At 37.9% G+C, this 57,671-nt stretch carries 43 protein-coding genes (2 of these 43 cut by a window edge); 19 read left to right on the top strand and 24 right to left on the bottom strand.

The annotated features are described in order from the left end of the window. A protein-coding gene (locus EXE09_RS10190; protein ID WP_087552583.1) for a lipase family protein crosses the window boundary here: on the top strand, positions 1-78 show its 3' portion. The gene continues 1,167 nt to the left of window position 1, outside the view; the window shows 78 of its 1,245 coding nt (coding positions 1,168-1,245); the start codon falls outside the window, past its left edge; its stop codon occupies positions 76-78. Positions 79-218: 140 nt separating this feature from the next. On the opposite strand, the gene EXE09_RS10185 is transcribed toward EXE09_RS10190, so the two are convergent. Beyond that, positions 219-1,406: a YbfB/YjiJ family MFS transporter gene (locus EXE09_RS10185; protein WP_165382054.1), complete on the bottom strand. Its 1,188-nt coding sequence runs from the start codon at positions 1,404-1,406 to the stop codon at positions 219-221. Positions 1,407-1,530: 124 nt separating this feature from the next. Continuing rightward, positions 1,531-2,112, bottom strand: a complete 582-nt coding sequence (locus EXE09_RS10180) for a flavin reductase family protein (RefSeq protein WP_130117194.1) — start codon at positions 2,110-2,112, stop codon at positions 1,531-1,533. 200 nt (positions 2,113-2,312) lie between these two features. On the opposite strand from EXE09_RS10180, the gene EXE09_RS10175 reads away from it, so the two are divergent. Then, positions 2,313-3,704 (top strand): L-cystine transporter, encoded by a 1,392-nt coding sequence (locus EXE09_RS10175; RefSeq protein WP_130117193.1) that lies wholly within the window; start codon positions 2,313-2,315, stop codon positions 3,702-3,704. A 348-nt stretch (positions 3,705-4,052) separates the two neighbouring features. Here the strand turns inward: EXE09_RS10175 and EXE09_RS10170 are convergent, their stop codons facing one another. Then, on the bottom strand, positions 4,053-4,373 hold the full coding sequence (locus EXE09_RS10170; RefSeq protein ID WP_228257197.1) for a hypothetical protein: 321 nt from the start codon (positions 4,371-4,373) through the stop codon (positions 4,053-4,055). 498 nt (positions 4,374-4,871) lie between these two features. Between EXE09_RS10170 and EXE09_RS10165 the strand changes: the two genes are divergently transcribed. After that, the gene (locus EXE09_RS10165; protein WP_130117192.1) at positions 4,872-5,714 is read left to right on the top strand and encodes a PhzF family phenazine biosynthesis protein; all 843 of its coding nucleotides are present in this window, start codon (positions 4,872-4,874) and stop codon (positions 5,712-5,714) included. A gap of 140 nt (positions 5,715-5,854) precedes the next feature. Continuing rightward, the gene (locus EXE09_RS10160; RefSeq protein ID WP_130117191.1) at positions 5,855-8,617 is read left to right on the top strand and encodes a M16 family metallopeptidase; all 2,763 of its coding nucleotides are present in this window, start codon (positions 5,855-5,857) and stop codon (positions 8,615-8,617) included. Positions 8,618-8,786: 169 nt separating this feature from the next. Here the strand turns inward: EXE09_RS10160 and EXE09_RS10155 are convergent, their stop codons facing one another. Continuing rightward, positions 8,787-9,194, bottom strand: a complete 408-nt coding sequence (locus EXE09_RS10155; RefSeq protein WP_130117190.1) for a Cd(II)/Pb(II)-responsive transcriptional regulator — start codon at positions 9,192-9,194, stop codon at positions 8,787-8,789. Between the two features lie 103 nt (positions 9,195-9,297). Here EXE09_RS10155 and EXE09_RS10150 point away from each other — a divergent pair, with 103 nt between their 5' ends. Together EXE09_RS10150 and EXE09_RS10145 are read left to right on the top strand one after the other, a co-directional pair. After that, positions 9,298-9,927 (top strand): cation transporter, encoded by a 630-nt coding sequence (locus tag EXE09_RS10150; RefSeq protein ID WP_130117189.1) that lies wholly within the window; start codon positions 9,298-9,300, stop codon positions 9,925-9,927. 60 nt (positions 9,928-9,987) lie between these two features. Continuing rightward, the gene (locus EXE09_RS10145) at positions 9,988-11,154 is read left to right on the top strand and encodes a hypothetical protein (RefSeq protein ID WP_130117188.1); all 1,167 of its coding nucleotides are present in this window, start codon (positions 9,988-9,990) and stop codon (positions 11,152-11,154) included. 125 nt (positions 11,155-11,279) lie between these two features. Here EXE09_RS10145 and EXE09_RS10140 read toward each other — a convergent pair whose 3' ends face one another. The 3 genes from EXE09_RS10140 to EXE09_RS10130 form a co-directional block, all read right to left on the bottom strand. Continuing rightward, the gene (locus EXE09_RS10140; RefSeq protein WP_130117187.1) at positions 11,280-12,206 is read right to left on the bottom strand and encodes a phosphatidylinositol-specific phospholipase C domain-containing protein; all 927 of its coding nucleotides are present in this window, start codon (positions 12,204-12,206) and stop codon (positions 11,280-11,282) included. 476 nt (positions 12,207-12,682) lie between these two features. After that, complete coding sequence (locus tag EXE09_RS10135) at positions 12,683-15,100, bottom strand: membrane-bound PQQ-dependent dehydrogenase, glucose/quinate/shikimate family (RefSeq protein WP_130117186.1); 2,418 nt, start codon at positions 15,098-15,100, stop codon at positions 12,683-12,685. A 530-nt stretch (positions 15,101-15,630) separates the two neighbouring features. Beyond that, complete coding sequence (locus tag EXE09_RS10130; RefSeq protein WP_087552579.1) at positions 15,631-16,332, bottom strand: hypothetical protein; 702 nt, start codon at positions 16,330-16,332, stop codon at positions 15,631-15,633. Positions 16,333-16,765: 433 nt separating this feature from the next. On the opposite strand from EXE09_RS10130, the gene EXE09_RS10125 reads away from it, so the two are divergent. From EXE09_RS10125 to EXE09_RS10110, 4 genes are all read left to right on the top strand, one after another. After that, positions 16,766-17,410, top strand: coding sequence for an RluA family pseudouridine synthase (locus tag EXE09_RS10125; RefSeq protein ID WP_162994941.1), 645 nt, complete (start codon positions 16,766-16,768; stop codon positions 17,408-17,410). Between the two features lie 143 nt (positions 17,411-17,553). Beyond that, positions 17,554-20,391 carry an RNA polymerase-associated protein RapA gene (gene rapA / locus EXE09_RS10120; RefSeq protein ID WP_130117185.1) on the top strand — a complete coding sequence of 946 codons (2,838 nt, stop codon included), beginning with the start codon at positions 17,554-17,556 and terminating at the stop codon, positions 20,389-20,391. A 372-nt stretch (positions 20,392-20,763) separates the two neighbouring features. After that, a complete protein-coding gene (locus EXE09_RS10115) occupies positions 20,764-21,450 on the top strand; it encodes a LuxR C-terminal-related transcriptional regulator (protein WP_130117184.1) in 687 nt (228 codons plus the stop codon). A 423-nt stretch (positions 21,451-21,873) separates the two neighbouring features. Then, complete coding sequence (locus EXE09_RS10110) at positions 21,874-23,568, top strand: AMP-binding protein (protein ID WP_130117183.1); 1,695 nt, start codon at positions 21,874-21,876, stop codon at positions 23,566-23,568. A 70-nt stretch (positions 23,569-23,638) separates the two neighbouring features. Here the strand turns inward: EXE09_RS10110 and EXE09_RS10105 are convergent, their stop codons facing one another. From EXE09_RS10105 to fabR, 3 genes are all read right to left on the bottom strand, one after another. Continuing rightward, on the bottom strand, positions 23,639-24,655 hold the full coding sequence (locus EXE09_RS10105; protein WP_130113502.1) for an AI-2E family transporter: 1,017 nt from the start codon (positions 24,653-24,655) through the stop codon (positions 23,639-23,641). 139 nt (positions 24,656-24,794) lie between these two features. Continuing rightward, a complete protein-coding gene (gene dapB / locus EXE09_RS10100) occupies positions 24,795-25,640 on the bottom strand; it encodes a 4-hydroxy-tetrahydrodipicolinate reductase (RefSeq protein ID WP_130117182.1) in 846 nt (281 codons plus the stop codon). Between the two features lie 61 nt (positions 25,641-25,701). Beyond that, positions 25,702-26,397 (bottom strand): HTH-type transcriptional repressor FabR, encoded by a 696-nt coding sequence (fabR, locus tag EXE09_RS10095; protein WP_068975346.1) that lies wholly within the window; start codon positions 26,395-26,397, stop codon positions 25,702-25,704. Positions 26,398-26,538: 141 nt separating this feature from the next. On the opposite strand from fabR, the gene EXE09_RS10090 reads away from it, so the two are divergent. The 4 genes from EXE09_RS10090 to EXE09_RS10075 all read left to right on the top strand — a co-directional run bounded on the left by EXE09_RS10090 (position 26,539) and on the right by EXE09_RS10075 (position 29,927). Further along, positions 26,539-27,606: a ferredoxin reductase gene (locus EXE09_RS10090; RefSeq protein WP_130117181.1), complete on the top strand. Its 1,068-nt coding sequence runs from the start codon at positions 26,539-26,541 to the stop codon at positions 27,604-27,606. 12 nt (positions 27,607-27,618) lie between these two features. After that, the gene (locus EXE09_RS10085; protein ID WP_068975344.1) at positions 27,619-28,713 is read left to right on the top strand and encodes a fatty acid desaturase family protein; all 1,095 of its coding nucleotides are present in this window, start codon (positions 27,619-27,621) and stop codon (positions 28,711-28,713) included. 110 nt (positions 28,714-28,823) lie between these two features. Continuing rightward, on the top strand, positions 28,824-29,459 hold the full coding sequence (locus EXE09_RS10080; RefSeq protein WP_130117180.1) for an SMI1/KNR4 family protein: 636 nt from the start codon (positions 28,824-28,826) through the stop codon (positions 29,457-29,459). A gap of 42 nt (positions 29,460-29,501) precedes the next feature. Further along, positions 29,502-29,927 carry a hypothetical protein gene (locus tag EXE09_RS10075; protein WP_130117179.1) on the top strand — a complete coding sequence of 142 codons (426 nt, stop codon included), beginning with the start codon at positions 29,502-29,504 and terminating at the stop codon, positions 29,925-29,927. A 29-nt stretch (positions 29,928-29,956) separates the two neighbouring features. Here the strand turns inward: EXE09_RS10075 and EXE09_RS10070 are convergent, their stop codons facing one another. The 4 genes from EXE09_RS10070 to EXE09_RS10055 form a co-directional block, all read right to left on the bottom strand. Next, entirely contained in the window at positions 29,957-30,724 is a 768-nt protein-coding gene (locus EXE09_RS10070) for a sulfite exporter TauE/SafE family protein (RefSeq protein ID WP_130117178.1), read from the bottom strand. Between the two features lie 158 nt (positions 30,725-30,882). Further along, the gene (locus tag EXE09_RS10065; RefSeq protein WP_130117177.1) at positions 30,883-33,123 is read right to left on the bottom strand and encodes a TonB-dependent receptor family protein; all 2,241 of its coding nucleotides are present in this window, start codon (positions 33,121-33,123) and stop codon (positions 30,883-30,885) included. An 80-nt stretch (positions 33,124-33,203) separates the two neighbouring features. Further along, entirely contained in the window at positions 33,204-33,800 is a 597-nt protein-coding gene (locus EXE09_RS10060; protein ID WP_068975340.1) for a phosphatase PAP2 family protein, read from the bottom strand. Positions 33,801-33,928: 128 nt separating this feature from the next. Further along, positions 33,929-34,633, bottom strand: coding sequence for an SIMPL domain-containing protein (locus tag EXE09_RS10055; RefSeq protein ID WP_087553795.1), 705 nt, complete (start codon positions 34,631-34,633; stop codon positions 33,929-33,931). Between the two features lie 509 nt (positions 34,634-35,142). Here EXE09_RS10055 and EXE09_RS10050 point away from each other — a divergent pair. Continuing rightward, positions 35,143-36,519 (top strand): diaminobutyrate--2-oxoglutarate transaminase, encoded by a 1,377-nt coding sequence (locus EXE09_RS10050; protein WP_130117176.1) that lies wholly within the window; start codon positions 35,143-35,145, stop codon positions 36,517-36,519. A 3-nt stretch (positions 36,520-36,522) separates the two neighbouring features. After that, the gene (locus tag EXE09_RS10045) at positions 36,523-38,055 is read left to right on the top strand and encodes a pyridoxal phosphate-dependent decarboxylase family protein (protein ID WP_130117175.1); all 1,533 of its coding nucleotides are present in this window, start codon (positions 36,523-36,525) and stop codon (positions 38,053-38,055) included. A gap of 147 nt (positions 38,056-38,202) precedes the next feature. On the opposite strand, the gene EXE09_RS10040 is transcribed toward EXE09_RS10045, so the two are convergent. From EXE09_RS10040 to EXE09_RS09995, 10 genes are all read right to left on the bottom strand, one after another. After that, positions 38,203-38,922 (bottom strand): D-Ala-D-Ala carboxypeptidase family metallohydrolase, encoded by a 720-nt coding sequence (locus EXE09_RS10040; protein ID WP_087553793.1) that lies wholly within the window; start codon positions 38,920-38,922, stop codon positions 38,203-38,205. Positions 38,923-39,063: 141 nt separating this feature from the next. Then, positions 39,064-39,387 carry a ferredoxin FdxA gene (fdxA, locus tag EXE09_RS10035; RefSeq protein WP_130117174.1) on the bottom strand — a complete coding sequence of 108 codons (324 nt, stop codon included), beginning with the start codon at positions 39,385-39,387 and terminating at the stop codon, positions 39,064-39,066. 218 nt (positions 39,388-39,605) lie between these two features. Further along, on the bottom strand, positions 39,606-42,287 hold the full coding sequence (mutS, locus tag EXE09_RS10030; protein ID WP_130117173.1) for a DNA mismatch repair protein MutS: 2,682 nt from the start codon (positions 42,285-42,287) through the stop codon (positions 39,606-39,608). A 262-nt stretch (positions 42,288-42,549) separates the two neighbouring features. Continuing rightward, a complete protein-coding gene (locus EXE09_RS10025; protein WP_130117172.1) occupies positions 42,550-43,428 on the bottom strand; it encodes a SphA family protein in 879 nt (292 codons plus the stop codon). 194 nt (positions 43,429-43,622) lie between these two features. Further along, entirely contained in the window at positions 43,623-44,684 is a 1,062-nt protein-coding gene (locus EXE09_RS10020; RefSeq protein WP_130117171.1) for an NADH:ubiquinone reductase (Na(+)-transporting) subunit F, read from the bottom strand. A 12-nt stretch (positions 44,685-44,696) separates the two neighbouring features. Further along, on the bottom strand, positions 44,697-45,059 hold the full coding sequence (locus EXE09_RS10015) for a phenol hydroxylase subunit P4 (RefSeq protein WP_130117170.1): 363 nt from the start codon (positions 45,057-45,059) through the stop codon (positions 44,697-44,699). Positions 45,060-45,157: 98 nt separating this feature from the next. Continuing rightward, on the bottom strand, positions 45,158-46,699 hold the full coding sequence (locus EXE09_RS10010; RefSeq protein ID WP_130117169.1) for an aromatic/alkene/methane monooxygenase hydroxylase/oxygenase subunit alpha: 1,542 nt from the start codon (positions 46,697-46,699) through the stop codon (positions 45,158-45,160). A 63-nt stretch (positions 46,700-46,762) separates the two neighbouring features. Further along, on the bottom strand, positions 46,763-47,032 hold the full coding sequence (locus EXE09_RS10005) for an MmoB/DmpM family protein (protein WP_130117168.1): 270 nt from the start codon (positions 47,030-47,032) through the stop codon (positions 46,763-46,765). A gap of 21 nt (positions 47,033-47,053) precedes the next feature. Beyond that, positions 47,054-48,043, bottom strand: a complete 990-nt coding sequence (locus tag EXE09_RS10000) for an aromatic/alkene monooxygenase hydroxylase subunit beta (RefSeq protein ID WP_130117167.1) — start codon at positions 48,041-48,043, stop codon at positions 47,054-47,056. Positions 48,044-48,061: 18 nt separating this feature from the next. Further along, a complete protein-coding gene (locus EXE09_RS09995) occupies positions 48,062-48,346 on the bottom strand; it encodes a phenol hydroxylase subunit (RefSeq protein WP_130117166.1) in 285 nt (94 codons plus the stop codon). Between the two features lie 424 nt (positions 48,347-48,770). On the opposite strand from EXE09_RS09995, the gene mobR reads away from it, so the two are divergent. From mobR to EXE09_RS09980, 3 genes are all read left to right on the top strand, one after another. Further along, on the top strand, positions 48,771-50,447 hold the full coding sequence (mobR, locus tag EXE09_RS09990; protein WP_130117165.1) for a phenol degradation transcriptional regulator MobR: 1,677 nt from the start codon (positions 48,771-48,773) through the stop codon (positions 50,445-50,447). Between the two features lie 374 nt (positions 50,448-50,821). Next, entirely contained in the window at positions 50,822-54,445 is a 3,624-nt protein-coding gene (locus EXE09_RS09985; RefSeq protein WP_130117164.1) for a type VI secretion system Vgr family protein, read from the top strand. 68 nt (positions 54,446-54,513) lie between these two features. Next, on the top strand, positions 54,514-57,671 hold the 5' portion of the coding sequence (locus tag EXE09_RS09980; RefSeq protein WP_130117163.1) for an RHS repeat-associated core domain-containing protein. The gene runs 1,591 nt beyond the window's last position; the window shows 3,158 of its 4,749 coding nt (coding positions 1-3,158); it begins with the start codon at positions 54,514-54,516; its stop codon lies off the right edge, out of view.

Raw genomic sequence — 57,671 nt, 5'->3', positions numbered from 1 at the left:
GATCATACTGGTGCAATTGTGGCGAAGAATCCTGAATTGGTGGATTTTATTAAAGAGAAAATGCCAACAACGAAGTAATTTAATTCGCATTTTTAACAATATGTTTCGGTTGAATAAAGCAGAGTTTCTGATGAAGCTCTGCTTTTTATTTACATAATAATTTCTCTACTCATCGTGCATAGTTCGCATAGAGTTATGTATGTACATCGAGTCAAAAATCACGATTCGTTCGAGTTATTATGCATCTGTGCTCGGTTGATTTGTGAATAGACAAGAAATTGAACTGTGCCAATACACAATACAGCGGAAGCCAGTATGAATTGCTGATGATACGATACACCCCAATGCTGTAACACACTAAAGCAAATTCCACCGATTAACTGCGTGATGGCAAAAGCCAATGTTGCCATACTCCATAATTTTTTATATGCCATACCATAGAGCTGTAAAATCGTATAAGAAGTCAAAAATACAACAGCAGGGTTGAGTAAACCTGTAAAAAACGATGAAATATAAGTAAAAATAGAAATGGTCGAAAAGATTGCGATAAGAATGGCTAGGACGTAGAGGCTATAGAGAATTTTCAATGCAGTGAAATTGCCAAATTTTCGAGCCAATAAGAAAGCACTGATTGCACCTAAAGCACTGCCTGAACCATATAAAATCCAATTCAAATTAATGAATGATAAATTTAAATGTAGCGTATTTTTTAGATAATCAATCCAAAATAATGAATGTGGCACATAGGCAAAAGCACTACTTGCATAGACAATAAGCAAACTCAGATACATGCCATTGACGCTATTGATATGCTGTGGAGCAGCAGAAATTTGACTGAGATGACTTTTAAAAATAGACAATAAATAGGTGATGACTAAACAAATCAACGTTGAAAAGGCAAATAAAATCAACCATGCAGATTGGGTGCTAATACGGTCTAAATAGGGGAGGAATAAGGTTGCCAATAAAACCCCGATGCCTATACCGCTAAAACCGATAAAATTAATAGTTAAACGATCTTCCGCTTTACAACATTGTGCTACGACACTCGGTGAAAGGATCATCAATAACCCTCCACTGATTCCCGAAATGACACGCCAAAACACATACCATGTTTCGTGTAATCCTGAAAATGCGCAACTGAGTAAACTGATCGCACCGGAAAAAGCCGCAATTAAGAGATAGCGTGGCATAGTGGCGTTTTGGGGTAATTTCATTGCCCAGAAAGCACCGATTAAATAACCCAATAAGTTTGCACTACTCAGAATGCTGGCAAAATTCGTATCCCATCCATATGCAAGACGAGTTGAAGGAAGTAAAGCTGTATAGGAAAAACGAAGTATGCCAATGCCTAAGCACATGCTTAAACAGAGGAAAAGACTGAGCTGAATTTTATTACTGAACATCCTATTCATGTGATTCATCATCTGTTTTGACCAATTCACGATAAAGTGAATTGATCCAATAGACAATAAATAACCATTATTTTATCGAGTGATATTTGATCGTTTGGTCTAATTGATCTTGGTGTCACAAACATTTATTGGCATCGACAGGATCACCAATGGTGTAATAATGTCCACCTGCAACATGATGTAGGCTTTTCCATTCAGAACTCACTTCATGATAATACCAATGACCATTGCGAAATACGCGTGAATCAGCATAAGCTGCAACAACTTTTCCAATAAATAAATCGTGAGTTTGCTGATTATGGGGTTCTGAAATCAACTCACAGATTAGCCAAGCGGCACAATCTTCAACGGCAGGTAGAGGAGAATCTTCAAATTGGAATAAAGGGGTATGACAATGCTCTAATTTCTGAGGATCATTAAATTGGCTAATTGACCCCAATTGCTGTACCAATTTAATTTGTTTCAATGTGGGAACTTGCAAGATGAAATAACCTGAAGCTTCGATTAGTTTTCGAGTCTTGGTACTTTTATCTAAAACAACGCTGACTTTTGCAGGAACAAGTTCTAAAGCACATGCCCAAGCTGCGGTCATTACATTTCTTTCATCCTCATGCTGTGCAGAAACAAGTACCGTAGGTCCATGATTGAGCAAGCGATAAGCTTTTTCCAGTTCTACGGGTTGAATGTACGGATTCATAAGCTACCTTGAATGCTTTGATATAGTTAGTCTTTCTTTACACAAGCTTATGCAAAATTTACATATTCTCAATAATTAATTGTTTTTATTATTGATTCAGATTGTTTAAAAAATAGCTGTTAAATCTGCAAAAATGCTAAAGACTGTTGGATATTTCACATTCAGCATATAATAAAGCGATCGAAACTATTGGAACTCATATGAATTATCCACTCATTGTGAATATTGTCATATTCATTGCCCTAATCATCTTGCTGATGCAAACGCGAAAAACAGACTGGAGTCTGGCGAAAAAAGTATTTGCAGGCTTATGTTTAGGTGTTGTATTCGGGTTGGGATTACATTGGGTTTACGGAACAAATACTGCTGTTTTAGATGAATCAATTCAATGGTTTAATATTGTTGGTAATGGTTATGTGAAGTTATTACAAATGGTGGTCATGCCATTGGTTTTAGTTTCAATTCTGAGCGCAGTGATTAAATTACACAATGCATCTTCCTTAGGAAAAATCAGTTTCATTAGTATTGGAACCTTATTATTCACCACCTTTATTGCAGCCTTAGTGGGTGTATTTGTGGTTAATTTATTTGGATTAAGTGCTGCTGGTTTGGTTCAAGGTATGCAAGAAACAGCACGTCTAGAAGCAATTCAAACGGAATATATTGGAAAAGTAACAGATTTAAGTGTCCCAGATTTTATCCTATCATTTTTACCGACCAATCCTTTTGCAGAATTAACGGGTGCGCATCCAACCTCAATTATCAGTGTGGTCATTTTTGCAACTTTATTGGGTTTAGCAGGATTAAATCTAATTAAAGATGATGCGGAAAAAGGGCAACGTATCGTCACCGCAATTGATACTTTACAAGCTTGGGTGATGAAATTGGTACGTTTGGTGATGACATTTACTCCTTATGGTGTATTTGCTTTGATCACTAAAGTTGTTGCCAGCTCAAAAGCTGCGGACATGATCAACTTAGGTGGTTTTCTGGTGGCTTCCTATCTCGGCTTGGCGATTATGTTCGGAGTGCATGCAATTGTTTTACTGCTCACAGGTGTGAACCCATTACGTTTCTTCAAAAAAGTATTGCCTGTACTGACTTTTGCTTTCACCAGTCGTTCAAGTGCTGCCAGTATTCCTTTGAATATTGAGGCGCAAACTCAACGTCTTGGTGTCCCTGAGTCGATTGCCAGCTTCTCTGCATCATTTGGTACAACCATTGGACAAAATGGCTGTGCAGGCTTATATCCTGCAATGTTAGCAGTCATGGTTGCGCCAACTGTAGGAATCAATCCACTTGATCCTGTTTGGATTTTAACCTTAGTTTGTGTGGTGACTTTAAGCTCGATTGGTGTTGCAGGCGTGGGTGGTGGAGCAACTTTTGCCGCTTTAATCGTGTTGCCAATTATGGGGTTGCCTGTGACTTTGGTTGCATTGCTGATTTCAATTGAGCCTTTGATTGATATGGGGCGTACCGCTTTAAATGTCGATGGTTCGATGACAGCAGGCATGGTGACCAGCCAGCTTATGGGGCAAACCAATCAAGAGATTTTAATGTCAGAAGAACATGGTGAATTGGCGAATCGTTAATTGATGTTACGCATTAGATAAAGGTACTTATTTTTAAATGTTATTATTCTTCTTTGGCGGTGTCTTACATCAAAAGTTTTGATTTAGGGACTAGCCTTCGGCTCGACCTACTTTTTTTCGGAAAATGAGAAGCGAAGCTTCGCAAGAAAACCACCTTGCGGAGCGTTGCTCCTCACCGCAAAACTCGTCAGCTACCATCTTTTGATTGATATATCGCAGAAACATTAGCTTATAGATCTTGCGCCATGACTGGCTCATACCTCAAACACGTTGCGGATGACGTTAGCGCGTATCCACTTTTTTTCGAGATTTAAATATGCATTTGATGTTACTGCTTAAAAGAAAAACTTAACGCGCAGCTTTATTGCATTCAGCCAATTCTTTTGAGTTATATGTCCAAATTTTTCCCTGAGTATTCTTGAAGAAACGTAGTGGTCCTGTACGTTTGACCAATGCCTGACATGCTTCAAGTGATAATGTATGGGTAAATGAACCTGACACACGACATACTGAGCCATTACATTTCCATAAAAGGGTTTGATTTCCCATTGGAATGGTCAGTTGACCTTTGTAGCGTGTACCCGCAAGCCACGTTTCATTTTTAGCATGTGCCATCGGACTGAAAATAATCAAGCCGAACATCATTAGCTTGAATGCAGTTAAATTCATTATTTTCATCATATCCCAACTATTTGAAATAACTTATGTCTTATACCATCTTGTTCATGTGAATGGGTAGTCTAGGCAAATTTGAGAATGCATCGGTTTTTAATCTGTACCTATTTTATGATCTAAATTGTATCTGTATTCATTTTGATAATTGTTTAGAATTATCCTAAATAACTGATGTTACGCACTTTAAAAAACGAAGCACTTTTCAAACTGTTTTAGAGCACACTCGGCGGAGTCGTACATCGAAAGTTTTAATTTCAGGATTAGCCTGCGGCTCGCCCTACTTTTTTTTCGGAAAAAGTAGGCAAAACCATTGTCATCCGCAAAACTCGTCAACTACCATCTTTTGATTGATATATCGCAGAAACATTAACTTATAGATGTAGTCCTGCCTCAAACACGTTGCGGATGACGTTATCGCGTATCCAATTTTATTGAGAAACAAAAATGTTTTGATGTTACTGCGTAACATTAACTAGATAAGGAGTCTAAACCATGAAAATGTATCAAGTCGATGCTTTTACACAAGATTTATTTAAGGGAAATCCTGCTGCGGTTTTGGTACTGGATGAATGGCTTGATGATGCATTGATGCAAAATATTGCCCTAGAAAATAATTTAGCTGAAACCGCTTTTGTAAAACGTATTGATGAGGAGAATTATCACATTCGCTGGTTTACACCCAAAGTTGAAGTGGACTTTTGTGGACATGCAACATTGGCTTCTGCATTTGTATTATTTAAAGATTATACGCTGTCAAAAACGATTCATTTTCATGTGAAAAATTTAGGCATTTTCATTATCAATCAAGCAGGTGATGGCAAGATTCAAATGAATTTTCCAATTCGTCCAGCAGAGAAATTGAATGATTATCCTGAGTTGTTAAATCAAGTGATTGATCAACCAATTCAAGAGGTCTATCGTAATGCCCAGGCTTTTATTTTAGTGTGTGAGTCTGAACAGCAGGTAATTCAGGCAAAACCGAATTTATCAGTTATTCATGAATTGGCTGAACAGTATAAAATTAGTACGGCTTTAACTGCCAAATCTGACGCGCTTGATATTGCGATTACAGCATCATCATCACAATATGACTATGTTGCACGTTATTTCGCACCGCATAAAGGTATTGATGAAGATCCAGTCACAGGCTCGATGCATACAGGTTTAGCACCACTTTGGGCGGAGAAATTGGGAAAACAGCAATTGGTGGGTTATCAGGCTTCTGAGCGTGGTGGGAAATTATTTTGTAAGTTGTTAGGTGATTCTCAACAAGAACAGCGTATTGAAATTTCAGGCTATGCAAAATTGTATATGCAGGCTGAGATATTTATTTAATCAATAGGATTATGCAAATTATTACAAAAGCCGTTGAAATAAACGGCTATTTTTTCAAAACATTACTATAAATTGTGTTCAGCTTTTTTTAAGATGATTGGCATATAAATTTTAATATTTCAAAAAGTTGGATTCATTTTATGCTTATGCGGTTAAAAAAGCTCACGCTGTCTTTATGTATTCTTGGATTTAGTGCTTCAACTTTAGCGCAAACTGTCTTAGTTAAATCAGAACATAATATTGAAGAATATAAGCTCGACAATGGTTTACGTATTCTACTTGCACCCAATGATAAAGAAAGCAAAGTCTTTATGAATACCGTGTATCTGACTGGATCATTGAATGACCCACAAGGTAAAGGCGGTTTAGCACATTTACTGGAGCATTTAGCATTTAAAGGGACTCAGGATGTAAAAGGTGAGGAATTCCAACGCCGTTTAGATCAATACACGCTGATGACCAATGCCAGCACAGATTATTATTCAACGAAATATACCAATATTGTTCGTCCAGATCAGAAGACTTTAAATGAAGTGATCTATCTAGAAGCACAACGTATGGACAAATTAGTTCTGCAAGAGAAGTTTGTGCCGTCTGAAATTAATATTGTGATGCGTGAACGTGAAGTCCGTATGGATCAGCCCTTTGCAGTGCTGATGGATCAAATGTGGAAAGCAGCCTATGGTAATAAATCTCTTGGTCGTTTACCGATTGGAGATTTGCCAGAATTACAATCGATCAAGATGGATGAACTCAATACGTTCTATAAAGCCTGGTATGCACCGAATAATGCGGTGATGGTTATTTCTGGAAAATTTGATAAAGCTGAAGTCTTGAAAGCGATTGATAAAAATTTCAGTCCAATCGCGGCACGTCAAATTCCACAACAAGCAGTTGTGCCTTTGCTCGATTCAGCCAATATTAAAAATAGAAACTTCATTGTCAAAAAGGGCAGTGATTTGGCGAAATTTAATATTTATATGAATGGCAAAAATGAAAAAATTCAGCCAGCGTTGGCATTAGCACCCTATTTATATACGTTGCAGCCAAGTGGTCATTTATATTCAAGTATGGTTGAAACAGGGATTGCAACCAATGTGCAATCTACCACATGGTTAGATGATGATTTTAATTTAGTGTTTATGGGTGCAATTTACGCACCGAATCATGATGCAAAAAAAATTGATAGCTCACTGATTTCAGGGGTGGAACAAAACAAAAAGTTTGATGATACCGAATTAAAACGTGTGAAAAATTTAATGTCGAATGCCAATGATAATCTGATGAGTAGTGCAGCAGCAGTCGGTGGCATGCTCAGTGATTATGTGGTTTCATCACATGGCAATTGGGCACAATATTTTAAAGATCAGCAAGATATTCAAAATATGACTGCGAATGAGCTGAATACTACACTAAAAGGCTTTTTAACAGCATCGCATCGTTTTCATGGGGATATTCAACCAACGCCTGAAGATCAGAAAAAAGCCTTAGAGAAAAAGCAAGCAACTGAAAAACCAAAAACTTTAGATCAGCAAGCTGAACAACCAGAGCCATTAAAAGATGTTAGCGTGTATCAAGCTGAAGTGGCGCAGTATGTTGAAAAATCAAAACAGTATTTAGATGCGACTGAGAAGAAGATTCAACGTGGAACTTTAAAAAATGGGATGCAATATGCCTTGTTCCCTACAACAACACGTGACGATAAAACCTATGCAACCATAGATATCAATTTTGGTACTGCTGAATCGTTGATGAATAAAGCACAAATTTTAGATTTTACGGCTTATTTATTATTACGCGCTTCTGACCAATATAGTCTGCAAAATATTGCCGATAAAACCATTGAGTCAGGTGGTGGTGCAACCGCAACTGCAACAGATAATGGCATCAGTATTCAAATTTCTGCAAAGAAAGATAAGTTTGAGGACTTCTTTAAATACATTGTTTCAGTGATGAAGAATCCGAAATTTGAACAAACTCAATTTGATTTGATTAAACTGCAAAGCCTTTCAAGTTTGGATCGTCCTTATACAGAACCTGAAACTGTGGCTTCATTGACCATTGCCCGATTGCTCGAAACGTATCAGCCAGGTGATTTACGTTATCATTTTGAACCTGAATTGGCGAAAAAGCAGATTCAAGCTGCAACCAATCAGCAAGTTATTGAGCTATATAAAAAATATTTTGCAATGCAAAATGCACAGATTTCGATTACAGGACAATACGATCCTAAGTCAATCAAAATAGTGTTAGATCAACAATTTGGAAATTGGAAGAATAACCAACCATATCAACGTTTATCGACTGAATTTACCGCTTATAAAGCGCAACAAGTACATGCACTTTCTGAACAGCGTGAGTTTGGTAGTTATCAAGCATTACAAACAATACCTGTTGGTGTAGATAATAAAGATGCGGCAGCATTGATTGTATTTAGCTATATCTTGGGTGATTCACAATTATCATCACGTTTGGGACAAGAGCTGCGTGAAAAAAATGCATTGGTATATGGTTTTGGTAGCAATCTAGATTTGGACTCATTCAATGAAGCAGGTTCAATCTCGATTGAAGCAAATTACACTGCAGGCAAATCCGCAGAAGTTTCGCAAGTCGTGCATAAAGTGTTGAATGATTTATTGACTAAAGGTGTGACAAACCAAGAGCTAGAAGCAGCCAAAGCCAATATTATGAAGCAACGTGTGACGACACTTGAAGATGAACGTGTGATCCATCGTATGCTCAATGCTCAACTTGAACGTAATAAAAAAATGGATAGTCGTGCTGTTCGAGATCAGGAGTTTGCCAAACTGACTAAAGCAGATGTGGATGCTGTGATTAAGAAATATATCAAGCCAGATCAATTGGTTGAAGTGATGGCTGATCAATATGGTCAAGCAAAGTAATAAATCATTCTGACTTCACTCAGACTTACAAAATGTACAGGTAAAGCCACACTTTGGTGTGGCTTTGTTCTTTAACAAAGACAATAAATTAAACTTTCAAAATTGTGTCGATGATGCGTAATTTATGCAGTAAGAGTGCTAACCGTTTTATGCAAATTTAAACTGTGTATTACTCAATCGAAGCCTCTAATTTTTTTACGATTTGACAGTGATCAATAGTGCTGTCTGAAGCACAGGATTGGCGCAGGGCAACCAATTGTGTTTTAAAACTCTGCAATTCTAGAATCCGTGTTTCCACATGCTGAATGTGTTCTTCAATCAATTGATCGACAATTTTACAGTCACGTTCAGGATGTTGTACCTGTTCCAATAATGCCACAATTTCATTTAATGTCATGTCCAAAGCACGACAGCGTTTGATGAAAATTAAACGTTTCAGGCATTCATCATCATAATATTTATAATTATTTTCAGCTCTAAAACTTGCTTGAATCAAATTTTTCTTTTCATAAAAACGAATGGTATCAGTACTCAGTTGAGTTTTTTTAGCCAGATCACTGATGAGATATTGTTGCATGATTGAATTTCTCCAAAAATACTCAAACAAGGCTTGACCTTGGAGTTAGTCCATAGTTTTAAATAGCATAATACAGATGAATCATTAATCAAGGGGATGTGAAATGGCGTGTACTTGTAGTCATGAACCTGCACCACAAAAACCAAACAGTAAGTTTAGAACAGCACTGTGGATTGCATTGGTGATTAACCTTGCGATGTTCTTTGTTGAGTTGATCGGTGGTGCTTATGCACATTCATCGGCACTGTGGGCGGATTCATTAGACTTCTTCGGTGATGCAGTCAATTACGGGATTTCACTTGCTGTATTGGGGGCAAGTCTGTATTGGCGTGCGACAGTAGCATTGTTGAAAGGTTTGACCATGGCGTTGTTTGGTTTTGTGGTGATTGGTAAATCTGCCTATGCTTATATCCAAGGGATTCCGCCTGAAGCAATTACCATGGGGGCGATCGGTATTTTAGCGTTGATTGCCAATGTGGTTGCTGCTGTTGTGCTGTACGCTTTCCGTGATGGGGATTCCAATATGCAGTCGGTGTGGTTGTGTAGCCGTAATGATGCGATTGGTAATGTCGCAGTGATTTTGGCGGCAGTAGGAGTATTTGGTACAGGCAGTTTATTGCCTGATATTATTGTTGCAGTGATTATGGCAACTTTAGGTTTAACAGGTGGATATCAGGTGATTACAAAAGCATTGCAGGAAAGACGAGAGGTCAAGTTGACTGAAGCTTTGTAACCGTTTAAAAAGAGTATTGGAGATGTTAAACCGATACTCTTTTATCATTATGTAATGCGCATGAAAAATAAAAAAACCAAAAATAGAACAGTAAAAAAACAAGTAAGAGAAGTGACATATCACCTAGATGATCTCAATCAAATTAAAGGCGTAGAATTTAAACATGGTTATTTAGACCGTTATTTTCTACCTGTTGATGACTACTTTTTACAAGAAAATGATGTTGTAGAAATGGAAGTCTTTGAAGGTAGGGACAATGAGTATGTTGTAAGTGCTTATATTGAAGGCAACGGTTTATTATATCTAAATACGGAAATTGATAATTTTAATTATTATTTAACGAAAATTTTAATTTATTTGGCAATTTTTTTATGTATTTCTTTCTTTTTATTTTTTTTAAAAAATCTAAATCAGGCGGGTTATTTAGGAGGTATATATTTTGTTTTGAATTTCGGCTTTGCTGTTTATCTCTTATATAATGAAATAAAATCGGATGATTCAATATATCAAAAAAATAATTTTACAGATTTTTCACCTTTGATTACGGATAATGGAATAGCATCAAATTGTCTTTATAAAAAGCAACGAGCTGAAGAAATTTTAGCAACAGATTTCTTATATAAAAAAGGTCAAATTCGTGATCTTCAATATTTTCACAGTCAGAAGCTAAAAATATATGGCATAACCACAGTTGAAAATTATTTCCCTGTGATTAGAAATCAAATTGAAAACATCAACTACGTTCAATTTAAAAGAGTATTTCAAATAATTGTATTTTTAAAAATGACAATTGATGATCAGGATTTTTACGCGCACCCTAATGAGCTTATATATAGTGTGGGAAAAGAGGTGTCGATTGCTTATCATTATAATGAAGCACTCAAGGCAAATCTTATACTATTTGTATGTGGTAAAGATAATATTCAGACTGATGTAAGGCTCAAGCCAGCTTTTGAACGGTTAAACTTTTTTATGTATATTTTTTTCGGAATGTGTTCATTTTTGTTTTTTGTGACTTTATTTTTAGCTATTTTTTCTACTCCAGTTTATGAAAATATGTTTTTTTTAGTGGTTATGGTATTTTGGGGATTATTGATGTTTTTTTTAGCATTGCATAATTATAAGAAATATAAAAATATTAAGAAAATTTATCATTATAAGTTAAAAGAAATGTGGATGAATCAATTAAATGTAAGACAAGGTTCTAAATTTATTTTTTATTATTAAGATTTTATTGTTTAATTAAAGGATTTTTTGAATGAACCGTTGAAAATATAATAACTTCATTAATTTACAATCGCTAAATTAATGAAGTTATATTAAAAATTTGATCATATAGTACTCTTATTTATTTAAATTTTAAAACGTAAGTTGAGTTCAATCAAAGTTTTAGTCACATCAAAACCATTATCCATATTACGATAATAATCTAATAAAACCACACCTAAACGCGCAGGGTGTTTGGGTAGATTTTCAAGAATAATTATTAAAGATTTATTCATCACAGGATGTAAAGTTAATCCATTACCCCATGCCAAATCATATGGTGTTTGGTTCTCAGTTTGTGTTTTTACACAGTTATAGCTGATATAAAGCGTATCATTGATCACGGTCGATGCTTCATCGAGGATTTTCTTTACTGAACTGATTTGCTTCGCAGTTTCAGTTTGATGTTGTAAAGGTAATACACGAAAATTTTGATCTAAATGATTTGTATATTCCTGTTGCTTAGTTTTTTGACACGGAATACCAATTTCATTGACCACGGTACAATGATTAAAAAATACGATCTTGCCTCTCAAATCTTGCAAAGAAGTGTTCTTATCACCTTCATAAAAATAGGTTTTATCACCCTCTGTGAGGAACTTTTCTAAGTGATGCATAAAATTACGCTTAAAGTTCAAGAATTTAGTTTCACGATGCGCAATTTGCAGACAAATAACTTCTGTTGGATTGCGTAATAAAAAGTTTTTACAAGTCAATAAAACTTGTTCAAAGTTAATTTGGCAATGATAACGATCATGAATCACGCTTAATGAATAATCTTCCGCATCCGTACATGCGAGTTCCATGTCCAAGAAACGAATGCCATCATGAAGCTGTTCAAGTAGGCTATAGTTTTGGTGTTTAAGATGATTCATTGAATCATCAAAATTATATGTTGCTGAACAATGTGTGCCTGGGATAGTAATTTCACTTAACTTAAGACTAGGATCTAAATGCCTCATCCAATCATGTGTCGCAACGCTATAAGCATGCTTATTAATACCTAGATTCATCACAAAACTCTACGTTAATGTCTGTAAGTCAAATATAGGTGAAATGTAAGTTATTCGAATCACTAAAAATAAGTAATTGTGACCGAAATGGTTGGAACTTATTTTAATTTTTCTAATCTAAAACAATAATTTAAAAAACCATAATTAATTTAAGTGTTGGTAAAATAGACATTTTATGTCAAATTCATATTTTTTAGTATAATCAAGTTTTTTTGAAGATTTAACACTAATTTTTTCACTAAGTAATTGAAATGTATTATTTAAAAATTATCAAAATCACTGTGATAGGTGAATTGTGATAATGTTTTTATAGTTTTTAATTAATTATATATTTATAAAGTATTTAAAAATCAATTATATATATATTCTTATTGATATAAATTTGGTTTTTATATAAAAAACACCCGATGAATGGCATCGGGTGTTTTACAGAATATTGATGTCTGCATCACTTTAACAAGACATACTCAAGCTGACTATTTCTGATCTGGTAAAGCATAAGCAATAATATAATCACCTACATCTTTAGAATGGCTTGCACCACCCGCAGAGATGACAACATATTGTTTACCAGTTTTCGGAGATTTATAAATCAATGGTGCGGCAACAGCAGCCACAGGAAGTTCAGCTTTCCAGACTTCTTTACCTGTTTTAGAGTCTAAAGCACGAAGATAATAATCTTGCGTACCTGCAAAGAACACTAAACCAGAGGCAGTTGAAGTTGGACCACCTAAAGTTGGCATACCTAAAGGCATAGGCATGTGTGATTTAACACCTAAAGGTCCAAGTTGTTCAGCAGTCCCCATCGGTACTTCCCAAACCACTTTTTTAGATTTTAAATCAATCGCGGTCATGGTGCCGAAAGGTGGGCGGTTACATGGTACACCCAATGCAGACTGCATGATGTCGATTTTCACACCTGCATAAGGGCCTGCAAATTGTGGACGTACAGTACCCATAAACCCAGGCACTTCGTCAGTTGAAATTTTGTATTTACCCATGTCTTCTTTACGAACTAAAGACATACGAAGCGGCATACGCATATCGTTGACGAACATTAAACCAGTCGATTCATCAATCGAAATACCACCCCAGTTCATGCCACCCAACAGACTTGGCCATTCGATATAAGGTTTTTCACCTGGTGGAGTATAAAGACCTTGATAGACTGAATCTTTATAGTCAATACGGCAGTTTAACTGGTCAAATGTAGAAATCCCCCACATGTCTTTTTCACGTAAAGTGTCATTCCCAATTTGTGGCATGTCTACTGAGTAAGGTTGAGTTGGAGAAAGTTTTTCACCTTCGGCAGCTCCTGAAGTTGGTACTGCTTTTTCAACAACTTTAGACACAGGTTGTCCTGTACGACGGTCTAAAACAAAGATTTGTCCCATTTTCGTGGTTTGAATCAATGTTGGAACTTTTTGACCTTGTTCATTGGTCATGTCGTATAAAACAGGTTGTGACGGTAAATCATAATCCCAAACGTCATGATGCACGATTTGATAAGACCAAACAGTTTTACCCGTAGTTGCATTGACAGCAACGACAGCAGAACCGAATTTTTCTTTGGCACCGTTACGGTCACCACCCCAGTAATCTGGAGGACCATTACCTGTAGGTAAATAAACCAGATTTAAATCTTTGTCATAAGTTGGAATGGTCCACATATTCGGTGTTTCAAGGGTGAAACCTTTGCCATTTGTAGGCTCACCAGAAAGTTCTGGATTACCCACATCCCAAGCCCAAGCCAATTTCCCAGTACGAACGTCATAAGCACGTACTACACCAGAAGGTTCGCCATGAACAATATCACGTACCCAACCACCAAGAATCGCCACATGACCTGCAATTAAAGGCGTAGAAGTAGGGTGATAACGTTTACTTTGTTCAGTTGGTCCCATGTCATGTAAAACATCGACTTGACCATTGACACCGAACTCAGGACACAAAGCACCTGTTTTTGCATTTAACGCAATTAAACGACCATCCACAGTCGAAGTTAAAATACGTTGTGGGCAAGCTTTAATCCCATTCGATGCTAAATCAGCAGAAGTGAGTGAAGCATCTTTGCTTGCATCATAATAACCCACACCACGACAAGTGATATGTTCTGCAGTTTTTGCCTTAGGATCATATTTCCAGATGGCTTTACCACTATCACCATCAATTGCTGTAATGATATTGGTCGGTGTACATGAATAAAGCGTACTACCAATTTGAATCGGTGTATTTTCATCCACACCCGCTTTGAGATCACGACCTGTGTGGTAAATCCAGGCAACTTTCAAATCTTTTACATTGTCAGGCGTGATGTCGGTATATGGCGCAAAACGTGTACCATTGCCATTACGACCGAAATATTCCCAGTTATCTGAGTTTTCAGCATGCGGTTTTGCAAGGTTTGGATCCTGAACCAAATCGACTGGATTTAAAACTTTGCCATGTGGGTAAAATGCTGCAATCAGTGCAATAACACAGGCAGCGAAACCAACAAATCCAACCTGATTCGCAGCTTTCACTTTTTCATTGGTTAATGTAGGCAGACTGTGACTTGCCCATAAACTTAAAACAAATAAAACAGTTGGAATCACCAGACGTGGAATGTATTGCCAGAAGTCTAAACCTTGAACTTCTGCAATTGCCCAAATCACAGTTGCAATAAATGTGATGATAGACAACCATAAACCAGCGGCTTTTTTTAACGCATATAGAATCGCAATGATGATGTACGCAACACCAGCAATAACATAATAACTTGAACCACCTAAGCTCAATAATTTTGAACCCTGGATGATGAGATATAGGGCAATGAGTGCAGTCAAGACGATAAAGAAGTATCGATAGACTTTGGACCTGGTTGCCTCTACGGGAGAGTTTTGCTCTGTGCTCATACCTTGCCTCTTGGTAAATTCGGCTTGGTTGCATAGTTCAGAAAAGAATAACGGGCATGTTATAGGGGCTGTTGAGATTTCATCAATGATTTACGTTATGTCGAGAAATGATTGAGTTCACCATTTTGAATAATGAAACTCATATTTCACGTTACGTATCATTGAAAAATACATATTGTCGCAAACATAGACGAATGCTCAACAGACTCAAATCTTATCGAATTCAATAGCTATGTAACAAAGTCATCAGGAATCAATCGCTGGGTAAGCAATTGATTCAATGAAGGGGAGAGATTTTGTGGTTAATTATTGTAGCATTTTATCTAAATAAGATAAAGTTTAAGGGTTAATGTGGGTTTTATTAATATTCAATGCTGTTTTTTATTGGGTTTTAGAGTAATTAGCTTAATTTGAGTCATATTTTATTTGTTGTGCTTAGCCATGAAAAAGCTCAACAGAGAACTAAGTCTATGTTGAGCTAGGTGGAAAAGGACTAGGTGGAAAAGGAAAAATTAAGTAGAAAATAAAAATCAATCAAAAATTTTGTGAATGGCTTGGAAGGGTAAGGTCACCACATCAAAAGCCACAGCAAAAGGGAATAAGACTAATTTATCAGCAGTTTTACTGCTTACTTTAGAGTAGTCTTTCACTTCCTCAGACGTATAAATACTGATTTGATAAGGCTTACTCAGTGCTTTAAATGAATCGCGGTTGGTTGCTGCTGGGTAAACGACACCTCCAAGTTTAATATTGAAACAGAAGCGTTGTGCATTCAAACGTTTATCACTTGAGTTGGTGCATTCTTCAGCACCATTTTCAATAAAAAATGCACGATCTGCCTTGGTCACATCTTCTGCAAGTTTGACGTAGGATAGCTCCAAAGCTCCTGAAAAATTACCATCATTTTTAGCTGAGTAAAAGTCGAGTGAACGTGTCACTTGAATATTTTTCGGATCAAGTGTTGAGATGACTTTGGCAAATTTTGCTCCGCCTTGTGTCAGTACATAACTATATTGTTGTCCAACGATCACAATACTGTCTTGTGGTAAATTTGGCATGACTTGCGCAGGTTTGCCAAAAGCAATCACGTTGTCATTAATTAGGACGTTTTTAACGGTTTTAGTGCGAACACCATCATCTTTATCCAGTAGGGTTGCAGTTGCACAGCCTGTTAAAATCGTTGCACTACCCAATATCGTCGCAAGCAGAGAACTTTTTAGTATCTTCGTCATTTATTGTGCTCATCGGTTTATTTTCAAATTATTTATAGCAGTTCATTGTGCATGCGGTAAGTTTGAAAGATGCCAAAATTCTCTATAAAAATTGTGTTTTAGCGCATTTTTGATCAATTCATTGGCAAAATATGACCATTGGGTTGGTTTGTTTTTGTTCGATAATGAATTTAAAGGTGAATAAATGAAAATAAACGAAAATTAAATTCTCAAATTAAGTTTGAAAAATGTTCGGAAAGAATGATTATTTTTGATGATATAAAATGTAATTTGATTCATAAATATTGTGCAATGATGACATGCCACAGTAATAATGAGACCAACCAACAAACAACCAGCAAAATCAGTTCAACAAAACAAAAATATTCATTGTATTTTGAAGCCAAGATTCATATCATTGCTCGCTTGTTTGCACGATCAGCGGAACTGAACCTTGAGTAATTTTCTAACCGAGCACCTGATACATCGTGAAGATGATTTTATGGTGATTCATAAGCCAGCAGGTATACTCACAGTTCCCGGAAAAACAGAAGACCTACAAGATTGTGTCATTAGCAGATTACTAAAAATTGAACCTAAAACATTACTGATTCACCGTTTAGACCGTGATACTTCAGGCATCCTTGTATTTGGATTAAGTAAGTGGGGACAAAAATCCATTTCTCGACAGTTCCAAGAACGTCAAACCTCTAAAACATATCAAGCAGTCGTCGCAGGAACTTTACACGGTGAAGGAACTGTTGATGTACCTGTCATTTATGATCCTGAACATCCTCCATTACATATCGCTGCACCAGAACATAACAAACCAGCATTAACACATTGGAAAGCAGTCGAACATTTTCAAATTCAAGGACAAGCTGTCACACGCGTAGAACTTACGCCGATTACAGGACGTTCACATCAGTTACGTGTACATATGCAATATTTAGGTCATCCGATCGTCGGAGATACTTTATATGCAACAACTGAACAACAGCAGTTAATGCCACGTTTATGTTTACATGCACAGCAACTGAGCTTTTATCATCCTAAAACAGAGGAGCTTGTACAATTTGATTGTCCAGTTCCGTTTTAGTCAAATTTTTTAAATAGTAATCCCATAAGCTCAAATTATTTAATGAGCTTTATGTCAAAAAGTATTGCGTAAAGGGCGTAAACTTTGTTCAAATATTCTCCTAATTTGAGCAAACGTGTTTTAGCCTCGAACATGAGATAAAGGTGGAAAAATTGCAACAATTTGCTATAGGTCAACGTTGGTTATCAGACACAGAAACTGAATTAGGTTTAGGTGTATTGATTGATGTCGATGAACGTTCAATCAGTATTCTTTTCCCAAAAAGTGATGAAACTCGTGTCTATGCACGTAACAATGCACCTTTATCTCGTATTGTTTTCAATGTAAATGATGAAGTTCAAGATCAAGAAGGTCAAAAGTGGATTGTAGAATCATTTGATGATCGCAATGGTGTGATTCGTTATAACGTGATTCGCACACTTGAAAATGGCGAGCAAGAACGTAAAGCACTCAACGAAACCCGTATTGGTGCAACTATTCAATTGTCTAAGCCTTTAGAGCGCCTATTAGCGAGTCAAATTGATTATAAAGAATGGTATGACTTGCGTATTGAAGCCTTGCAAATGCAAGCCAATATGCAAACGTCTCCATTACGTGGTCTAGTTGGCGCACGTGTAGGCTTGATTCCACACCAACTTTATATTGCACATGAAGTCGGTAAGCGTTTTGCACCACGTGTTTTACTTGCCGATGAAGTTGGTTTAGGTAAAACCATTGAAGCAGGCTTGATCATTCATCAACAATTGAAAACTGGTCGTTCTGAACGTATTTTGATTCTCGTTCCAGATTCACTGCAATATCAGTGGATGATTGAAATGCGCCGTCGTTTCAATTTGAACTTCTCTTTATTCGATTTAACACGTACCGCTTCGATCAAGGAGCATGATCCAGAGCTCAATCCATTCTTAACTGAACAATGTATTATTGCTTCTGTCGATTTGATGATTGACCATGATGATTTACGTGAGCAAGCACTTGAAGCTGGTTTTGATCTACTCGTGGTCGATGAAGCGCATCATTTGATGTGGAGTGAAGAAGAAGGTGGTAACGAACGTTATGACCTTGTTGAAGAACTCGCTGAAAAAACTGAAGGTGTTTTATTACTGACTGCGACACCTGAACAATTGGGTGTAGAAAGCCATTTTGCTCGCTTACGCTTACTTGATCCACAACGTTTTAGTTCTCTAGATCGCTTCTTGGATGAAGAAGAGCAATATCATCACACTGCAAAAATTGCAGAAGTGTTGATGTCTGATCTTCCACTTGAAGCAGAACATTTAGAAGCAGTTGAAAAATTACTGGGTCATGCAATTGAAGATCAACCAGAACACCGCTTCCGTGCAATTCATGAATTGTTAGATCGTCATGGCACAGGTCGTATCTTGTTCCGTAATACCCGTGAAGCGATTCAAGGTTTCCCAGGACGTGATTGTCAGCCAGCACCTTTACCAGCGCCAGAAAATTGGTCGAAAGATGGTAAGTTACGTGAGCAAATGTGGCCAGAAGAAGCACAACTCGATGGCGCGTGGATGGAAACAGACCCACGTGTGATGTGGTTGATGGAGCGTTTACGTTCAGATTTAAAACATAAGAAAGTGTTATTAATCGCACGTAGTGGCCCAGTGGTTGAAGCTTTGGAAAATGCTTTGCGTATTCATGCAGGCGTACGTACAGCCATGTTCCATGAAGGCATGAGCTTGTTGGAACGTGACCAAGCTGCGGCTTACTTTGCTGAAGATTCTTATGGCGCGCAGATTTTATTGTGTTCTGAAATCGGTTCAGAAGGTCGTAACTTCCAATTTGCATCTGATCTTGTGTTATTCGACTTACCCGCGAACCCTGACGTACTTGAACAACGTATTGGTCGTTTAGACCGTATTGGTCAAGAAAATCGTATTCAAATTCATGTGCCTTATTTATTAGGCACAGCTCAAGAGCGTATGTTCCGTTGGTATAACGAAGCATTGAATATTTTTAGTAATATTTCACCAACAGCGCAAACACTTCAAGAAAACTTTATTGTTGATTTGAAAGATTGTTTATTGACTGATAAAGGTCAAGAATTCGAAGAATTACTTGAAGCTGTCAATGTTCAACGTCAAGCTTTGGAAGCGGAATTACAAGATGGTCGTGATCGTCTACTTGAGTACAATTCATGTCGTCCAATAGTGGCACAAGAGATTGTGACTGCGCTTGAAGACTATGATGACAATACATTATTGCCAATGTTCATGAAGCGTTTTATGGCATCAACCAATATTGATTTTGATGAACAAAGTAATGGTACTGTGATCATTAAACCAACTGATCAAATGCAAGTTCAAGGTTTGGATATTGATGAAGAAGGTATGACTGCGACCTTCTATCGTGATCAGGCTCAGATTCGTGAAGATGCACAATATTTAACACTTGAGCATCCGTTTACTGAAAGTGTGATGGAAATTATCCGTACTCAATCTTTCGGTAGTACCAATGTCGCGATTCTGAAAACCAATGCTTTGAAACAAGGTTCGATCTTATTAGAAGTATGGTTTAAAGTTGATGTGGTTGCGCCTAAAGCATTAAATCTACCTTCAAGCTTACCAACTCAGTTGATTCGTGTGCTATTGACGGAAAATGGTCAAGATATTACCGCGAAGCTTGATCCGGAAATCATTAAACCTTATTTACATCATTTAGACAGCAATAGTTGCCGTCAAGTGGTGAAAGCGCGCCGTGAAGTTGTTGAACAGCGTTATGCACAAGCTTTAGATATTGCCAAAGGTGCTTTGCCTCAACTGATCGAGCAAGCTAAAAATATTTATGGTAGTAAATGGCAATATGAAATAGATCGTTTAACGTATCTAAAACAGTTCAATCCAAGTATTCGTGATGATGAAATTTCTCGTTTGCAGAAATTCCAAAAAGAAGGTTTGGGTTTGCTGGATGGTTTATCTGTTACACCTGAAGCGATTCAAGTGTTGGTGGTAGTTAAACCTTAAATGTTTCAAATTATTTAAATCCAAGAAAGCTCCTACGGGAGCTTTTTTGATTTGCACATTGTAAAGTTGTATTATTGAAATAATTTATAAAATTTAATAGATTACCGATGAATATAGAATTGATGAAATTATGTAAGAATTTATTTAATATGATAATAACTCAATTAAATATACATAATATAGTATGATCTATTTGAAATAAAAAATTAATATTAAAAAATAATTGATAATATTTAAATGTTTTCTAAATTATATTTATCGAATAATTAATCGCAATTGAGCTTAATTAATTTATAAAATACCTAATTTAGGGTATTGTTTGCTTTTTATTTAAGATTGAAAATTATTCCTGAAATTAAAGGAGGGTTTTAAATGTTTTCAGTAGATACTGAACTAATTAAGCCAGTATTAGTTTTAGAAGACGATCCGGTTGTACAGGATCGTATGTACAGTATTTTAGTTCAGTTTGGATACGTAAAAGAAGATATTACTTTTGTTCAAACAATTAAAGGGGCCATTGAACAATATAGTATTCTAGTAGCCAAATTGGTTCTGGTAGATTTAGGATTACCCGATGGAAATGGGATCGACTTTATTTCCTATATCAGAGAAGACTTACAAGACAGTGAGATTCCCATCATGGTGGTTTCTGCGTGGAACTCTGCTGAAGTAATCTTAAAAGCTTTATCTGCTGGGGCGACAGGCTATGTTCTTAAAGAGCGAGATGATTTTGAACTGATTTTCGCAATACGAAGTTTACTTCGTGGTGGGGTGATTATAGATCCGTTTATTGCAAATCAGATTTTAAAAAATGTTCATGCTGAAGATGTCGTAAAACCTGAAGCACAATCTTGTCAATTAGAAACGAATTTATCGGCTAGGGAATTAGAGATTCTCAATTTGGTCGCTGTTGGGAATAGTAGTCGTGAAATTTCAGAACAGTTAAATATTTCTAAATTTACAGTCGATTGTCATATTAAAAATATCTACCATAAACTCTCAGTAAATTCACGCACTAAAGCAATTAATATGGCGAAGACGATTGGTTTGATTAGTTAGTTTATATAATAAAAAATATTTTATTTGATTTCTATTGCTTTATTTTAAGGTATTATTAAATCCTTCTTTAACTTTAATAAATAAAATCTTATATCTATTTTCGATGAGTTGCTTTATATAAGCTACGGTTATCAATCTTCTGAATGTTTTAGGGTGTTTATTATTTTTGCTATAAATGAGAATCAATCAATTAAATTGAGATAATGTAATAGATTTAAATGCGAAATTTAATTGATCAGAAATACTGTATACAAAACAGACAATTTTATGCTATTGATGATGCAATGCTTTCAGTTTGGGAAAGCAATTATTTTGCTTTGTTATCGTGTTGTTTGTACTGCATTTGATCTGAAACTTGGATATGCATTGTGAAATGATAATGAAGAAAACTGAACAATAAAAATTTAAAAGGGATGAAATATTATGGGAAATACGGAAGTGGTTGAGTTTTATGATACCCATTTACATTATTTATTGCATTGGGAAAAAAAAATTCCAGATAAAGATTATTGTGTACAACCTACAGCAAATGGCGAAGTCATTCATTACACTTGGGCGGAGGTTGGGCAACAAGTACGGAGTATGGCAAGTTATTTATTGTCTTTAAATTTGCCAAGTAAAAGTTCAATCGCAATCTATGGGAAAAATAGTGCCCATTGGCTCATGGCGGATTTGGCGATTTGGATGGCAGGGCATATTTCCGTACCGTTATATCCCACTTTAAATGCTGAAGGCGCAAGCTATGTACTGGAGCACAGTGAAGCAAAGTTACTTTTCATTGGAAAGTTAGATGGGAAGGCTGATAGTTGGAATGATGTGAAAAAAATAATTCCAGAAAATTTTCCATGTGTCTGTTTGCCTTTAGCTCCTGACTATGATGCACCAAAGTGGAATGATATCATTCAAAATGTTCAACCTTTGGTGAATCCAACATTACCAAACAAAGATGATTTAGCAACGATTGTCTATACCTCTGGCAGTACTGGTTTACCCAAAGGTGTGATGCAAACATTTTCCACACTCTTAGCCGGTGCAAATGAAATGAGGAATACATTCGGTGTAACTTCTTCAGATCGGGCACTGTCATATTTACCGCTTGCGCATGTGGCGGAGCGGATCTTTATTCAGTCATCCTCGATGGTTTGTGGTTATACAGTGTATTTTGCCAATTCATTAGAGACATTTATTGAGGATTTAAACCGAGCCAAGCCTACAGTGTTTTTCTCGGTACCAAGATTATGGACAAAATTCTATTTAGGAATTAATGAAAAAATTCCACCGCATGTACAAAAAATTCTCTTTAAAATACCTGTGCTTGGTAAAGTGATTAAGAAAAAATTATTAGCTAAGTTAGGTTTAAATCATGTCCGTTATGCATTTACTGCATCCGCACCATTACCGATTGATATTATTTTATGGTACCGAAATTTAGGTTTGGAATTGCTCGAAATTTACGGAATGACGGAAAATTGTGGTTATTCACACGCCACTAAAGTTGGGCAGTTTGCAGAAGGTTATGTCGGGCATGCACAACCTAAAGTAGAGTGCAAAATTGATGAAAATGGTGAAATCCTTGTCAAAAGTCCAGGTACGATGTTGGGGTATTATAAAAATCCTGAAAAAACAGCAGAAGATATAACAGCTGATGGATTTTTACGTACGGGCGATATGGGGGAAATTGATGCAGTTGGGAGACTTAAAATTACAGGGCGGATTAAAGACATCTTTAAAACCTCTAAAGGAAAATACGTCATGCCTGTGCCGACAGAGCAAAAAATTGGTAATAATGAATTGGTTGAATCAGTCTGTGTAGGTGGTTCAAGTTTACCGCAACCTGTTGCTTTTATTATGTTGGCTGAAGATGTACGCAATCATTTAAAGCAAAATGGTAAACGTGATGAAGTGGAAGCGACATTAAAATCATTGAGATTGAAGATAAATGAAGCATTAGAATCACATGAGAAATTGAGTTTTATGGTTGTCATCAATGAACCTTGGACAATGGAAAATGATTTATTGACACCAACCATGAAGATTAAGCGTAATAAAATAGAAAGTCGTTATGAACCTTCTTTAGAAAAATGGGCTTCGTTAAAACAAGAAGTCGTGTGGGAATAAAAGGGCATAATTCAAAAATAAAAAAACTCTCGTTTTGAGAGTTTTTTATTTTTAACTGATCTATAGATTGTTAAATCATCTCAGCTTTTTTTAATTCCAATTTGATATAGGCGTAAAAAATTGGTGCAACGATTAATCCAGCTAAGCCAAAAATTGCTTCAAATACGAGCATCGCCAATAAGACTTCCCACGATGCTGCATGAATTTTTGTACCAATAATTTTTGCATTGATAAAATATTCAAGTTTGTGAATCAAAATTAAATAAATCAAAGCTACACCAGCAGTTGTCACAGAAATTGTAAGCCCTGTGATTACGATGATGGTATTGGAAATTAAATTCCCAACGATGGGAATTAAGCCAAAAATAAAAGTCAGTATGACAAGCGTGTTGGCAAAGGGTAATTGCACACCAAAGATTGGTAATAAAATATGTGAAAAAACAAAGAATAGCGCAGTATTAATTAATGAAATTTTAAATTGTGCAAAGACTACATTTTTAAACGCTGTAGATAAATTTTCAATCCGTTTGATCATGGCGCGTTTAAAAACAGGCTGTTCAGGTTGAGGATGTAAACGATTAAGTGATACCAAAATTCCAACAATAGAAGCGATCAGCATTGTCGCAAGATTATGAATGAAATCAGTCCCTGTGTGTTTTAGCGTACTCAGATTATCTTTGAGTAAATCCATGGATTGATCTTTCAGCTCTGGAAGCGTATAGGGAATAAAGCCTGGAATATACTGAGCGATTTCGAGTTGTAGTTTTTGCAGTGTTTGGTCAATCTGATCGCTTAAGGCACTCACTCCAGACCCTTGTACATCATGTTGCATGAAACTGACTAAACTGGTAATTCCAAGTGTAATTAACGTCACAATGATGATGCCGAGAATGACGCTAATGGTAATTCTTGCGCGCTGACCATCAATATATTTCTCTGTGATATTTCCTAAGCTATTAATAATTTCAAATATTACAAAGCCTGCAAAAAAACTGGCAAGAAGATGTAAGGGAATCAATAAAGCTAAGAAAATCGCCATCAATAGATAACTTGTCATTATGCTTTGATGGTCAGTGAGTATTTTCATATAAATTAAGCCTAAAAGTCGTGCAGCATTGTTGGGCAATGCATTTGTGTTTAGGCGCGAAGGTAGATGAAAAGTCTATCTAGGGTCTAAGCGATGAAGTTTGTAATATTTATCTTAAGTTTAAGTTAATTTGTTTGCACTAATTTTTTATAACATCATTCATATCATATAGACCGCAGGGTTGATTACTCACCCAAGTGGCTGCACGGACGGCGCCAACAGCAAAGTTCATGCGATTATTTGCGACATGTTTAATTTCAATTTGCTCATCATTACCGAAGAAGAATACACTGTGTTCACCAACGATATCCCCACCTCGAATGGCTTGTAAGCCTATACTTTGATGATGTCTTTCGCCTACAGCACCGTGACGTTGATAAATAGCAATATCAGCGAGTTGTTGCTGTCTTGCTTGTGCAATCGCATCTGCGTACATCAAAGCTGTACCTGAGGGTGCATCAATTTTATGACGATGATGGGCTTCAATAATTTCTGCTTCAAAAGCTTGAGCATATTCATTTTGGCTCAGTAGTTGAGCTGCTACACGAACTAAATCGACACTCAGATTCACCCCAATGGAATAATTGCCTGAATGTACAATGGCTATTTCTTGGGCGGCTATTTTAATTTTTTCAGTAAGTTGTTCAGATAAACCCGTAATTCCAATAATGATTGGCTTCTTAGCTTGATGACAAATATCAAGGTGCGTGGCGAGCGCTTCTGCGGTGGTAAAATCAATCACAACATCACAATTTTGAATCACTGTACTTAGATCATCGCTGATCATGACATTTAATAGGTGGTGATAGGGGCTTTCTAGGTTTAAAAAATCTGCAAGACTTTTTCCAATACAAGCACTGCCGATACGTCCTGTGGCAACAGTAATATTGCGTCCCGCATGGATGCAGGCTTGAACGAGTATTCTGCCCATGCGCCCATTGACACCTAAAATACCGATTCGGATGTTTTGTTTATTGTTATTCATCATGATCCAAATGTTTAGAATGTAGTAGGGCTCAGTTATTAAACTTAGTTATTTCATTTGATTATTTAACTTGTGCTTCATCCAAGTGACGAGAACCTTCCAAAATCATACGAATCATGATCATGGTTTGTTCAGCGACTTCCTTCCGTTCATTGGTCGGTAAATCAATGACTTTAGCCCCCATGTTAAATACAAGCTGAGTAATGGCTTTGGCAACCAAGTCTGGATGAGCCAATTTACTATGATTGATGCGTTCAATGCGAATCAGATCATCTTGTAATTCTTGTTGGAAATAGTTTAATTGCTTATCAACCGCCAACTTATATTGGGTTGAGCCTGTATAACCTTCACGGAGTAACAGACTGAGATTACCTTCATCAGCATCCAATTGTTCAATAAAAACTTCAACTGAACTGCGGATAATGCTACTTTGTCTGGCTGCTTTAATCCGTGCTTCGTGCAAAATATGACGCAGAACCACACCAGAACGATCAATCAGTTCAATCGCAAGTTCATCAATATCTTTAAAATGTCGATAAAAACTATTCGGTGCAATGCCTGCTTCGCGTGCAACTTCACGCAGACTGAGTGATGCAATACTTTTTTGAGGGCCGATTAAATTCAATGCGGCTTGAAATAATTCTTCTTTGGTAATCGTTGCTTTACGACCGACAGTACGCACAGAAACTTTTTCAAGTTCTTGAATTTGATCTTGCAAGGAAGAAGAATTCTGAGTTGGCGTAGACGTTGGATTCATAAAGCATCAAATATTTAAAGTGTTTTTTTCATTATAGCCGTTGTCATTACTTAAATGAAACGTCTAGATACAATACGAGTGTATATACAAATATATATACATGTGTATAATAATTAAAATTCAGTTGAATGGTGAGCACTTATGCACGCTGTTGAAAAGCAAAAATCTCCTATAAATTCAATGTTTGACATGGTATTGGGTCACAATACTGCAAACTTTTGGCTACAAAAAATTAACCCTTTATGGTCTGTACAACAAGCTTTAGGCAAAATTGTTCAAAAAGAACAGTCTGCTACAGATACAACAAGTTTAACCATTGAAACCAATCGCCATTTTAAAATGGGGCAGGCAGGTCAGCATCATCCTATTACAGTCGAAATTCATGGTCGTCGTTATGAGCGTACCTATAGTTTGACTCAGTTAGATACACAACATGTGCTATTAACGGTTAAAAAAGTTGAGAATGGCGTAGTAAGCAATTGGTTGGTTAATGATGCCCAAATTGGTGACATCATTGAATTTGATCAACCTTATGGCGATATGCTTATCCCTGAAAATAAAATGCCTTTGATCCTTCTGGCGGCGGGGAGTGGAATCACGCCAATGTATAGTTTGATCAAAGCTTTAGTACAAACGAAACAACTTGATCAACAGCCTGTGCATCTCATGTATTGGGTGAAACAACATGCAGATGTTGCTTTTAAACAGCAGTTTGATCAACTCGCAACGCAATATTCAAACTTTAAATTCGATGTGTTCTATACCCAAGAAACTCAAGCTGATGCACGTTTGAATGATGAATATTTACATTTAGTACAAAACTTAACCCAAAGCACAGTCTATGTCTGTGGGCCATCAGGCTTTGTCGTAACAGCAGAAAAACTATTTGAAAATGCACAAGTGTTAAAAAGCGAAGCATTTAGCTTAACGCCGATCATTTCGGATGAAACGGGCTTTGTAAATGTGACATTGACCAAGTCAAATAAAGTGCTTGCTATACCGAAAGGGCAATCCATTCTTGCGAGCTTAGAACAGCAAAACATCAAACCACAACATGGCTGTCGAATGGGTATTTGCAATAAATGTGCCTGCAATAAAGCCCAAGGTGCTACGAAGAATTTGGTCAATGGTCAGGAAAATGCTGAACCAAACAACCTACTTCGTATCTGCGTGAATACAGCACAAACTGATCTAGTTATTGATATTTAAGCGAGTTTTACCATGAATATGCCAGTAAAAATTGAATATTTTAAAAATGCTAAAAACCGTGAATTAACCCAGTCTGAACTTGATGCTTTAGCACGTGAGCTTGATGCGATTAAGCAAGAAGTGTTGGATGATATTGGGGAAAAAGACGCTGAATATATTAAAAAAGTCTATGCGGCAATTCGCTATAGTAGCATTCTAGGGCGTGCATGTTTATTTGCAGGCTGGTTCCCGCCAGCATGGTTATTGGGTACAGGCTTACTCGGTTTTGCCAAAATCATGGAAAATATGGAACTTGGTCATAATGTCATGCATGGTCAATATGACTGGATGAATGATCCGCGCTTTAAAGGCACAACTTATGAGTGGGATATTGTCGGGACTTCAGACAACTGGCGTCAAACTCATAATTATAAACACCATACTTATACCAATATTAAAGGTATGGATGATGATATTGGCTATGGTTTATTGCGTTTGTTCCCTGAACAGCGTTGGAAAGCTGGCTATTTATTGCAACCTTTATACGCCGTGCCATTCTGCTTATTGTTCCAATGGGGTGTAGCGATTCAAAACCTTGAAATTGGTAAATTAATCTATAAACGTAAAACTTGGGCGCAGTTTAAAGAAGAATGGAAACCAACACAGAAGAAAATTGGTAAGCAATTCTTTAAAGATTATTTGTTTTTCCCATTGATCGCAGGCCCTGCGGCATTACCTGTTTTCACAGGGAATTTGGTGGCAAATGGTATCCGTAATATTTGGACATTTAGTATCATTTTTTGTGGACATTTCACCAAAGATGTTGAGGTTTTTCCGAAAACTGTTTTACAAAATGAAAGCCGTGGTCATTGGTATATGCGTCAAATTCGGGGTTCTTCGAACTTAACAGGTTCAGAAGCTTTCCATATTTTGACAGGGCATTTAAGCCATCAAATCGAGCATCATTTATATCCTGAAATCCCTGCGCGTCGTTACCGTAAAATGGCGCCAAAAGTGCAAGCAGTCTGTGAAAAATATGGTTTGAATTATAACAATGCAAGCCTGTTTAAACAGTATGGTCAGGTACTTGGACGTATTGTGAAATATGCTTTTCCATTTAAAAAGTGATTAATTATTGAAATATTCAAAGCCACTTTCGAGTGGCTTTTTGTATTGCATACAGGTGCCTTTTATCGCTAATCTATGAGCTCCTCGATATTGATCATAATGAGAATAAAATGATTCAACAACAATTAGAAAATATTCAAAAATGGTTAGCACAACACGCCTCAAAGATTGCAGATCAATCACTCAATCCTTCAGCAAGTAGTTCAGAAATAGAACAATTTGAACAAAAGCTTTCTAAGCGTTTACCTGAAGCATTTAAAGATTTGTACTCTTGGCATAATGGGATGAATGAGGAGGAAAATTTAGGTAATTTGTTCTACGGTATGGAGTTATTTTCTCTAGACCGTATTTTGCAATATAGAGCAAACCTTACAGATCTTGCCAATGCAGGATTAAGCCTTGAACATACGGATCCGCAGATTAATCCAGATAATGCCCATAACCCTGACTGGATTATTTTTGCACATGATGGTGGTAGAACAGGTTTATATTTGGATTTTGCACCAACAAGCCAAGGGAAAACAGGGCAAATTATTTTTGTCGATGTTGATTTTGATGTTGCTATTTTGGTTGCAGATTCAATTGAAGCATTGGTCAATGATTTTGCAAGTGACTTACTGGCAGGCTTGTATGAGTTAAATGAAGATGCGCTGGAAGACGAAAATGAGTTTTTGGAATGCGATGGGTCTATTGATTTGGTGAATTGGCATAATAGTCAGCGTTGGGCAAGACCATCGTTTAAGTGAACATAAACTGTAGAATATTTTAGATTCATGGAGGCGTATAAGATGAAATTTCCTGAAGTGTATGATTTCGAATATGTCTCTGAGTTTCAGCATTGGTTCGCCAGTATTGAAAATGAATGGACAGATGTTTTAATTCCAAGTGTAGATACTGAACATTTTCCAGAACAGCATTTACAATTTTTAAAACATGCTGAACCAGTATTACCTGAATTAATCATTTTTGGTGCAGTCTACGTCCAAAAACTTTCAGTGCTGAATTTGGGTGAGGGTAGCTTAAATGCGATTCGCTACAACACCTTCAATAATATTTCTTATATCGAATTGCAATATGTTTTTGATCAAGATCCTTATCATGTATGGAGCGCAGGTTTTGAGAAGAATCCATTACAAGGTTATTTGATTGATGTCACGACTGAGGAATTGGACTATGGGTTTAGTGCAATTATTTTACATCGTGAACCACTTTAACTGAGCTTTTGGGAATGATCAAAATATCCTTAAAAGAACAAGTCATAGCCCATTCGCCCAATCAAAAACACCAGTAAAATTAAAAAGAAAATACGAATAAAACCACTGCCATATTTCATGGCTAAAGCTGTGCCTGTGATTGCCCCAAGAATATTACACACAGCAAGAATCACAGCAGCTAACCAGATGACATGACCTGTCGGAATAAAGAAAAACATGGCGGCTGCATTGGTCGCAACATTGACCAATTTTGCGGAAGCAGAGGCATTTAAAAAGTCAAAAGCAAAGACTTTGACAAATAAAAACAGCAGAAAACTACCTGTGCCAGGTCCGAAGATTCCATCATAGAAACCAATCAATGCCCCAAATAAAATCCCAAGCGCAATTTCTTTTTTCCCTGCTTGTAAAACTGTGTGAATTTGTCCTAAGTCTTTTTTGGCAAAGGTATAAATGGCAATCGTGATCAATAAAAAGAACACGATATAACGCATTAATTCTTTGGGAATTAATGAAACAGACATTGCACCAAAGAAAGAAAAGACGAATGCAGCAAGCATTGTTGGCAGAACTAATTTCCAATTGATTGTTACTTTCTTAAAGTAAGCAAATGCGGAAGAAAGTGTTCCTGCCATTGCGATCATTTTATTGGTGCCGAAAACAGTTGCTAAGCTATGTTTTGGAAAAGCATGCATTAAAGCGGGTAATTGCACCAAACCACCACCGCCGACAGCAGCATCAATTAAGCCTCCACAGAAAGCGAAAAAGCCAAGGCTGAAAAGTAGGGTGGTATAGTCCATTACAGAAGTTGTCTAAGTTATATCTAAGAGAATGATCATAGAATATATTGAAGAAAAAGTAATTAAAAAGCTCTAATCTCAAGCTGTGAGATTAGAGCTTTTATTGTTCAGTGCTTTAAAATTCAACTGATTTAAAGTCTTAGGAACTTAGATTAAACTTAAAAATCTACAGAAGTTTGTAGATAGAAAGTCCGTGGCTGACCGACATATTTACCACCTGTAGAGTCTGATGAGCGTGTGTAATATTCTTTATCAAACACATTTTTCACACCGCCAGCCAGTTTTAGACCATAGAAATCTTTACCAAAGTCATAAGCTGTGCGCACAGCAAAAGTTGAATAACCAGCAATATCACCAATACGACCATCTGCAGTTTCCAGCGTTTGGTAAACATTGGTTGAACCTGGTGCATGTTGTTTGGATTGCGCAAACATATCCGCATTGACTGACCATTTATCTATGCTATATCCAACGCCTACATTGCCCACATGACGTGAATAATAGGGAAGATCTTCACCATCAAATTTTCCTGCTTCAGAAACTGCTTTAGTGAAAGTGTAGTTGCTATAAACTTTTAAGCCTTTTAATGCATCTGCTAAGTTTTCAAAATCATAACTTAAACCGAGTTCAACGCCTTTATGACTGGTTGCCCCAAGGTTTGTCCAAATCCCTGTGCCAATATTATCAGGGCGTTCAAGTAATAGCTCTTTGTCAAAGTCTAAATAAAACACCGTAAATTCAGCATTTAAACCATTGCCAAGATATTTAGTCCCGATTTCATAGTTGTTGGATTTTTCAGGATGTAAACCATCTAATGTAGCTACTGCTGTATTTACCGCTTTATTTGCCGTTGGATCTACGATAGAGCGTGTTGTCACAAGTTGGTTATATTGTTGTGGACCAAAAGAAACGGCTGCATTGGCAAAGACATTCCATTGATCAGTGAAATTGTACTGTACAGCTAAACTCGGTAAAAATTCATCAGATTTAATTTTTGGATGAACCGTGTTGTTGGCTTTACCTGTTGCATCATAAGCAGTGAAATCGTTATGTGTTTTAATTGATTCAAAGCGCACACCAGGTGTAATTGTCCAAGCACCAATACCAAAACGGTTATCTATATATGCGGCATGTGCTTTCGTACCACCGTCACTGGTGGTGTTGGCAATACGCTCACCGGGGGTACCAGTTGCTGAGTTATATACGGCTGTACGTCCTGAAAACTCAGAGCTTTCCTCTTGTAAATAACGATAACCGATAGTGACTTCGTTATTCATATTTCCGAATGTATAAGCACGTGAATAACGTGGTTCGATACCAAAATACTTATAATCACGAGGTGAGTTGCTGATACGGCTCGTTCCTTTACTTGCATCGACTACGGATTCAAGATCACTGGTACGGAAAGAGTCCACGTAATAGCCGAGAACTTCAAAGTTGTTGACATCATCTTTGTGGCTATATTTAACAGATACGTCAGAACGACGACCAGCGAAATAGTTACGTGTTTGATTCGATTGATAAGGATTTTCAGCATATTGCGCTGTTGTCAAACCTTCTGGCATTTCACCACGACCTTCGTAGTGATGTAAATTCACAGCGATCGAGTCTTGATCAGTAAATTGATAAGATGATTTCAACATCACATCGTCAATATCAATTTCATTATTGGCTTCACGGTAACCATCGCCTTTAGTGCCTGAATACAGTAAAGCAAGCCCTAAACCATTATCCATCGTGCCGCCAATGAATAAATTTGGGTTGTATTTAATTTGATCAGTCCCTGTTGCAAATTCAGTGGTTAAACCAACTGAACCTGAAAGTTTTTCAGGAATTGCACGAGTGCTGAAGTTGATGATTCCTCCGACGTTTTGAGGCCCAAAACGTACAGAACCCGCACCACGAACCACATCAACAGATTCGATATTGCCCATAGACACAGGTGCCATCGACAATTGAGGTTGACCATACGGTGCAAATGATAGCGGTACGCCATCCATCAACACGGTTGAGCGTGGTGATAAACGTGAAGTTAAACCTCGGACACCTAAGTTGAGCGAGACATCGCTACCACCTGTACCATTACTGTCTTGAACTTGTACCCCAGGAACTTGTTTTAAAGCATCGCGTATAGAAGTCACAGCAGATTGATCCATTTTTTTGCGATCAATAATGCTACGTGCGCCTGCATGTTCATGTACAGTTTCAGCATTGGCTTGTTCTAGCCAATTGCCTTGTGCTTTAACTACAATAGTTTGTAGAGTTTGAACTTCTGGTGTTTGATTTTCATCAGCATACGCAACATTGGCTATACAACTTAATGAAAGTGCAACAGCAACGCTGAGAGAAGAATGTTTGAAGTCTGTGAAAGCAAGATTTCGAGCATTTAAAAGTTTCATAAGGAGATCAATATGAGAAATTTTCGCTATCTTAAACTTTCACAATGTAAAAATAAATAATAATAATTATCATTTGAAAGCTATTTGACATAACCTTTTTGAATTAGTGATTTAAAAATTTTCTGGTGTATCCATAGTACGAAATTCAGAATTACTTCTTTATATTTATTCCACAGTGTTAAACCTGAAATATTGACGAATAATGCAAGGAAAAAGGCTCCAAACATATCGATTGGAAAATGTACGCCAACATAAACTCTCGACCATGCAACTAACCAAGCAACAGCAATGAGTAATTTACCAACTTGTCTGTATGCAGAAAAGTAATATGCAAACGCAATACTACTAAAAATAGTCATGTGATTACTTGGGAAAGACCCAGTCGGCTTATGTTGAATTAAAGTTTGACCGACTTCCATCACAAAAGGGCGAGGGGAATAAAAAAAATGTGAAATGAGTTGGCTAATCGTGAGTGTAAGACAGGTAAAAATAAACGCTTTCAAAATTTGCTTTTTGATTTGATTATTACCACGTAACCACATGATTGCAAAAATAAGGATCAGCAGATAAATCAGATCATTGGCGATGAAAATAGCATAATGTACCATTAATGGTGAGGCTTGATCAGGTGCATTTAATAGTTGGAATAAAGACAGATTTAAACTTTCGATAGACATAGGATATTAGGCAACTTAGATGTTCAGATGAAATACAACAATGCTCTAATGTAATCATTTTGTCATAAAAGAAAAGCATACAAGACCACAGAGTTGTGGTGGTCTTGTAATGTGTAACTATTTAATTTCTATTTGAATTGAATAGAACCATTGGCATTTACAGTGATTTTAGATTCACCAGCCGCCATATTTTGTCCACCAGCATCAGCTGCTTCAAATTTTGCCATACTCGCACGTGCAGCATATATCGGTTGCGGGAAAGCATTGCTGGTATTGATATTTAAATTGACCAATGTATATGCAGATTTATTCCATGCTTGGGTCAAAATTTGCGCACGTTGCTGAAAGTTCTTTGATGCTTCAACGATCAGATCATTTTCAACTTTTTTACGCTGTTCATCAGATACGGTGAAATTAATCGATTGTGTCTGAAAGTTACTTTGTAATTCATTGATCAATTGGCTCGCAGCTTTAAAGTCTTTGCTTTCAATTTGCACTTCAGCACGACCGCGCCATTCTTTTAATTTCTGATTGTCATTGTCATAAACTGGATAGGTGGTTTGTGAACCTGTTTCAACTTTGACTTGCGGATATTTTTTCGCAGTTGCAACGGCTTGATTCATCAATTGAGTAATTTGAGCAGACAGTTCTGCAGGTTGCTTATTTGAACGTTCAATATAAAGCACCGCATGCATTTCATCATTAGACACTTGACGAGTTGCATCGGCTTGTACGGTGACTAAATTATAATTTAAAGCTTCATTTCCTGCGGCAATGGTCATAGTGCTTAAAGTCGTTCCTAAAAGTAGAGTAGATAAAGCTAAATAGCGCATAGCACTTCCTTTAAATTATGGTGGAAAGTTATTCAAGATATGAGGGAAGAATATATTGTTTAAAAAGAATCAATTTAAAATACTAAGCAAAGTTTGAGAAAAACTAAGGCAGAATTTGTGGTGCAATTGTAAAGTTTTAGACAAGCTTTGCAACAGTGAGGATTATATTAAAACAATGATAATCAGCTGTTTATATAAAATAGGACATGTCTTTGTAAATGAAAAGTATAAATTTGAAAATAATAGATTTAATTGTCGGGTTTTCTTTGCATTGTCACATAGTATGATGATAATTCTACTATAGATGACAATGAGCGTTTTTTTCGATAAATTAACAGACGATAAGTACATAAAAGATATTTATTTTCTTGTAAAAAACTGTATTATCGCGCTCCTAGTTAGGCATATTAAAAAACACCCTAACTAGAAACTCTATAAAGCACCGAGTCAAAGGACCGCAAGTCACCCGACTTATTTCTTTCAACCCATATCAGAGATGGTAATTCGATATGAGCGTTACTTCTGTAAATCCTGCTGCCACTACTTCCACAAATGAATACTACTTGACTCGCCAAAGTCAGATGGAATCGAATGTTCGTAGTTATCCACGTAAATTACCGTTAGCGATAGCGGAAGCACATGGTTGTTGGGTTACCGATGTTGAAGGTACAAAGTACCTCGATTGTTTAGCTGGGGCAGGAACATTGGCATTAGGCCATAACCATCCTGCGGTGATTAAAAGTATTCAAGACACTCTGGCGAGTGGACTTCCTTTACATACTTTAGATTTAACAACGCCTTTAAAAGATGCTTTTACTGAAGCACTCCTTGAACAGCTTCCGGGTGGTCAAGAAGAGTATTGCTTACAGTTCTGTGGTCCATCTGGTGCAGATGGTACAGAAGCAGCAATTAAATTGGCAAAGACCTATACAGGTCGTAGCACAGTGATCAGTTTCTCTGGTGGCTATCATGGTATGACCCATGGTGCATTGGCGATGACAGGTAACTTATCTGCTAAAAATGCGGTAAATGGCTTAATGCCAGGCGTACAATTTATGCCATATCCGCATGAATACCGTTGCCCATTGGGTGTTGGCGGTGAAGCAGGTGTTGATGCTTTGACTTATTTCTTTGAAAATTTCATTGAAGATGTTGAAAGCGGTGTAACAAAACCTGCTGCTGTGATTCTTGAAGCGATTCAAGGTGAAGGCGGTGTGGTAACAGCACCTGTAAAATGGTTGCAAAAAATCCGTGAAGTGACTGAACGTCATAACATCGTTCTTATTCTTGATGAAGTTCAAGCAGGTTTTGCCCGTTCAGGTAAAATGTTTGCCTTTGAACACGCAGGAATCGAGCCTGATGTTGTAGTAATGTCTAAAGCAGTGGGTGGTAGCTTACCGCTTGCAGTGTTGGGTATTAAACGTAAGTTCGATGCTTGGCAACCTGCGGGTCACACGGGGACTTTCCGTGGTAACCAACTTGCGATGGGTACAGGTCTTGCAACGATCAAAACCATTAAAGAACAAAACCTTGCGCAAAATGCACAAGAACGTGGTGATTTCTTACAAGCTGAATTGAAAAAATTAGCGGTTGAATTCCCATGTATTGGTAATGTTCGTGGCCGTGGTTTGATGATCGGTGTTGAAATTGTAGATGAACGCAAACAAGCGGACCACATGGGTTCACTTCCTGCGGATTCACAATTGGCTGCTGCAATCCAAACAGCTTGTTTCAACAATAAATTATTGCTTGAAAAAGGTGGTCGTAGCGGTACTGTGATTCGTTTACTTTGCCCATTGATCATCACTCAAGAAGAATGTGTTGAAGCTCTTGCACGCTTTAAGAAAGCAGTTGCAGAAGCTCTTGTTGCAGTTCGAGGCGCGTAATTCATGGTAGATTTTGCAGAACATCGTAAAGCGTTACTCTGCAATGATGCTCAATCTATTGCTGACTATGAGTCAGCAATGGGTGAGGCGACTAAAGCAGTCGCAGCATGGTTGCAAAACGATAAAATGTATACTGGTGGTAGCATTAAAGAACTTCGCCAAGCGATTTCTTTTAACCCATCAAAAGAAGGTTTAGGTTTACATCAGTCGCTTGAGCGTATGGTGGAACTATTCCTCAATAAAAGCTTAAAAGTACATCATCCACATTCTTTAGCACATTTGCATTGCCCAACGATGGTGACAAGTCAAATCGCTGAAGTGTTGATCAATGCCACCAACCAATCAATGGATTCATGGGATCAAAGCCCTGCGGGTTCTTTGATGGAAGTGCAGTTGATTGATTGGCTTCGTCAAAAAGTCGGTTATGGTGCAGGTCAAGCTGGCGTGTTCACTTCAGGTGGTACACAGTCGAACTTGATGGGTGTATTGCTTGCACGTGACTGGTGTATTGCCAAGAACTGGAAAGACGAAAACGGCAATCCGTGGTCTGTACAGCGTGATGGCGTGCCAAACGAAGCAATGCGCAATGTCAAAGTGATTTGTTCTGAAAATGCGCATTTCTCTGTGCAAAAGAACATGGCAATGATGGGCATGGGCTTCCAATCTGTCGTGACTGTTCCTGTGAATGAAAATGCACAGATGGACGTTGATGCACTGGAAAAAACCGTGGCACACCTTCAAGCTGAAGGTAAAATCGTGGCATGTGTAGTTGCAACTGCGGGTACAACCGATGCTGGTGCAATTGATCCATTGAAAAAAATCCGTGAAATCACCACCAAATATGGCGCTTGGATGCATATCGACGCGGCATGGGGTGGGGCACTGATTCTATCAAATGATTACCGTTCTATGTTGGATGGTATTGAATTGTCAGATTCGATCACGTTGGATTTTCATAAGCATTATTTCCAAAGCATTTCTTGTGGTGCGTTCTTGCTGAAAGATGAAGCGAACTATCGTTTCATGCATTATGAAGCAGAGTATTTGAACTCAGCTTATGATGAAGAGCATGGTGTACCAAACCTGGTGTCTAAATCACTACAAACAACTCGTCGTTTTGATGCGTTGAAATTGTGGATGACGATTGAAAACTTAGGTGAAGAACTTTACGGTTCTATGATTGATCATGGTGTGAAACTGACACGTGAAGTTGCAGACTATATCAATGCAACCGATGGTCTTGAAATGTTGGTTGATCCACAGTTTGCATCTGTATTGTTCCGTGTGATTCCGCAAGATTATCCTGTTGAATTATTGGATACGTTGAACCAAAACGTGGCAGATGAATTGTTTGCCCGTGGTGAAGCGAATATTGGTGTGACTAAAGTGGGCAATGTTCAATCATTGAAAATGACCACTTTAAGCCCTGTTGCAACTTTGGAAAACGTACAGAATTTGCTTGCACTCGTGCTTGCTGAAGCTGATCGTATTAAAGATGCAATTGCGGATGGTACTTATACGCCTGCAATTGATTAATGAGAGTTTAATTTCATTAAGCAAGATTTAGACCATTAGGTTTAGATAAAAATGCCCGATCAAGTGATCGGGCATTTTTATGATTAAAATATAAAACTAAGTTTGGAATTTAGTGGTTCATCCCAAACTTAAAATTGTAAATACCGATTAGAAATGACACATCGAACTATTACGGGTTAAGTCAGGTCCCCACGTACGGTAACCTTGTGTATCGATATGAATCTGACCAGATGAGTAAAGTCCAAGTCCCATATTGAGGCTTTGTCCATATTGTGACCAGAACTGACAAAGTTTGAACTTGGTATATTCAATATAAGCATAATCTTCAGGTTGAGGATTGGCAGGTCCAATACGGAAATCAATCGCTGAATTAAACAAATGACGTGATGAACCAGCACCACCCGCGCATTGATTTAATGGTAGATCACGATAAACCGAAGTCACTGTAAAATCTGTAAGAACTTTAGATGCAATTAAATATTTAAATACTTTTAATGTTGGAAGTTGATTACGCCAAACTTCTTGGCTTGGAATCATATATTCTGATTTACCACATCGATCCCAATCACGAGCGGTTCTAAACAACTCAAAACTTGGAATAATGTTACCTGCATTATTCTGTTCAAGAAAGCGTTCATATGCACGCGCACGTGATTGATTCTCACCATCCATTAACCATTGGCGATAGGAGTTAGGCATCGTTTTTTGTGGTATTGGACGCTCAATCGTAATTTTTTCTTCTGGAATATAAATACGTTGACCATGCGGGGTGCTAATTGTTGGACTCTTTTGAGGGGTAGATGTACATCCAGCCAAAACCATGCAGGTCATGCCGACAGCAAGTAAACCTTTCAAAATATATTTCATTCTCAATATTAGCTAAAGGGGGTAACACACTATTTTAGTCTAGTTCGTGCGAGGTAATATGGATATTTTGCAAATAAATGTACATTTTTTAGATATTAATGCAAAAAGATCAGCCTAAGCTGATCTTTCCTGTACAAAAACTTATTTCTCTAAGTATTGTAATTTGTCTGCTTTACCGTTCCATTCTTCGCGGTCTTCAGGCTGATCACCGATTTGCGTAATGTTTGGCCATTTTTGCGCAAGTTCAGCATTTATTTCAATAAATACTTCTTGTCCTTCAGGCAATTCATCTTCAGAGAAAATAGCATTTGCTGGACATTCTGGTTCACACAAAGCACAGTCGATACATTCATCTGGGCTAATTACAAGAAAGTTAGGACCTTCATAAAAACAGTCTACTGGACATACTTCTACGCAGTCTTGATATTTACACTTGATACAATTTTCAGTGACAACAAAGGTCATGGCGTCAGCTACCTAAAAATATGGTTCTAATTAATAATGGTGTATTTTAGGCAAAAAAGCCCCCAACTAACAATTGCTTTTATTGATATTTGTTATATATAGGACTGCTATTTTTGATAAAAAGCGAATAAACTGTTTGTTTAATGATCAAATTAAGAGAAAGCCCCATAAAAGTATGAGGCTTTGCACTTATTCTCATAATGCTATGAAAATTTAGTCTAACCGTTTTTGAGCATTTGTTTTAATTGATAGAGTTGTTCTAAAGCTTGACGAGGAGTTAGGTCATCAACATCAAGTTGCTGTAACGCTTCTAATGCAGATGATGGTTTTACTACTTCGACAATTTTCTCAACTTCAATAACGTGTTCAAATATTTCAGGTTCAGTGGATGGAGTAATTGCATTTTCTACTTCAGCAAATAAATCATTTTGAACCACAGTTTGTAACTGTTGTTGCTGTTGTTGCTGTTGTTTTTCTAAAATTTTTAAACGCTTTTGCGCTTCTTTAATCACACCTGTTGGAATACCAGCAAGTTTTGCCACTTGTAAACCATGACTTTGGCTTGCAGGACCTTGTTGAACTTTATGCAGTAAAATCAAATTGCCATTCAACTCTTTTGCTGTGACATGATAATTATCAATCGCAACTTCTTTTGAAAGTTCAGTCAATTCAAAATAGTGTGTGGCAAAAAGACATAAGCATTTAATACGTTTGGTCAAATCAAGTACGCATGCCCATGCGAGAGATAAGCCATCATAGGTACTGGTACCACGACCAACTTCATCCATGAGCACCAAGGATTGATTAGTCGCATGATGTAAAATCTGCGAGGTTTCAGTCATTTCGACCATAAAGGTTGATTTACCTGTAGATAAATCATCGGCAGAACCAATACGGGTAAAGATACGATCAATAGGTCCTAATTTGGCTGCTTTGGCAGGGACGAAGCTACCGCAGTAGGCGAGTAAACTGATTAACGCAGTTTGACGCATAAAGGTCGATTTTCCCCCCATGTTTGGACCTGTAATAATCGCCATACGATGATTAAAATCAAGTAAGGTGTCATTGGGGGTATAAGGTGTTTTACTCAATGATTCAACAACTGGGTGACGTCCTGCACTGATTTTAATACCAATTTCAGGGCTATATTCAGGGCGATTCCAATTGTTTAGTCGAGCTTGATGGGCAAAATTTGCCAATAAATCAATATGTGCAATCGATGCACTCATCATTTGTAAATTGGCAATATCGGCACGTAATTCATCTAACAGCATTTCGAAGAGCAACTTTTCACGTGCAAGCGCGCGTGACTCACTTGAAAGTACTTTATCTTCAAATGATTTAAGCTCAGGCGTGATATAGCGTTCCGCATTCTTTAAGGTTTGACGACGAATATAATGATCAGGTGCTTGTTCAGCCTGAGCACGTGTCAATTCAATATAATAACCACTGACACGGTTGTAACCAATTTTGAGAGTATTGATTCCTGTAGATTCACGCTCTTTAATTTCTAAATCAATGAGGAATTGCCCTACATGATCGCGGATTTTACGTAGTTCATCCAACTCGTCATCAAAGCCTTCAGCAATGACATTGCCATCACGCAATAAAACAGGTGGATGTTCTACAATCGCAGACATTAAACGCTGATGTAGCCCATTAAAGTCGCCTAATTCTTCATTCAATTGCGTGATCAATTGTGATTGAGTGCTGCTTAAAATAGGCTGTAATGCATGTCTTAAAAAAGGAATCTGCGCACAAGCTTGACGAAGTTGAACTAAATCGCGAGGGCGAGCACTACCTAAGGCAACACGGCTGAGTACACGTTCAATATCACCAATTTCTTTGAGAACCAAACGTACAGGGGACTCATGGTAGCCTTTGAGAAGCGTATCGATGGCATCAAGATGAGCATCTAAAATCTGCGTATCACGAAGCGGTTGCATTAACGTACGAGCAAGCAGTCGTCCGCCCATTGCAGTTTGGCAATCATTAATTAAACCAAATAGTGAAGTCCCATGCTCAAACAGTGGGTCAATAATTTCCAAGTTGCGACGCGTCACAGGATCAAGTGCGATAAAGTCAGAGCTTTGTTCTAATTTGATCGAACGAATATGGGGTAGCGCTGTTTTTTGAGTTTCTTTGGCATAATGAATCAGTGCAGCAGCGGCAGCTTTGGCTAGTGGTAAATGATCAATACCGAAGCCTGAAAGCGTTGAAACTGCGAATTGGTCACATAAGGTTTTTTGTGCATTATTTAAATTAAAATCAACATTTGGGCGTTTGGTAATCGGGCATTCAATTTGCTTTTTGATCTGTTCAATGATGTTTGGATCAACAATATCTTCATCGACTAAAATTTCACTTGGCATTAAACGTGCCAATTCAATCGCAAGCTGTTCAGACTTAAATTCTTGTTGTTGTACTTTAAAAATACCCGCACTTAAATCAAGTAGCGCAATCCCGATTTGATTTTGTTGGAAACATAGCGCGACGAGATTAGACGTTTGTGTCGCTGTGAGTAAAGCGTCATCGGTTAATGTTCCTGGTGTGATGATTCGCACTACACCACGTTCTACAGGACCTTTACCTGTAACCTCACCAATCTGCTCACAAATAACAACAGTTTCGCCTTTTTTGACTAAGCGCGCTAAATAGCCTTCGGCAGCATGAAAAGGCACACCAGCCATTGGAATCGGATTGCCATTGGCTTTTCCGCGATGGGTTAGGGTAATGCCTAAAAGTTTTGCTGCTTTTTTTGCATCGTCAAAGAAAAGTTCGTAGAAATCACCCATACGATAGAACATTAACGAGTGTGGATGCTGCATTTTTACTTTTAGATATTGCTGCATCATCGGAGTATGGTTGGAGAGATCCGTCGTTAATTCATTGATCGACATAAAAAACCTTAATTTAACTATTCAAAACTCTGCATATAAGAAGAGCAGTTTATTGCAGAAAAAATGATTTTAACGGATATAGCATGTGGATGCAGTATTTTCATGTTGAAGAATTGCGCGATTCTAATTTTAAAAAAGTTAAAGCCTCATAGAAGCTTTAACTTTAACAGTATTCGATTGAATAGCATCAAAAGAGTTGGGATTAAGAATTTGAAAGTACCATCGGGCTATTTAAATTTGTATTCATTCAATTATTTTAGACTCAGAATGCCCAAACAAATTTTAAGTAACTGGTATGACCTTCAGGGCGATTTTCAACATTGGTTTCTTTCAGATATTTTGCTTCAAGTGACCAATTTTTATCTTGATATTGAATTGCAGGACCAACGGCTAAAACCTGTCCACGCATACCAATTTTATTTCCATTCACTTCATCTGATTCGGTTTGCTTAAAAGCATAGCCTTCCACAGCAACTTTGACATGATCATTGAGTTTATAGCCCACGCTGTAATCACCTGCAAAGTATTCTCCAGATTTATACTGGGTATCATCATTTTTAGTGTTGAAGCTATAGGACAGTTTGGTCGAAATATCTAAACCATTTTGAGGTGCATAGGTGTAAGCAATGATCGGGCGCACGGTATTGTAATTTTTACCGATATTGGCAACCAAAGGTTGAGTCGGTGTTGCTGAGTCATATTTCCCAGTGTCTAAAACACCTTCGACAGCACCGATCCAGTGATGACTGCCATGATGCCAACCCAGCATTGAGCCGATAATTAAATCACCTAAGCCACTATTACTGTCTGACATACCTGCTGCCGAAAGCCGGATATCTACAAATGGTTGAGCTGCATAGAAACCGAGTTGTCCACCCAGATAATTTTGCTTGGTCATCCAGACTAGACGGGGAATGATCGCATTGACATCTGCATGAAAATTCGGTGGTCCATTATCAAAACTGCCTGCATGGTAATTCTGATAGTAGTTCAGCAAATAAACACCAGGTGGTGGTAATGCACCTGCCATCATGCCTTCTGCACCAAGTGCAAAAGAGTCACCGCCATTTTCTGTGGCGTGTGCGGATGTGGTCAGGAAACCGATGATGAAAGGAAGTGTTAAACTTACGATTTTTTTCATGTGAAATCCTTTTATTACTGTTGTCGTCCAGTTTCTGGTTAATGAATCATGTCTTTATAGCCATGAATTCGCCTTGCCTGATGTTGCAATCTGCATCCTGAGATTGAAATGGCAGGTATTCAATGGTTTGTGTGATCTGTAACGCATACGGATCACACAAGTTTTGAGTTAAGTTTTTAATATCTAAGATACGATTAGATATGTTTAAACAATGCTGAACGTGATTGCCCATTAGCACCATCAGCAGCACTTAAGAAGCGTTCAGTATGAATGTCTTTTTCAAATAAACGGCTCTGCATCAGGGTTGAAATGGCTGCATCAATCATCGGCGGAGGACCACACAAATAGGCTTTATGCCCACTGCATTTATTCTCAAAATGACTGGCAACCGCTTCATGCACAAAACCTGTGAAACCCGTCCAGGCATCTTCGGTCTTAGGTGCATTCAATGCAGGGATGTAGTGAAAGTTTGCATATTCTTTAACCAAATTTTCGAAAATTTCACGGTTATACAGTTCTGAAACATCACGTGCGCCTTGGAATAAATAGATATTCCGTGTTTCACCCGCTTCAAGTAAATCCAGAATCATCGATTGAGGGCTTGATAAGCCAGAACCGCCTGCAATGAAAATCACGCCACGATCATCAGACTTACGAACAAAGAATTGTCCATAAGGTCCTGAAATATCCAGTTCATCGCCTTGTTTCAGATTCTCATGTATATAAGTTGTAGCTGCTCCGCCTTCAACTTTACGGATATGCAGTTCGACAATGCCTTCTTCATTTGGTGAATTGGCGATTGAAAATGCACGTGTACCTTCAATATCTGGTAATTGGATATTTACATATTGACCTGCCTGGAATTGCATCGCACGATCAATCTGCAGGCGAACACCTTTAATTGTTGGTGAAAGGTCTTTAATTTCAATCACTTTTGCCTGGTAATCTTCAACCAGATAGCCTAAGAAATCCTCATCTTCATCGACATCTGCTTCAATGACCATGTCAGATTCAGGTTTACAGCAACACGCCAGAACCTTATTTTCCTCACGCTCAATATCCATCAGCGCAAAAGGAGAGGCTTCACCGACATCATAAAAACCATCGGTCACTTGTACTTTACATGTACCACATGTGCCATGCCCGCAAGCGAAAGGGAGCCAGACCCCTTGACGCAAAGCAGCATCAAGGATGGTCTGATCTTCTTCGACTTCAATCGTGGTACCGATTGGTTCAATGGTAACTTGATAACTCATCCGCGTACTCCCTTAAACATGACTGCCTTTGTAGCCCGTTAAATTTGGCGTGACAAAGCGTAAAAGAGATTTATGATCGAAGCCTTGTTCTGCTAATGTTTTGGAGAAATCAGCATTCAGTGTTTCGCGGTTTAAGGTAAATTGCACAGTTGACCAATCAATTTCTGCAAATTCAGGATGCTGGCTGAATCCACCTGCGATTTGCTGATCAATCAATTCCTGCAAAGTTTGTTGTGGTGACACCACAAAAGCATGTGCTGAACAAAAAAGGGTGTGATGATCCCAACCAATAAATAACAGCATGTTGTCGCCATAATTTTTTTGTTGATCAAGTGCTTCAAATTGATAATTGTCCTGGATTGCTTGTACTGACATGAGAATACTCCTAAATTCCTTGAGCGAAGCGCATGCTGTGCGTGGCGTTGAAAATGGCTGACACAGCAATGAACTTCATCTTTTATTCCTTATGATGCTTATGCACCTTTCCATTTTTTCCAGCGTTCCTGGTCTGGCGAACCTTCAATATCTAAATTGTCCGCACCGACATTAAAGTTGTAATAGTCACGTAAAATTGTTTCTAAATCTGGACCACCACAGTTGCCTTGCAGGATCTGGTTCACAGGTAACCATGCCTGGATGTATTTCTCAGGTTCACGTTCGAAAATGTCATGACAACCATCTGAACAGGTGTGATAACGCTCGCCTTTATAAATGCTGTCACGGTAACTGAACATGGTTGGGTCGCCATCCATTTCCGTAAAGGTCATTGGAATCTGACAGATCTGACACAATTGTGGTAAGCCGTTGCTATAGAAACGTTTACCTTCAGTTTCTAATTTACGTGCCAGTTCCCATTTTGGACGGTAGTATTTATCGAAGGTGTCAGGGTATTTCGCAGATAACCAATCCATTTCTTCATCCGTTGGAATCCACGTGTGGAAGCCTGCCGCATGACCGAAGTTATAGAAAATCCACCATGCTTGATGCGAAACGTGTTCTTTCTCTTTTTCAATCACTTCTGAGTATTTCGGCATGCGGATACCGTAACGGCTCAAGTCTTTGAATAATGCACCACCTGCTTCTTCAAAATAAGTTTCCCATGCTTCTTTCCAGGACATGACTTTATTTGGAAGCATGTAATCCATCATCATGCCGACGATTGAGAGTAGGCGAGTACCACGCCAGAACCATTTATCAATCCATTCCTGAACGATTGGCACGTTATCTTCATGTTGCTCAAGTAAGAATTTGACGATTTCCAGACCAAGTGTCATGTGACGTGCTTCATCAGACTGCGCAGAGAAACCAAAAGTTACCGTCGCCATATCGCCGTTGTAAGCTGCGCCTGACATGAAAGGAACGAACAATAAGTTGGTCAATACATATTCAAAGGCAAAGCTGATCGCCAATAAAAACTCGAATGGACCTGCTGAACGTGCATCTTCAAAGAATGATTTTGGTACAGATAAATACCACACGCGGTCATGCATGTGCGACCAATCTTGGAAGCCATCAAAGAATTTATTGTAGTGGCTCATGGCATGAATTTGAGTTTGCACATGACGCAATTCATCAATAGATTGCATTTGTGATGCAATACGTGCACCGATCCCGCTAAACTGACGACCTACATGGGCATAGCCTTGATAAGCCTGATATTCCAAAGGTGTAACTGCAGTTAAAAACAGTTTAATGGCATTTAAATAACGTTCATTGGAAACATTCATTTGCCCATTGTTTTGTGCAAAAGCATCGAAAATGGCATAGAGTTTTTTCTCTTTCTCCGCCTGATATTTCCAGTATGAATCCATGGTTAAACGGAATGGATCTTCCCATTTAGACCAATCGGTAATTTTAATGCCTTCAAACTCTTCATAAGGAAAGGCATCTTTACGATCTGCATAGGAAAAGTCCCAATCCAGATCACGGGTCAGCATGCGGTAGCGGTCTTTGGCATTCAGCTTTTTGGTTGCGGTTTTAGTCGCTGTTTTTGTATTTTTAACATCAGTATTCATTTTGATCATCCTGTTCAATCATTGAAATGCTTTGTTTTTAAGACTATTTTCTTTTAAGCCTATTTAGTTCCATTTCAGGGTAAAGGTGTCATCGTCTTCATCGACGTTGCCACCCAGCGTGATCATATTCAGTTGTAACTCTTGAATGTCCCAGTCCTGTCCGAGTTTTTCAGATACCGTTTCTGCACGGATTACCAAGCCAGTTGTGCTTTCTACACGGATCATGGCAGGTAAATACTGAATTGTGGCATCGGGATTATCTTGTTCAATCGCTTCGATGATGTAGCGAGCGGTATCGTTGTCTTGTAGCGCTAAATAAACTTTTGAAGTCATGGTGCAATTCCTTATGCAATATTAAATGTCAGCTAAACCTGCTTTTTTGCTACGCTCTGCGATCAGTGCAACGGCTTGTTCAATATTGCTATCGCCTAAAGCAAGACCTGCCCATGCGCTAAATGCTTCCTGAACTTGCGGTAACAGTTCAGCAATCCAGCCTCGAATCAGGGTTTTATTTTCCTCAGATTCTGCAATGGCAAGTTTAAATACTGGGTCAGACCATTTACGTAAATCGGTTAAACAGTCCTGCATAAATTCAGTCAGCATTGCCACATCACGTGCGCCATTTTCCACTAAGTATTGATCAAACTGTCCATAGACAAGGCTTTGGATACAGCTATCAATTAACAGGTTTTGCAGTACATAGAGTTTGAACCAATCTTGCTCAGTTAGGCTCTGTTCGCACAATTTACGAAGTGGTTGCCAAGTTGCATCATTCATCCAATCCTCTTTGGCTTGTTGTAAAGACTCACCCGTATTGCCATCTAGTGCCAAGCCAATACGTGAAATGTATTGCGCCATGCCGAGACGATCCATTGCCGCAAAAATACAGGCTTGGGTAATCACTGTGCCATAACCATAGGCACTGCCTGACATCATGTGTAAATTTGCCGTTTGTTCCACATAGCGAAATGGCAGTAAGCAGGTGATGATTTTTTGTTTCACGTCTTCACTGATATTTTCAACCAAGAAACGTTTTTCAAAGAATGCATAATTGCTTTCAGCAGTGTCTTGCAAACGTGCACGATGCTGCACATAAGCGCCGTAGTAGAACTGACGAGGGTCTTTAAAAACATACCAATCTTGCATTTGTAAGGCAGTATGAGTTTTATCATTCAAAGTCTTATCGGGTTTCCATAAAGGGCGATAATGAAAGTTGGTGGTTGCCTGTACATCAAAACTGACTTCCTGGTAACGTGTTGCTGGCTTATTGCCAAAACGGCGTTCAATATAGGCATAGGTCTGGCGAATAGGCTCGACACTGGAAGTTTTAATTTCTAAAGTCATCATAATCTCCTTATGGAATTAGCCCAGATCTTCTTGATCTGAATGTTTTAAAGCGGGGTTGAGTACAGTCGGTTCTACGCCATAACGCCATTTGTCTTCCTGTGCGTCATTCCAAGCTTGTTGCTCTGCGGTCATTTCGACCACTTGATTGGTCTTACAAAAATTCTGAAATGCTTCTTGGGGTAAAACCAATTCAACAAATAAGGTTGGATCGTGAATTGCGAAGTCAAATTCAACAAATTTGGCATCACGATCACCTGTGATACGGATGTACTTGGTAAGTTGTTGTTGTCGTTGGTTCATAACGAACATCCTTCTATTTTTGCACTGACTTCATGTCGGTGACGCAACCTTGCGTTTGTGATGTATATTCCAAAAAGCGTGCCAACTTTTTAATATTCATATTTTTCAAATATTTATTATTTTTAAATAAAATCCCGATTAATTTAATCAGGCTAATTTCATCATTTGATGAATAGATATATTTGAGATTTTCATGTTTTGATGAAAATGAATGAATAAACTTTGAGTAGTGCTGTTTAAAAGCATGGAATTTTTTTAATTTTTACTTAAAAATGTATATTTATAATGAATTGATTTATAAAGGTATAATTTTAATATACTTAAAAGGTATGTAAATATGAGAATAAGGTAGTCTACCCAGGGTTTGTGAATTAGGTAAGATCAATATTGCATTCACAAAGACATATAGCCAAGGATGGACAGTATGCCCAAAGCCAAAGATGTGAAGGTCTATAAGCAGATCCTGGAACAGAATAAAGATATTCAGGATTTACTCGATAAAATTATTTTTGATACTGAGCATGGACAGATATGGTTTGATGAAAATCGTATGTTGCTGATGCATACCAGTATTCTGGGTTATTTGCGCAAAGATCTTTTTAATATGCTTGGCTTAGAACGTACCAAACACTTTTTTATCCGTTGTGGTTACCAGGCGGGGATGCGAGATGCCGAGGTCACTTCAAAACTGCGTCCAAATCTCAATGAAGCAGAAGCCTTTATGGCAGGCCCTCAGATGCATGGTATTCGAGGTATGGTGCAAGTGGATGTGAATGAACTGCATTTAAGTCATGATCAAAAAGAGTTCTATGCAGATTTCAACTGGCTGAATTCTTTTGAAGCCGAAGTGCATCTAAGTGAATTTGGTGCATCGGAGGAACCAGCCTGTTGGATGCTTTTAGGCTATGCCTGTGGGTATAGCAGCTTTGTGATGGGACAGACCATTATTTATCAGGAGACCCACTGTGTTGCTAAAGGAGATGAGCATTGCCGAATTATTGGTAAGCCGTTGAGTGAATGGGAAAATTCAGATGAATTAATCCGCTTTATGTCGCCAGATCCTGTGTCAGATGAAATTATTGCCTTACAGGCTGAGTTAAATGAATTAAAGAAAAATATTTATACCGAAGCTGAAAGTGACTACACCATGTTTGCTGCTGTTGGGGAATCAGTGGCGTATCGAAAGGTGTGTGACCTGCTTAAAAAAGCTGCAGGCAGTAAAGTTGCTGTACTTTTACAGGGTGAAACTGGCGTTGGTAAGGAAGCTTTTGCACGTGGTGTACATGAAGGGAGCCAACGAAAGGCAGAACCTTTTGTTGCTGTAAACTGCGCCTGTATTCCACCAGATTTAATTGAAGCCGAATTATTTGGGGTGGAAAAAGGGGCTTTCACAGGTGCATCCCAGACTCGTATTGGTAAGTTTGAGCGTGCGCATCGCGGTACGATTTTTCTTGATGAAGTGATAGAGCTGTCTCCACGGGCACAGGCAGCATTATTGCGAATGTTGCAGGAAGGGGAGTTTGAACGTGTCGGTGATCAACAGACACGGAAAGTCGATGTTCGGATCGTTGCTGCAACCAATGAAGATTTAGAGCAAGCGGTGAAGCATGGTAAATTCCGTGCTGACTTATATTATCGTTTAAATATTTTCCCTGTAATGATCCCGCCATTGCGTGAGCGCCGTGAGGATATTCCTTTATTAATCAGCCATTTTTTAGCGCGTTTTGAAAATATGTATGATAAAACCTTAAAAGGTTTGAGTGATAAAGCTAAAAATTTTGTGATGAAATATGAGTGGCCAGGCAATATTCGGGAGCTGGAAAACTTACTGGAAAGGGCGACTTTACTGACAGATCATCAACAGGAAATCAAATTAGACAGTTTATTTCCGCAGCTTAAAGAACAGGATGTTGTGACTCAGCCAGCGAATCGTTTTACCAATGTAGAAGATTTATTTACTGAAGATTTTTCTTTAGAACAACTTGAACAAAAAATTATTCGTACTGCAATGGATAAAAGTCGGCAAAATGTATCTGAAGCTGCAAGATTGCTTGGGCTTAGTCGAGCGACTTTGGATTATCGTTTGAAGAAATTATCATAAATGAATTTAATCAATGGATGATTCGGTTTTTGAGTTTAATATTTTATTGAGAATATATGAAAAACATGGTGCAGGAAATCGAGTTTTAGGATTTTAGTTATAATTAATTTGTAGTTTTTTTAGTCTCGATAGAGTCAATAGCATTTTTGATATATGCAAGTATAACAATAGGAGTATTAGCTATACACATCAGTTATTATTAAGTAAAAAATAATTGGAGATTTTGGCTAGTTGGTGAGTTTTTAAATTTAGATGAGTGCTTTCTAATCGCCAGAATATAAATTTGAACAGAAACAATTCATACATAGACAATGAAAATTATAATTTTGTATAATTCATCACAATTTTAAAAATTAATACAAAGACCTAGTAAAATGGCGATAAATATTTATTCTGCTTTAGAGCAACTTGGACTTACAGCACAAAAGCGTGCTATTCACGTTCAATTTTCAAACATATCTTTAAATGATCAAGTTTTTTTACAGCGTATAGATGGTACACATGAGCTTAATTCTGGCGTAAGTCTACAATTGATCTGCCTGTCAACAAATGCTGCTATCCCATTAAAACAATTCATTGGTAGTCAAGTCGCAATTGATGTTGTTACGGATAAATCAGAATTAAGCCGTACTTCGGGGATTATTACTAAAGCAGATATCGGTGCAAGTGATGGTTCTTTAACAATTTATCGCCTAACAATTGAAGATCCAACGGCACTTTGGAAACATCGTCGTAATAGCCGAGTCTTTATGAATAAATCGGCTGTGGATGTAATTCAAACTATTTTTTCTGAATGGCAACAGCGCAGTAGTTTGTTTGCTTCAAGCTTGATATTGGATAAAAGTGGGCTGACAAAAGAATATGATATTCGTCCATTCATTATGCAATCATCTGAAAGTGATTTTGATTTTCTCACTCGTTTGATGCGAAGTGAGGGGATGAGTTGGCTCATCGATGAAGCGCAACATAAAGTATCCAGTTCAAGTGAGCAAATCCAAGCTCAAAAACTCCGTCTAATCGATGATAACTCACAATATAAATCATTAGATCGTAAGAATATTCGTTTCCATCGCAGTAGTGCTACAGAAAAGCAAGACAGCATTACCAATTTTATTGGACAACGCTCAATTCAACCGACTTCTGTTCATATTCAACGTTGGCAAGCAGACGCACTTGAGACAGAAGAAGGTGCTGGTTCAGTCCAAAGTAAACATAGCCATAGTGAGAATCAAGACAATGCGAGCTTAGGATTAGAACAAGCATGGCATTTTAGCCCTGCATGGATTCAAGATCTAAATGGCGAAGATGGTGCAACCAAATCAGGTAATAGTCAAATTGAAAAGTTTAACGAAAACTTAAGTAACTATTATGATTCACAAGCCAAACAGTTCACTGCAACTTCTACAGTACGTGATGCAAATGTGGGTTATTGGTTTGAGTTCAATGAGCATCCTGAGATTGATCAGCATGAAGGTGCAGATAAAGAATTTTTAATTACATCGAAGACTTTTTATAATCAGAATAATTTACCTAAAGACTTAACGGATCAAGTCACGGCATTACTTAAACAAAGCCAGTGGCAACAGGCTGAAATTACAACCAATAATAAAGATGAACGCCAAGCCAATCACCTTATTTTACAACGTAGAAATATCAGCACAGTTCCAGAATATAACCCACTGCAACATCGCCCAAGTGCATCACCACAACGTGCCAAAGTAGTTGGTCCTAGTGGAGAGGAGATTCATGTAGATGAGTGGGGGCGGATTAAAGTTCGTTTTCTATTCACTCGAAATGAAGACAATACCCATGATGGTGGTGCAGGTTCGAATGACAATGATACCGATTCTGCGTGGGTTGATGTACTTACACCATGGGCTGGTGAAGGCTATGGTGCTCGATTCCTGCCGCGTATTGGCGAGATTGTGGTCATTGATTTCTTTGATGGCAATATTGACCGACCATTTGTTGTAGGGCGTATCCACGAAGCACAACGTCATCCAACGCAATTCGATAAAAAGGGCAAATTACCCGATACTAAAAAGTTAGCAGGTATACGAAGCAAAGAATACCAAGGTGAAGGTTTTGGGCAACTCAGATTTGATGATACGACTGGGCAAATTAGCACACAATTACAAAGTAGTCATGGTGTAACACAACTGAATTTAGGAAAGCTGAGTCACCCTAAAGATAAAGCTGAAAGTGCTGATCGTGGCGAAGGTTTTGAACTGAGAACCGATCAATGGGGTGCAGTTCGTGCAGGGCAAGGTTTATTGGTCTCAACTTATAAGCAAGATCAAGCCAAAGGTGAACACCTAGATTCAGACATTGCCAAAAAACAATTGGAAGGTAGCCAAACAAGTAGTAAAGCATTAAGTGATATTGCAAAAGGTCAAAAAACGGATGAAATCGAGTCCTTAGAGCAATTAAAAGCATTTGCAGATGAAATCGAAAAAGATATAGCCAAATATAAAAAAGCAATCATGCTACTGAGTTCTGTAGATGGAATTGCTTTGAGCACTCCTGAGGATATTCATCTTTCTGCAACAGGGATAATTAATCAAGTTGCAGGGGACAGTATCAACCTCAGTACCCAAAAGAATTTAGTGGGTCAAGCTTTAGGTAAAGTCAGTTTGTTTGCTGCGCAAGGTGGAATTAAAGCCGTAGCTGCACAAGGTAAAATTGAAGTTCAAGCACAGTCAGATGCTTTGGATATTTTGGCTAAAAAGGGCATTACCATTTCATCAACTGATGACAAAATTGTTATCAGTAGCCCGAAAGAGATTGTGATTACAGGTGCAAGTTCACAAATCACTTTAAATGGTTCAGGTATTTTCCCGAAAACAGGTGGTAAGTTCCAAGTCAATGCAGGGCAACATTTATTTCAACCCGGCGCAAGTGCAAGTGCTTCGGCGCAGCTACCATCCTCAAATCCATTAAAAGGCGCATTAGATCTGTTAAAAAGTTACGGTGGTCAGGACTTTTTTAAACAGACGGGTTTTAAAGTGATTGATTCACTAGGTAAACAGGTTTCAGGAAAGTTGGACGGAAATGGCTTTGCACAAGTGACGGGGATTGCACCTGGTCCTGCTAAAGTAGAGTTTGAAACTGATCCACGCAGTGCATGGGATCAAGCAAGCCATTTCAATCGTAACTATACTTGGTCAGAAGATGTTGTAGGAGGAATTGCAGGTTTTGCCCAAAATGCTTTGGGTTCTTTGGGACAAAATATGATGTCGCAACTCAAAGATAATTTATTCTCTCTAAATGGCGATACCTTAAAAAATATAGGAAAAAATGCGCTTAAAGATCTTGGAAATCAGACACTAGGTCAATTTAAAGAACAATTTACTTCGAGTGCATTAAGCTCTGTGTCTTCTGCCTTAAATTTAAATTTATCACCTTCGCAAATGATGAATGTAGGACAAATGTTGGCGAATCCAAGTCAGTCTTTACAAGCAATTAAAGAGCAAGGTGTCGACTTTTTCAAAGATCAAGCCTCTGCACTTATTGCACAGAAAACCAATGGTTTGTTATCTGGGATTAGTAATAATACAGGTTTTGTTGGCGCGTTAGGGTTTAATGGTCATTCAGCAGCAGATGCTGTCAGTAATTATAGTACTGGCAATAAAGGGCAAACGAATTCATCTTTTTCAATGGATGATGATGTGATTAAAAAAGATGAATATTCTTCAAGATTCTTAACTTATACCATCACTACACGTAATGGGGCTGCAAGTGCGCCATCGGCAAGTTCGCCACTTTTTGGAAATGCTCAAACCACTCCAATTGGGGAGGATCCTGAACCAATAGCAGTACAATCATTGCCAATGCCATCTTCTACGCCGAGGTCAACATCACCATCCATCACAAGCAGTAATGGCGATTTTGTGAAAATGGAGTTAGAAGAGTCACGGACTTTAACGACTAAAATTACCACACGTAAAGTCAAAGCAGATGAGCAAAATGTTTTTAATGCGCAAAATAATTCAAAGTAAATATCAATTATTTTGTCTTTGCTAAATGTGAATTTTATTTAAAAAATAGAAAATATTAGGGTAAGAAAATGGCGTTAATCGATAATTCAAGAAATTCCGAGACTGAAAATACAACTGTTGGAACAAATAATTCAGCGACAGGTCAAACGAATCAAAATCAAGCCAAACCAGCAGTCGAGTTGGCAGTGTTTAACTTAGCCAGTGTGACGCATACAGAAGATCATAAATTTATTGCGCATCAAATCGAAAGCTATCTCAAGCAATGTGGTCATACCAACCTTGGACAGTTAAAAAGTTTGGCGAATGTGCCAACAGTTGCCAATATTTTTGCTTTAACAGGGTCTGTTTTAGATCTTTTACTGTTCGCTACGGATCAAAAAACAGGTGAAGCAGGTGTACAACAAGCTGCACTGATGAGTATGAACTTGATCGGTTTATATTTAGAGCCACAAGCAGAAGCGCATGTACGTATGGCACTTCGACCATTGCTCGGTTTGATGGCAGAATGTTTATACCCTGAAAATGGTAAAATGAAAGAAGCTGATCTTCGCCGGATGACTTTGCATTTAAATGCGCAAATGGCAGGAGACTTAGAAAAGTTTTTAAAAGAAACCCAAGGAAAATTAGCGACCTTATTAACAGGTGCGACGACATTAGGTACATCAATCCTCACAGCGTTTTCGACGCCTATTAGTGGAGGAGTTGTATCACCAACTATTAGCTTGGGTGCGACTGCTGAAAAACGTGATCCTGCAGAAAAATTTAGTAATTGGGTTAAACCTTTAATTGATCTAACACAAACTAGTGCGCTTGCTAGTATGATGCCTAAGCTCAAAAAACCGACAGGTATTTCACCATTACAAAAAGAAGCGAATCAAGCATTAACAACTCTACCTACTGTTATTCAACAACAAGGTAATGCTGGAACAAAATATACCCTTGCATGGTTGATTCAAGAAACCTTAAAAGCAATTAAAGCACAGGGTAATAAAGCCAGTGCCAGTGTGCCGCTGAATCAAACGGGTGAACATGAACAACATACCCGTGGTGATACTTTAGAGTTTTTAACATTACAAGCAGATGCTTTAAATAATCCACCTTGTACGGGTAAAGATTCCCAATCTGGAAATAGTATCAGTTATTCGATTGGTGCAGAACGGGTGAATCATTCAGACTTTTATTTACCGAAAGTAGGTTTTGCTTTTAGTCGTCAATATAACTCACAAATGAATGAGTTTGATCACAGCATGATCGGCGCACGTTGGATGATGCCATTTTCCAATGTGATTATTCAAAATAAAAATGGTTACTTATTTATCGACAGCAATGGACGTAAGCACCAACTGCCTGAGTCGATTGTCTATGAAGAATATATTGTTCCATTTGAAGGTTTTGTTGTTACGCCACATACTGATGGTGATTTATTGCTGAATTTTGGTTCAGAGTGGAATTTCCATTTCCATAGTTTTAATGGTGGAAAGCATTACCATGTAGTGCAACAGTTTAACGATAAGACCAATGAAAAAGTTGTTTTAACTTATCTGTTGTTTGAGCAATTTGCTTATTTACAAGCGATTGATTTCCAACTGAAACGTGGCAAACACTTAGTTAAATTTGCATTTAACGATCAAGCCAAAGTTATCGCCGCTTTTGTAGATGATCAAGCAGAAGCCTTGGCACGATATGAATATGATCAACAAGGCAACTTGACCAAAGCTATAGATCAAAATGGTCATACACGTCGTTATGAATATAACAATGCACATCAACTGACCCGTTATACAGATCGTACAGGACGTGGACAGAATATCCGTTATGAATCCACTGATGCTAAAGCCAAAGCGATTGCTGAATGGGCAGATGATGATAGTTTCAAAACTCGTTTAGAGTGGCATCCACGTTTACGTCAAGTTGCTGTGTATGATGCTTATGATGTACCGACCTATTATTATTTTGATCTCGATGGTTTTACCTATCGTACCCGTTTGGCTGATGGACGAGAGAAATGGTTATCTCGTGACAGTCAAAAACGCATCACCCGTCAAATTGACTTTACAGGCTTAGAAACAGAACAAGTTTATAATGACCAAGACCAACTAATTAAAATCGTCCAACCCAATGGTGGGATTATCCGTTTTGCCTATGATGAAGAAGGAAACTTAACCGAAACTAAAGACCCAGAGGGCAATATCTGGAAAAAACAATATGATGCAGATGGTAATGTGACCAGGGAAATCAACCCACTTGGACATACCACGCAATATAAATATAACAATGATAATCAAATTGTCGAAATTACCGATGCCAAAGGTGGCTCGAAGAAGATCCAATACAACGACCTTGGGCAAATGGTGTCTTATAGTGATTGTTCAGGTAAAGAAAGCGCTTGGCAATACGATGAAGACGGTACACTGACTGCACAACAATCTGCTGATGCTAAAGCCGTACAATACATTTACAGTACGCAAGGCAAAGACAAAGGACAGCTACAGGCGATCATATACCCTGATGGACTGAAAGAACAATTTAGCCATGATGAAGAAGGGCGTTTACTGAAACATACCGATACCAAAGGTTTAATGACACAGTATCGTTATAATCAAGTAGGTTTACTTGAACAACGGGTCGATGCGAATCAACATCAAATTGGCTACCAATGGGACAAACAAGGACGTATTCAAAAACTGATCAATCAAAACCATGCGGAATACTTATTTGACTATAACCGCTTTGGGCAATTGGTGCATGAACAGGATTTTGATGGTGAAGAAAAACATTATAGCTATAGAGAAAATGGGCAACTGTTCCAAATTCGCCAACCGAATATTTTAACTCAATTCGGCTATCACCAAGACGGTACAATCGCTTCAAAAACATATACTCACTTACAAACACGGCATAGCCAAACTGAGGAATTTGAATACAACCTGAATAATCAACTCAGCCAAGCGAAAAATGCAGAAAGCCAAATCGACTTTTACAGAAATCAGCTTGGACAATTGGTACGAGAACACCAACATTACAAAGTACCGAATCTGACACCACTGACTGCAGTACTGCGTTATGAATATGATGAACTCGGCAACTTAACCAAGACCATCCGTCCAGATGGGCAAGTCCAAACCAATCTGAGCTATGGTTCAGGGCATATCTATGGCATTGCCTTTAACCAACAAGACATGGTGGCATTTCAACGAGATGACTTACATCGTGAAACAGTCCGTAT

Origin of the sequence: Acinetobacter sp. WCHAc060025 (assembly GCF_004209355.1) — a bacterium.
GTDB lineage: Bacteria > Pseudomonadota > Gammaproteobacteria > Pseudomonadales > Moraxellaceae > Acinetobacter > Acinetobacter wuhouensis.
Note: the sequence above shows the minus strand (reverse complement) of the source record. Positions and strands in the feature narration are given on the sequence as shown.

Coding starts and splice junctions, on each gene's coding strand:
- EXE09_RS10185 (WP_165382054.1), bottom strand. CDS start 1,406: ATGTTCAGTAATAAAATTCAGCTCAGTCTTTTCCTCTGTTTAAGCATG.
- EXE09_RS10070 (WP_130117178.1), bottom strand. CDS start 30,724: ATGGACTATACCACCCTACTTTTCAGCCTTGGCTTTTTCGCTTTCTGT.
- EXE09_RS10050 (WP_130117176.1), top strand. CDS start 35,143: ATGAGCGTTACTTCTGTAAATCCTGCTGCCACTACTTCCACAAATGAA.
- EXE09_RS10005 (WP_130117168.1), bottom strand. CDS start 47,032: ATGACTTCAAAAGTTTATTTAGCGCTACAAGACAACGATACCGCTCGC.
- mutS (WP_130117173.1), bottom strand. CDS start 42,287: ATGTCGATCAATGAATTAACGACGGATCTCTCCAACCATACTCCGATG.
- EXE09_RS10130 (WP_087552579.1), bottom strand. CDS start 16,332: ATGACGAAGATACTAAAAAGTTCTCTGCTTGCGACGATATTGGGTAGT.
- EXE09_RS10065 (WP_130117177.1), bottom strand. CDS start 33,123: ATGAAACTTTTAAATGCTCGAAATCTTGCTTTCACAGACTTCAAACAT.
- EXE09_RS10145 (WP_130117188.1), top strand. CDS start 9,988: ATGAAAAATAAAAAAACCAAAAATAGAACAGTAAAAAAACAAGTAAGA.
- fabR (WP_068975346.1), bottom strand. CDS start 26,397: ATGAATCCAACGTCTACGCCAACTCAGAATTCTTCTTCCTTGCAAGAT.
- EXE09_RS10175 (WP_130117193.1), top strand. CDS start 2,313: ATGAATTATCCACTCATTGTGAATATTGTCATATTCATTGCCCTAATC.
- EXE09_RS10040 (WP_087553793.1), bottom strand. CDS start 38,922: ATGAAATATATTTTGAAAGGTTTACTTGCTGTCGGCATGACCTGCATG.
- EXE09_RS10160 (WP_130117191.1), top strand. CDS start 5,855: ATGCTTATGCGGTTAAAAAAGCTCACGCTGTCTTTATGTATTCTTGGA.
- EXE09_RS10180 (WP_130117194.1), bottom strand. CDS start 2,112: ATGAATCCGTACATTCAACCCGTAGAACTGGAAAAAGCTTATCGCTTG.
- EXE09_RS10140 (WP_130117187.1), bottom strand. CDS start 12,206: ATGAATCTAGGTATTAATAAGCATGCTTATAGCGTTGCGACACATGAT.
- EXE09_RS10090 (WP_130117181.1), top strand. CDS start 26,539: ATGCACGCTGTTGAAAAGCAAAAATCTCCTATAAATTCAATGTTTGAC.
- EXE09_RS10115 (WP_130117184.1), top strand. CDS start 20,764: ATGTTTTCAGTAGATACTGAACTAATTAAGCCAGTATTAGTTTTAGAA.
- EXE09_RS10110 (WP_130117183.1), top strand. CDS start 21,874: ATGGGAAATACGGAAGTGGTTGAGTTTTATGATACCCATTTACATTAT.
- EXE09_RS09995 (WP_130117166.1), bottom strand. CDS start 48,346: ATGAACCAACGACAACAACAACTTACCAAGTACATCCGTATCACAGGT.
- fdxA (WP_130117174.1), bottom strand. CDS start 39,387: ATGACCTTTGTTGTCACTGAAAATTGTATCAAGTGTAAATATCAAGAC.
- EXE09_RS10025 (WP_130117172.1), bottom strand. CDS start 43,428: ATGAAAAAAATCGTAAGTTTAACACTTCCTTTCATCATCGGTTTCCTG.
- mobR (WP_130117165.1), top strand. CDS start 48,771: ATGCCCAAAGCCAAAGATGTGAAGGTCTATAAGCAGATCCTGGAACAG.
- EXE09_RS10060 (WP_068975340.1), bottom strand. CDS start 33,800: ATGTCTATCGAAAGTTTAAATCTGTCTTTATTCCAACTATTAAATGCA.
- dapB (WP_130117182.1), bottom strand. CDS start 25,640: ATGAATAACAATAAACAAAACATCCGAATCGGTATTTTAGGTGTCAAT.
- EXE09_RS10015 (WP_130117170.1), bottom strand. CDS start 45,059: ATGTCAGTACAAGCAATCCAGGACAATTATCAATTTGAAGCACTTGAT.
- EXE09_RS10155 (WP_130117190.1), bottom strand. CDS start 9,194: ATGCAACAATATCTCATCAGTGATCTGGCTAAAAAAACTCAACTGAGT.
- EXE09_RS10000 (WP_130117167.1), bottom strand. CDS start 48,043: ATGACTTTAGAAATTAAAACTTCCAGTGTCGAGCCTATTCGCCAGACC.
- EXE09_RS10165 (WP_130117192.1), top strand. CDS start 4,872: ATGAAAATGTATCAAGTCGATGCTTTTACACAAGATTTATTTAAGGGA.
- EXE09_RS10085 (WP_068975344.1), top strand. CDS start 27,619: ATGAATATGCCAGTAAAAATTGAATATTTTAAAAATGCTAAAAACCGT.
- EXE09_RS10135 (WP_130117186.1), bottom strand. CDS start 15,100: ATGAGCACAGAGCAAAACTCTCCCGTAGAGGCAACCAGGTCCAAAGTC.
- EXE09_RS10150 (WP_130117189.1), top strand. CDS start 9,298: ATGGCGTGTACTTGTAGTCATGAACCTGCACCACAAAAACCAAACAGT.
- EXE09_RS10055 (WP_087553795.1), bottom strand. CDS start 34,633: ATGCGCTATTTAGCTTTATCTACTCTACTTTTAGGAACGACTTTAAGC.
- EXE09_RS10045 (WP_130117175.1), top strand. CDS start 36,523: ATGGTAGATTTTGCAGAACATCGTAAAGCGTTACTCTGCAATGATGCT.
- EXE09_RS10010 (WP_130117169.1), bottom strand. CDS start 46,699: ATGAATACTGATGTTAAAAATACAAAAACAGCGACTAAAACCGCAACC.
- EXE09_RS09985 (WP_130117164.1), top strand. CDS start 50,822: ATGGCGATAAATATTTATTCTGCTTTAGAGCAACTTGGACTTACAGCA.
- EXE09_RS10170 (WP_228257197.1), bottom strand. CDS start 4,373: ATGAATTTAACTGCATTCAAGCTAATGATGTTCGGCTTGATTATTTTC.
- EXE09_RS10020 (WP_130117171.1), bottom strand. CDS start 44,684: ATGAGTTATCAAGTTACCATTGAACCAATCGGTACCACGATTGAAGTC.
- EXE09_RS10080 (WP_130117180.1), top strand. CDS start 28,824: ATGATTCAACAACAATTAGAAAATATTCAAAAATGGTTAGCACAACAC.
- EXE09_RS10105 (WP_130113502.1), bottom strand. CDS start 24,655: ATGAAAATACTCACTGACCATCAAAGCATAATGACAAGTTATCTATTG.
- EXE09_RS10075 (WP_130117179.1), top strand. CDS start 29,502: ATGAAATTTCCTGAAGTGTATGATTTCGAATATGTCTCTGAGTTTCAG.